The sequence below is a fragment of the Kitasatospora sp. NPDC030952 genome (assembly GCF_055571335.1).
This window is the reverse complement of sequence record NZ_JBVIFM010000010.1, coordinates 226840-282641: the sequence shown is the minus strand read 5'-3', so window position 1 is coordinate 282641 and position 55802 is coordinate 226840. Positions and strand designations below refer to the sequence as shown.

At 73.9% G+C, this 55802-nt stretch carries 49 protein-coding genes and 2 tRNA genes (2 of these 51 only partly in view); 21 read left to right on the top strand and 30 right to left on the bottom strand.

Annotated features, from left to right (window positions below):
• The 3 genes from ACZ47G_RS20005 to ACZ47G_RS19995 all read right to left on the bottom strand — a co-directional run.
• A protein-coding gene (locus ACZ47G_RS20005) for a heavy metal translocating P-type ATPase (protein ID WP_465744392.1) crosses the window boundary here: on the bottom strand, nt 1-1968 show its 5' portion. The gene continues 330 nt to the left of window position 1, outside the view; the window shows 1968 of its 2298 coding nt (coding positions 1-1968); it begins with the start codon at nt 1966-1968; the stop codon falls past the left edge of the window.
• Between the two features lie 64 nt (nt 1969-2032).
• Nucleotides 2033-2251, bottom strand: a complete 219-nt coding sequence (locus ACZ47G_RS20000) for a heavy-metal-associated domain-containing protein (RefSeq protein ID WP_465744390.1) — start codon at nt 2249-2251, stop codon at nt 2033-2035.
• A gap of 119 nt (nt 2252-2370) precedes the next feature.
• Complete coding sequence (locus tag ACZ47G_RS19995; RefSeq protein WP_465744388.1) at nt 2371-3312, bottom strand: PrsW family intramembrane metalloprotease; 942 nt, start codon at nt 3310-3312, stop codon at nt 2371-2373.
• A 153-nt stretch (nt 3313-3465) separates the two neighbouring features.
• Here ACZ47G_RS19995 and ACZ47G_RS19990 point away from each other — a divergent pair, with 153 nt between their 5' ends.
• Nucleotides 3466-4635 carry a PP2C family protein-serine/threonine phosphatase gene (locus tag ACZ47G_RS19990; protein ID WP_465744386.1) on the top strand — a complete coding sequence of 390 codons (1170 nt, stop codon included), beginning with the start codon at nt 3466-3468 and terminating at the stop codon, nt 4633-4635.
• Between the two features lie 335 nt (nt 4636-4970).
• Here ACZ47G_RS19990 and dhaL read toward each other — a convergent pair whose 3' ends face one another.
• Together dhaL and dhaK are read right to left on the bottom strand one after the other, a co-directional pair.
• Nucleotides 4971-5597 (bottom strand): dihydroxyacetone kinase subunit DhaL, encoded by a 627-nt coding sequence (dhaL, locus tag ACZ47G_RS19985; protein ID WP_465744384.1) that lies wholly within the window; start codon nt 5595-5597, stop codon nt 4971-4973.
• An 11-nt stretch (nt 5598-5608) separates the two neighbouring features.
• Nucleotides 5609-6604, bottom strand: a complete 996-nt coding sequence (gene dhaK, locus ACZ47G_RS19980; RefSeq protein WP_465744382.1) for a dihydroxyacetone kinase subunit DhaK — start codon at nt 6602-6604, stop codon at nt 5609-5611.
• Nucleotides 6605-6747: 143 nt separating this feature from the next.
• Here dhaK and dhaM point away from each other — a divergent pair, with 143 nt between their 5' ends.
• Nucleotides 6748-7140, top strand: coding sequence for a dihydroxyacetone kinase phosphoryl donor subunit DhaM (dhaM, locus tag ACZ47G_RS19975; protein WP_380463059.1), 393 nt, complete (start codon nt 6748-6750; stop codon nt 7138-7140).
• A 3-nt stretch (nt 7141-7143) separates the two neighbouring features.
• On the opposite strand, the gene ACZ47G_RS19970 is transcribed toward dhaM, so the two are convergent.
• A complete protein-coding gene (locus tag ACZ47G_RS19970) occupies nt 7144-8856 on the bottom strand; it encodes a bifunctional 3'-5' exonuclease/DNA polymerase (protein ID WP_465744379.1) in 1713 nt (570 codons plus the stop codon).
• A 161-nt stretch (nt 8857-9017) separates the two neighbouring features.
• Between ACZ47G_RS19970 and ACZ47G_RS19965 the strand changes: the two genes are divergently transcribed.
• Nucleotides 9018-11042: a M3 family metallopeptidase gene (locus tag ACZ47G_RS19965; RefSeq protein WP_465744377.1), complete on the top strand. Its 2025-nt coding sequence runs from the start codon at nt 9018-9020 to the stop codon at nt 11040-11042.
• Here the strand turns inward: ACZ47G_RS19965 and ACZ47G_RS19960 are convergent, their stop codons facing one another.
• Both ACZ47G_RS19960 and ACZ47G_RS19955 read right to left on the bottom strand, forming a co-directional pair.
• Nucleotides 11043-12494 carry a cellulase family glycosylhydrolase gene (locus tag ACZ47G_RS19960; RefSeq protein WP_465744375.1) on the bottom strand — a complete coding sequence of 484 codons (1452 nt, stop codon included), beginning with the start codon at nt 12492-12494 and terminating at the stop codon, nt 11043-11045.
• 84 nt (nt 12495-12578) lie between these two features.
• Nucleotides 12579-13205 carry a TetR/AcrR family transcriptional regulator gene (locus ACZ47G_RS19955; RefSeq protein WP_380463048.1) on the bottom strand — a complete coding sequence of 209 codons (627 nt, stop codon included), beginning with the start codon at nt 13203-13205 and terminating at the stop codon, nt 12579-12581.
• 152 nt (nt 13206-13357) lie between these two features.
• On the opposite strand from ACZ47G_RS19955, the gene ACZ47G_RS19950 reads away from it, so the two are divergent.
• Nucleotides 13358-14584 carry an acyl-CoA dehydrogenase family protein gene (locus ACZ47G_RS19950; protein ID WP_465744373.1) on the top strand — a complete coding sequence of 409 codons (1227 nt, stop codon included), beginning with the start codon at nt 13358-13360 and terminating at the stop codon, nt 14582-14584.
• Between the two features lies 1 nt (nt 14585).
• Here the strand turns inward: ACZ47G_RS19950 and ACZ47G_RS19945 are convergent, their stop codons facing one another.
• The 3 genes from ACZ47G_RS19945 to ACZ47G_RS19935 all read right to left on the bottom strand — a co-directional run bounded on the left by ACZ47G_RS19945 (nt 14586) and on the right by ACZ47G_RS19935 (nt 16909).
• Complete coding sequence (locus ACZ47G_RS19945; protein WP_465744371.1) at nt 14586-15188, bottom strand: hypothetical protein; 603 nt, start codon at nt 15186-15188, stop codon at nt 14586-14588.
• A gap of 187 nt (nt 15189-15375) precedes the next feature.
• Nucleotides 15376-16185, bottom strand: coding sequence for an enoyl-CoA hydratase/isomerase family protein (locus tag ACZ47G_RS19940; protein ID WP_465744369.1), 810 nt, complete (start codon nt 16183-16185; stop codon nt 15376-15378).
• A 34-nt stretch (nt 16186-16219) separates the two neighbouring features.
• On the bottom strand, nt 16220-16909 hold the full coding sequence (locus ACZ47G_RS19935) for a TetR family transcriptional regulator (protein ID WP_465744367.1): 690 nt from the start codon (nt 16907-16909) through the stop codon (nt 16220-16222).
• 305 nt (nt 16910-17214) lie between these two features.
• Between ACZ47G_RS19935 and ACZ47G_RS19930 the strand changes: the two genes are divergently transcribed.
• The gene (locus ACZ47G_RS19930; protein ID WP_465744365.1) at nt 17215-18738 is read left to right on the top strand and encodes an MFS transporter; all 1524 of its coding nucleotides are present in this window, start codon (nt 17215-17217) and stop codon (nt 18736-18738) included.
• A 208-nt stretch (nt 18739-18946) separates the two neighbouring features.
• Here ACZ47G_RS19930 and ACZ47G_RS19925 read toward each other — a convergent pair whose 3' ends face one another.
• On the bottom strand, nt 18947-19498 hold the full coding sequence (locus ACZ47G_RS19925) for a GNAT family N-acetyltransferase (protein WP_465744363.1): 552 nt from the start codon (nt 19496-19498) through the stop codon (nt 18947-18949).
• A gap of 76 nt (nt 19499-19574) precedes the next feature.
• Here ACZ47G_RS19925 and ACZ47G_RS19920 point away from each other — a divergent pair, with 76 nt between their 5' ends.
• Nucleotides 19575-20186 carry a TetR/AcrR family transcriptional regulator gene (locus ACZ47G_RS19920; RefSeq protein WP_465744361.1) on the top strand — a complete coding sequence of 204 codons (612 nt, stop codon included), beginning with the start codon at nt 19575-19577 and terminating at the stop codon, nt 20184-20186.
• A gap of 281 nt (nt 20187-20467) precedes the next feature.
• On the opposite strand, the gene ACZ47G_RS19915 is transcribed toward ACZ47G_RS19920, so the two are convergent.
• Nucleotides 20468-20543, bottom strand: a tRNA-Arg gene (locus ACZ47G_RS19915).
• A 654-nt stretch (nt 20544-21197) separates the two neighbouring features.
• Between ACZ47G_RS19915 and ACZ47G_RS19910 the strand changes: the two genes are divergently transcribed.
• The 5 genes from ACZ47G_RS19910 to ACZ47G_RS19890 all read left to right on the top strand — a co-directional run bounded on the left by ACZ47G_RS19910 (nt 21198) and on the right by ACZ47G_RS19890 (nt 26897).
• Nucleotides 21198-21773, top strand: coding sequence for a single-stranded DNA-binding protein (locus tag ACZ47G_RS19910; RefSeq protein ID WP_465744418.1), 576 nt, complete (start codon nt 21198-21200; stop codon nt 21771-21773).
• Between the two features lie 356 nt (nt 21774-22129).
• The gene (locus ACZ47G_RS19905) at nt 22130-23554 is read left to right on the top strand and encodes a Cys-Gln thioester bond-forming surface protein (RefSeq protein WP_465744359.1); all 1425 of its coding nucleotides are present in this window, start codon (nt 22130-22132) and stop codon (nt 23552-23554) included.
• Nucleotides 23555-23916: 362 nt separating this feature from the next.
• Complete coding sequence (ettA, locus tag ACZ47G_RS19900; protein WP_380463522.1) at nt 23917-25581, top strand: energy-dependent translational throttle protein EttA; 1665 nt, start codon at nt 23917-23919, stop codon at nt 25579-25581.
• 109 nt (nt 25582-25690) lie between these two features.
• Complete coding sequence (locus ACZ47G_RS19895; RefSeq protein WP_188303386.1) at nt 25691-26134, top strand: acyl-CoA thioesterase; 444 nt, start codon at nt 25691-25693, stop codon at nt 26132-26134.
• 70 nt (nt 26135-26204) lie between these two features.
• A complete protein-coding gene (locus tag ACZ47G_RS19890; RefSeq protein ID WP_380463520.1) occupies nt 26205-26897 on the top strand; it encodes a DUF8185 domain-containing protein in 693 nt (230 codons plus the stop codon).
• Nucleotides 26898-26984: 87 nt separating this feature from the next.
• On the opposite strand, the gene ACZ47G_RS19885 is transcribed toward ACZ47G_RS19890, so the two are convergent.
• The 10 genes from ACZ47G_RS19885 to ACZ47G_RS19840 form a co-directional block, all read right to left on the bottom strand.
• On the bottom strand, nt 26985-27389 hold the full coding sequence (locus ACZ47G_RS19885) for a globin (RefSeq protein WP_380463518.1): 405 nt from the start codon (nt 27387-27389) through the stop codon (nt 26985-26987).
• An 88-nt stretch (nt 27390-27477) separates the two neighbouring features.
• On the bottom strand, nt 27478-28623 hold the full coding sequence (locus ACZ47G_RS19880; RefSeq protein WP_465744356.1) for an ABC transporter permease: 1146 nt from the start codon (nt 28621-28623) through the stop codon (nt 27478-27480).
• Complete coding sequence (locus ACZ47G_RS19875; RefSeq protein WP_465744354.1) at nt 28620-29537, bottom strand: ABC transporter ATP-binding protein; 918 nt, start codon at nt 29535-29537, stop codon at nt 28620-28622. The genes ACZ47G_RS19880 and ACZ47G_RS19875 overlap by 4 nt, the downstream gene beginning before the upstream one ends.
• A 155-nt stretch (nt 29538-29692) precedes the next feature.
• Nucleotides 29693-30886 carry an FHA domain-containing protein gene (locus ACZ47G_RS19870; RefSeq protein WP_465744352.1) on the bottom strand — a complete coding sequence of 398 codons (1194 nt, stop codon included), beginning with the start codon at nt 30884-30886 and terminating at the stop codon, nt 29693-29695.
• A 73-nt stretch (nt 30887-30959) separates the two neighbouring features.
• Nucleotides 30960-32315 carry a vWA domain-containing protein gene (locus ACZ47G_RS19865; protein WP_465744350.1) on the bottom strand — a complete coding sequence of 452 codons (1356 nt, stop codon included), beginning with the start codon at nt 32313-32315 and terminating at the stop codon, nt 30960-30962.
• A gap of 95 nt (nt 32316-32410) precedes the next feature.
• Nucleotides 32411-33799, bottom strand: coding sequence for a protein phosphatase 2C domain-containing protein (locus ACZ47G_RS19860; RefSeq protein ID WP_465744348.1), 1389 nt, complete (start codon nt 33797-33799; stop codon nt 32411-32413).
• A 3-nt stretch (nt 33800-33802) separates the two neighbouring features.
• Entirely contained in the window at nt 33803-36364 is a 2562-nt protein-coding gene (locus ACZ47G_RS19855; RefSeq protein WP_465744346.1) for a serine/threonine-protein kinase, read from the bottom strand.
• 5 nt (nt 36365-36369) lie between these two features.
• Nucleotides 36370-37740, bottom strand: a complete 1371-nt coding sequence (locus ACZ47G_RS19850; RefSeq protein ID WP_465744344.1) for a hypothetical protein — start codon at nt 37738-37740, stop codon at nt 36370-36372.
• Between the two features lie 197 nt (nt 37741-37937).
• Nucleotides 37938-38909: a glutamate ABC transporter substrate-binding protein gene (locus ACZ47G_RS19845; RefSeq protein ID WP_465744342.1), complete on the bottom strand. Its 972-nt coding sequence runs from the start codon at nt 38907-38909 to the stop codon at nt 37938-37940.
• 16 nt (nt 38910-38925) lie between these two features.
• Complete coding sequence (locus ACZ47G_RS19840) at nt 38926-40239, bottom strand: hypothetical protein (RefSeq protein ID WP_465744340.1); 1314 nt, start codon at nt 40237-40239, stop codon at nt 38926-38928.
• 480 nt (nt 40240-40719) lie between these two features.
• Here ACZ47G_RS19840 and ACZ47G_RS19835 point away from each other — a divergent pair, with 480 nt between their 5' ends.
• Both ACZ47G_RS19835 and ACZ47G_RS19830 read left to right on the top strand, forming a co-directional pair.
• Nucleotides 40720-41295 carry a nucleosidase gene (locus ACZ47G_RS19835; RefSeq protein ID WP_465744337.1) on the top strand — a complete coding sequence of 192 codons (576 nt, stop codon included), beginning with the start codon at nt 40720-40722 and terminating at the stop codon, nt 41293-41295.
• Nucleotides 41296-41342: 47 nt separating this feature from the next.
• The gene (locus tag ACZ47G_RS19830) at nt 41343-41876 is read left to right on the top strand and encodes a DinB family protein (protein ID WP_380463756.1); all 534 of its coding nucleotides are present in this window, start codon (nt 41343-41345) and stop codon (nt 41874-41876) included.
• Between the two features lie 131 nt (nt 41877-42007).
• Here the strand turns inward: ACZ47G_RS19830 and ACZ47G_RS19825 are convergent, their stop codons facing one another.
• Complete coding sequence (locus ACZ47G_RS19825; RefSeq protein ID WP_465744335.1) at nt 42008-42940, bottom strand: sigma-70 family RNA polymerase sigma factor; 933 nt, start codon at nt 42938-42940, stop codon at nt 42008-42010.
• Between the two features lie 135 nt (nt 42941-43075).
• Here ACZ47G_RS19825 and ACZ47G_RS19820 point away from each other — a divergent pair, with 135 nt between their 5' ends.
• Nucleotides 43076-43597, top strand: coding sequence for a hypothetical protein (locus ACZ47G_RS19820; protein ID WP_465744333.1), 522 nt, complete (start codon nt 43076-43078; stop codon nt 43595-43597).
• 47 nt (nt 43598-43644) lie between these two features.
• Here ACZ47G_RS19820 and ACZ47G_RS19815 read toward each other — a convergent pair whose 3' ends face one another.
• The gene (locus tag ACZ47G_RS19815) at nt 43645-45051 is read right to left on the bottom strand and encodes an aldehyde dehydrogenase family protein (protein ID WP_465744331.1); all 1407 of its coding nucleotides are present in this window, start codon (nt 45049-45051) and stop codon (nt 43645-43647) included.
• Between the two features lie 59 nt (nt 45052-45110).
• On the opposite strand from ACZ47G_RS19815, the gene ACZ47G_RS19810 reads away from it, so the two are divergent.
• Entirely contained in the window at nt 45111-45752 is a 642-nt protein-coding gene (locus ACZ47G_RS19810) for a TetR/AcrR family transcriptional regulator (RefSeq protein WP_465744329.1), read from the top strand.
• Nucleotides 45753-45816: 64 nt separating this feature from the next.
• On the opposite strand, the gene ACZ47G_RS19805 is transcribed toward ACZ47G_RS19810, so the two are convergent.
• A complete protein-coding gene (locus ACZ47G_RS19805) occupies nt 45817-46167 on the bottom strand; it encodes a DoxX family protein (RefSeq protein ID WP_380463765.1) in 351 nt (116 codons plus the stop codon).
• Nucleotides 46168-46228: 61 nt separating this feature from the next.
• Here ACZ47G_RS19805 and ACZ47G_RS19800 point away from each other — a divergent pair, with 61 nt between their 5' ends.
• Nucleotides 46229-47128, top strand: coding sequence for a LysR family transcriptional regulator (locus ACZ47G_RS19800; protein ID WP_465744326.1), 900 nt, complete (start codon nt 46229-46231; stop codon nt 47126-47128).
• Between the two features lie 176 nt (nt 47129-47304).
• On the opposite strand, the gene ACZ47G_RS19795 is transcribed toward ACZ47G_RS19800, so the two are convergent.
• The 3 genes from ACZ47G_RS19795 to ACZ47G_RS19785 all read right to left on the bottom strand — a co-directional run bounded on the left by ACZ47G_RS19795 (nt 47305) and on the right by ACZ47G_RS19785 (nt 50279).
• On the bottom strand, nt 47305-48912 hold the full coding sequence (locus ACZ47G_RS19795) for an AMP-binding protein (protein WP_465744324.1): 1608 nt from the start codon (nt 48910-48912) through the stop codon (nt 47305-47307).
• A 165-nt stretch (nt 48913-49077) separates the two neighbouring features.
• Nucleotides 49078-49260: a 4-oxalocrotonate tautomerase DmpI gene (gene dmpI, locus ACZ47G_RS19790; protein WP_465744322.1), complete on the bottom strand. Its 183-nt coding sequence runs from the start codon at nt 49258-49260 to the stop codon at nt 49078-49080.
• Nucleotides 49261-49385: 125 nt separating this feature from the next.
• The gene (locus ACZ47G_RS19785; protein WP_465744320.1) at nt 49386-50279 is read right to left on the bottom strand and encodes a LysR family transcriptional regulator; all 894 of its coding nucleotides are present in this window, start codon (nt 50277-50279) and stop codon (nt 49386-49388) included.
• A gap of 165 nt (nt 50280-50444) precedes the next feature.
• On the opposite strand from ACZ47G_RS19785, the gene ACZ47G_RS19780 reads away from it, so the two are divergent.
• Nucleotides 50445-50528: transfer RNA gene (locus ACZ47G_RS19780), tRNA-Leu, on the top strand.
• 106 nt (nt 50529-50634) lie between these two features.
• Nucleotides 50635-51249: a hypothetical protein gene (locus tag ACZ47G_RS19775; protein ID WP_465744318.1), complete on the top strand. Its 615-nt coding sequence runs from the start codon at nt 50635-50637 to the stop codon at nt 51247-51249.
• Nucleotides 51250-51331: 82 nt separating this feature from the next.
• Here the strand turns inward: ACZ47G_RS19775 and ACZ47G_RS19770 are convergent, their stop codons facing one another.
• Nucleotides 51332-52474 carry a serine hydrolase domain-containing protein gene (locus ACZ47G_RS19770; protein ID WP_465744316.1) on the bottom strand — a complete coding sequence of 381 codons (1143 nt, stop codon included), beginning with the start codon at nt 52472-52474 and terminating at the stop codon, nt 51332-51334.
• A gap of 218 nt (nt 52475-52692) precedes the next feature.
• On the opposite strand from ACZ47G_RS19770, the gene ACZ47G_RS19765 reads away from it, so the two are divergent.
• The 3 genes from ACZ47G_RS19765 to ACZ47G_RS19755 form a co-directional block, all read left to right on the top strand.
• Nucleotides 52693-53928 carry a sensor histidine kinase gene (locus ACZ47G_RS19765; protein WP_465744314.1) on the top strand — a complete coding sequence of 412 codons (1236 nt, stop codon included), beginning with the start codon at nt 52693-52695 and terminating at the stop codon, nt 53926-53928.
• The gene (locus tag ACZ47G_RS19760; protein ID WP_465744312.1) at nt 53925-54599 is read left to right on the top strand and encodes a response regulator; all 675 of its coding nucleotides are present in this window, start codon (nt 53925-53927) and stop codon (nt 54597-54599) included. The genes ACZ47G_RS19765 and ACZ47G_RS19760 overlap by 4 nt, the downstream gene beginning before the upstream one ends.
• Before the next feature lie 140 nt (nt 54600-54739).
• Nucleotides 54740-55802, top strand: partial view of a serine/threonine-protein kinase gene (locus ACZ47G_RS19755; protein ID WP_465744310.1) — the 5' portion only. 1097 nt of this gene lie beyond the right edge of the window; 1063 of the gene's 2160 nt are visible here — the first part of the coding sequence; its start codon is at nt 54740-54742; the stop codon falls past the right edge of the window.

Genomic DNA, 55802 nt, shown 5'->3' with positions numbered 1-55802 from the left:
CGCGGCCGCGTCGTTGACGCCGTCACCGACCATCGCCACGACCTTGCCCTCGGCCTGCAGCCGCCGGACCGTCGCCACCTTGTCCTCGGGCAGCACCTCGGCGATCACGTGCTCCGGCTCGATGCCGACCTCGGCCGCGACCGCCTCGGCGACCAGCGTGTTGTCACCGGTCAGCAGCACCGGGGTCAGGCCCAGGGCGCGCAGCTCGGCGATGGCCTCGGCGCTGGTCGGCTTGACCGCGTCCGCCACCTCCAGCACGGCCCTGGCCTCGCCGTCCCAGCCGACCGCGATCGCGGTGCGGCCGGCCGACTCCGCCTCGCGCTTGGCCCGGGCCAGCGCGGGCGGCAGGTGCTGGGCGCGGTCGGCCAGCAGGGCCTCCTGGCCGGCCACCACCGCATGGCCGTCCACCACGCCCTCCACGCCCCGGCCGGGGAGGCTCCGGAAGCCCTGGACCGGCGGCAGTCCGCCGGAGCGGTCGGCGGCGGCCTGGGCGATCGCCCGGGCGATCGGGTGCTCGGAGGCGTGCTCCAGGGCGCCGGCCAGGCGCAGGGCCTCGGCCTCGGTGGCGCCCTCGGCGGTGTGCACGGCCACGAGGGCCATCCGGCCGGTGGTGACGGTGCCGGTCTTGTCCAGGACGACGGTGTCCACCCGGCGGGTGGTCTCCAGCGCCTCGGGGCCCTTGATCAGGATGCCGAGCTGGGCGCCGCGACCGGTGCCGACCATCAGCGCGGTCGGGGTGGCCAGGCCCAGGGCGCACGGGCAGGCGATGATCAGCACGGCCACGGCGGCGGTGAACGCCTCGGTGGGGCTGCTGGTGACCAGCAGCCAGCCGACCAGGGTGGCGAGGGCGATCAGCAGGACGGCGGGGACGAAGACCGCGGAGATCCGGTCGGCCAGGCGCTGGGCGGCGGCCTTGCCGTTCTGGGCGTCCTCGACCAGCCGGGCCATCCGGGCCAGCCGGGTGTCCGCGCCGACCCGGGTGGCCTCGACCACCAGTCGGCCGCCCGCGTTGACGGTGGCGCCGGTGACGGCGTCCCCGACGGCGACCTCGACCGGGACGGACTCGCCGGTGAGCATCGAGGCGTCCACCGCGGAGCTGCCCTCGACCACCACGCCGTCGGTCGCGACCTTCTCGCCGGGGCGCACCACGAAGCGGGTGCCGACGGTCAGCAGGTCCACCGGCAGCCGGACCTCCCGGCCGTCCCGGAGGACCGCGACGTCCTTGGCGCCGAGGTCCAGCAGGGCGTGCAGGGCGGCGCCGGCCCGGCGCCGGGAGCGGGCCTCCAGGTGGCGGCCGAGCAGGATCAGCACGGTGACGGCGGCGGCGGTCTCCAGGTAGAGCGCGCCGGCCGGGTCGGTGGCGCCGATGGTGAAGGAGAAGTCGTGGTGCATCCCGGGCCGGCCGGCGCGCCCCCCGAACAGGGCCCAGCAGGACCAGCCGAAGGCGGCCAGGGTGCCGAGCGAGACCAGGGTGTCCATGCTCGCGGCGCCGTGCTTGAGGTTGGTCCAGGCGGCGCGGTGGAAGGGCAGCCCGCCGTACCCGACGACCGGGCCGGTGAGGGCGAAGGCCAGCCACTGCCAGTTGGTGAACTGCAGGGCCGGGACCATCGACAGCAGCACCACCGGGACGCTGAGCACGGTGCTGATCAGCAGGCGTTCGCGCAGCGGGTCGGCGGGCTCCGCCTCCCCGCGCTCCGGCTCCCCGGGGGCGGGGGCGGCGGGGGTCGGGGGCGGGGGGAGTTCGGCGGTGTAGCCGGTCCGCTCGACGGTGGTGATGAGGTCCTCGACCGTGACGCCGGGGCCGTAGTCGACCCGGGCCTTCTCGGTGGCGAAGTTGACCGTGGCCTCGACGCCGTCCATCCGGTTGAGCTTCTTCTCGATCCGGGCGGCGCAGGCGGCGCAGGTCATCCCGCCGATCGACAGCTCGATCCGGTCCCGTGCCTGGACACCGGGGGCGGAGGTGGTCATGCGGAGGGCTCCTTGCTGGGGGCGTACGGCGGGGCAGGTGCCGGCCCCGCCGTCCCGGGGTGACTCAGGCGGCGCGGCCGACCAGCTCGTAGCCGGCCTCGTCGATCGCGGCGCGGACCGCGTCCTCCGCCAGCGGGGCGTCGGAGGAGACCGTCACGGTACCGGCCTGGGCGTCGGCGGCGACGTCGGTGACACCGGCCAGCACGGAGAGCTCCTCGCTGATCGCCTTCTCGCAGTGGCCGCAGCTCATGCCGGACACGGTGTAGGTGATGGTGTTGGACATCGGGGCCTCCGGGAGGTCGGTGCGGGTGCTGGCTCTCTTGCTCTTCGAACACCATACCCCTGCGGGGTATTTCCCGAGGGGGTGGGGGAGGTGGATCGCATCGTAGGCGACGGCTCCGGTCAGGCCGGGGCCGAGGGGTGCTGCGCCGGGATCGGCGCGGTCGGCTCGCGCCGGAGCAGCAGTCGCAGCCAGAGCAGCCCGCCCAGCGAGACCAGCAGCAGCCCGGCGGTGTCGTACGCGGTGTACAGGTGGACCTGCTCGCTGGACGGGTTCGGCATGTAGCCCAGGTCGAACAGGGCGCGCTGGAAGTCGCTGGTGGTGGTCCGGGCGACCAGCCAGACGGCGATGCCGCTCATGCTGTCCCACAGCGCGTGCAGCAGTGAGACGCCCAGGTACGTCAGCAGCAGCGGGGTGGTGAGGCGGAAACGGCCGCCCCGCCGCTCGCGGAACAGCACCCCGCCGATGATCGCCGTCCACAGGATGTGGCCGACCGGCGCGAGCACCCCGCGCAGGATCTCCGTCTCCACCAGGTCGTCGAGCGAGAGGCCCTGGATGCTCAGCACGGCGTTGAACGCGTACCCCGCGCTCTCGAACGCGGCGAACCCCGCGCCGACGGTGGCGCCCAGCACCAGCCCGTACCGCAGCCCGACCACCCGCAGCCGCCGGCTCACCAGCACCAGCGCGGCCAGCTTCACCGCCTCCTCGATCAGGCCGACGCCGACGTACATCCACACCGAGGGGGAGAGCAGGTACGACTCCAGCACCGAGGCGCCCAGGACGCCGATCACCCCGCCGATGCCGAAGCAGGTGAAGATCCGGTCCGCGCCGAGGTCGGCCGCGTAGCGCTCGTACGCCCAGATCACCACGGTGGCCGGGACGAGGAAGCTGCCGAGCAGCACGATCGTCGGGACCAGGTTGCTGTTGTCGGTGAAGAAGGTGACCAGGACGGTGCAGGCCCAGAGCAGCAGACCGGTCAGGAAGAACTTGACCCAGTGGTGGGGCCGGGCGGCGGCCCGGACGGGGGGTGTGGTGATGCGCGGAGCGGGTCGGTATCCGGACACCGGACGGGGCCTCCTCTGAGTAGCCGCTGCGTAGCCGCTGAGTAGCTGCTTCGGTCGAACTTTATGACAAATCAGGCATTAGGGGATGATGTGGACGGCTGTGGGGGGCGGCCCGCGACCGCCGGGGGTGGGATCGTCCCTTATGTTCGATATGTGCTTCCGATCCGCCGCGCCCAGTCACCCTCGGCCCCCACCGCCGCCGGACTGCCCCAGGCCCGGCAGCGCGGGGCCCTGCTGGCCGCCGACCTCCAGGACGTGCCGTTCTGGCGGCGGGCGACCCCGGCCCTGATCGCCGTCCTGCTGGTCGCATTCGCGGACCTCCTCTCCGGCAAGGACCGGTACCTCGCGCCACTGATGACCGTGGTCCCGACCATCGCCGCGCTCACCCTCAAACCCCGCGAACTGCTCGCGGTCTGCGCGGTCGGGCTGCTCGCGGTCTTCGGGCTCAGCCACTACGACCAGCTCGACAACATCAACGACGCCCGCTTCCTTTACGGTGCGATGGTCAGCTACCTGGTGTTGACGCTGTTCTCCGCCTGGGTGGCCAAGATCCGGATGCGGCGGGCGGCGGCCTTCGCGGCGGTCAGCTCCGTCGCCGAAGCCGCCCAGCGGGCCCTGCTGCGGCTGCCCGGACCGGCCGTCGGCCCGCTGCGGCTGGCCGTGCGGTACGTCTCGGCGGCGGACGCCTCACGGATCGGCGGGGACCTCTACTCGGTGCTGGAGACGCCGCACGGCACCCGGGTCGCGGTCGGCGACGTCCGGGGTAAGGGACTGGCGGCCGTCCAGACCGCGGCGGTGGTGCTCGGCGCCTTCCGCGAAGCCGCGTACGACGAAGCCGGACTGCGGGGCGTCGCGGCGCGGATCGAGGCCAGCGTCGAGCGGCACGTGCCCGACGGGGAGTTCACCACCGCGCTGTTCGCCGAATTCCGCACCCCGGGGGAGATGGAACTGCTCCAGTACGGGCACGTGGCGCCGATCCGGGTCGACGGCGAGGGGCGGGCCCACGTCCTGGACGCGCCCGACCCGTGGGTGCCGCTCGGCCTCGGGCGGCTGGCGACGGGCGAACCGACCACCTGGGGGCAGCCGTTCGGGGCGGAGGACGTGCTGGTGCTGTGTACGGACGGGGTGATCGAGGCGCGGCACCGCAGGAGCGGGGAGTTCTACCCGCTGGCGGAGCGGGTCGGGCCGCTGGTGCGGGGAGCTGGGCGCTCGGCGGGGGAGTTGGAGGCGGCGGTGGGGCGGGTGTATGCGGATCTGCTGGCGCACACGGGTGGGGAGTTGCGGGATGACGCGTTGTTGTTGCTGGTCGCCTGGACGGACTGAGGGGCTTCGCGGGGGGCTAGCGGGGTGGGGGGCCGCTGCGCGGGGCTGGTGTTGTGGGGGTGGGCTTTCGGGAGGGTGGGTGGGGCCGGGGGCGGTTACGGGGGTGGGCGCTCCGGGGGCTGGGTGATTTTCGGACCGCCGACCCTCGTGGTGGGGGGTTGGGCGCCGTTGGCGGTCTGAAAATCACCCGTCACGCCCCTCTCCGCACCCACCCCCTCCACCGCCCCCTCCCGCAGCGCGTCCCTCTCGCCTTGGTCGGGTGAGGGGGAGGGGAGGGGAGGGGGAGGGGGTGAGGTGGGTGCGGGTTGGGGGTGGGTGGGCGCGGGTGGGGGCCGTCAGCTGGCGGTGGTGGTGGCGAGGGTGCGGAAGATGAGGGCGGTGGAGGTGGCGCCTGGGTCCTGGTGGCCGATGCTGCGTTCGCCGAGGTAGGAGGCGCGGCCCTTGCGGGCCTGGAGGGGGACGGTGTCGTGGGCGCCCCGTTCGGCGGCTTCGGCGGCGGCTGCGGCGGCTTCGGGGAGGGTGGCGCCGGCGGCGGCCGCGGTGCGGAAGGCGGCGACGGCCGGGGTCCAGGCGTCCACGATGGTCTTGTCGCCGGGTTCGGCCTTGCCGAGGATGCGGAGCGCGTCCAGGCCGGCGGAGAGGGCCTCGGCGACGGCGGTCGGGTCGGCGGGTTCGGGCAGGGCGGCGCCGATGGCGCGGAAGGCCTTGCCGTAGAGGGGGCCGGAGGCGCCGCCGACCTTGGAGATGAGGGTGGTGCCGGTCTTGGTGAGGACGGCGCCGGGGCTGGTGGGTCGGAGGCCGTCCAGGGCGGTGAGGGCGGCGCTGAAGCCGCGCTGGAGGTTGCTTCCGTGGTCGCCGTCGCCGATCGCGGAGTCCAGTTCGGTGAGCTGGGTCCGCTCCCGCTCGACGGCTGCGGCGATCGCGCGGATCCAGGCCTCGGCGAGGGTGGTGTCGAAGTCCATGCCGTCTCCCTTCAGGCCCGCTTGAGGGCGGGGGTGTCGACCGGGGCGTCCCAGAGGTCCAGCAGTTGGGCGTCGGCCTTGGTGAGGGTGAGCGAGAAGCCCGCCATGTCGAGGCTGGTGACGTAGTTGCCGACCAGGCTGCGGGCCACCGTGATGCCGCGCTCGGCGAGCTGGGCGGCGACCTCGCCGTAGACCACGTACAGCTCCAGCAGCGGGGTCGCGCCGAGGCCGTTGAGCAGGGCGATCACCTCGTCGCCGGCGGTCAGGTGGTGGTCGGCGAGGATGGTCCCGACCACCTCGGCGGCCAGGTCGCGGGCCGGGCGGAGCTTCTCGCGGCGGCGGCCGGGCTCGCCGTGGATGCCGACGCCGACCTCGATCTCGTCCTCGGGCAGGTCGAAGCCGGGCTTGCCGGCGGCCGGGACGGTGGCCGCGGTGAGCGCGATCGCGAAGGAGCGGGAGGCGGCGTTGACCCGCTCGCCCAGGGCGGCGACCTCGTCCAGGCCGGCGCCGCGTTCGGCGAGCGCGCCGGTCGTCTTCTCGACCAGGACGGTCGCGCCGGTGCCGCGGCGGCCGGCCGTCCAGGTGGAGTCCTCGACCGCGACGTCGTCGTTGACCAGGACGGTACGGACCTCCAGGCCCTCCTCGGCGGCGAGTTCGGCGGCGAGCTCGAAGTTCATCACGTCGCCGGTGTAGTTCTTGACGATGAAGACGACGCCGGCGCCGCACTCGACGGCCTTGGCGGCGGCGAGCATCTGGTCCGGGACGGGGGAGGTGAACACCTCGCCGGGGCAGGCGGCGTCGAGCATGCCGGGGCCGACGAAGCCGCCGTGCAGCGGCTCGTGGCCGGAGCCGCCGCCGGAGATCAGCGCGACCTTGGGGCCGGCCGGGCGGGCGGCCCGGGTGATCACCCGGTTGGGGATGTCGACCGTCAGCTCGGGGTGGGCGGCGGCGACTCCGGCCAGGGCGTCCTCCAGGACGCTCTCCGGGGTGTTGATCAGCTTCTTCAACGCTCTTCGCTCCCTAGGTGGCCACGAGATCAGGACGCTGCTGTCGCCGACGCTACGCCAGACGGGGGCCGTGGGCACGGGGTCCGACACGCGCGTTCCGTTCGCCCTTCCGGAGCAGTGGGACGGGCCGTAGGGTCGGGCGCATGAGCGAACGCGTGGGCATTGTTCTGGTTTCGCACAGCGCTCGGCTCGCGGAGGGGCTGCGCGAGCTGCTCGGCGAACTGGCCTCGGACGGCGTGCGGGTGGTGGTCGCGGCCGGGACGGAGGACGGCGGGCTGGGCACCAGCTACGAGCTGATCGCCGCGGCGGTCGCGGCGGCGGACGGCGGGGCCGGCGTCGTGGTGCTGCCGGACCTCGGCAGCTCGGTGCTCACCGCCGTGACCGTGCTGGAGGACGAACCGAGGCCGGGCGTACGGCTGGTGGACGCGCCGTTCGTGGAGGGTGCGGTGGCCGCCGCGGTCACCGCCTCGGCCGGGGCGGGGCTGGACGAGGTGGTCGCGGCGGCCGAGGAGGCGCGCTCCTTCCGCAAGCTGTAGCGGTCACTTGGCGTCGGCGTAGCAGTCCACGACGGCGGTGCTGAGCGGGAAGCGCACCGGGGTGTCGCCGAAGACCAGCCGCCGGGCCTCGTCGGCGGCCTCGGTGACGGCGGCGGCCACCTCCTCGGCCAGGTTGGCCGGGGTGTGCACGATCACCTCGTCGTGCTGGAAGAACACCAGGTGCGGGCGGTCCGCCGGGACGGCCACCGGCAGTTCGTTCAGCCGCCGGCGCAGCGCCGCCAGCAGGGCCAGCGCCCAGTCGGCGGCGCTGGCCTGGATGACGAAGTTGCGGGTGAACCGGCCGCGGGCGCGGGCGGTGCGGCCGCCGGTCTCGCCGGCGGTGTCGGCCTCGGTGAGGTCGAGGAAGGCGGCGGAGGCGGGCGGGCAGACCCGGCCGAGCCGGGAGGCGACCACGCCGCCGTCCTCGCCGGTGCGGGCGGCGGCCTCGACGTAGCCCATCGCGGCGGGGTAGCGGCGGCGCAGGGTGTTCAGCAGCGGGCCGATGTCGCCGCTGGTCTGCCCGTACATGGCGCCGAGCAGGCCGAGCTTGGCCTTGTCGCGGTCGCCCTGGAAGGCCTGGGCGGCGAGCGCCTCGTAGAGGTCGCCGCCGGCCGCGGTGCGGGCCAGGCCGGTGTCCTGGGAGAGCGCGGCGAGCACCCGCGGCTCCAGTTGGGCGGCGTCGGCGACCACCAGCAGCCAGCCCGGGTCGGCGACCACGGCGCGGCGCAGGATGCGCGGGATCTGCAGGGCGCCGCCGCCGCGGCTGGCCCAGCGGCCGGAGACCACGCCGCCGACCACGTACTCGGGTCGGAAGCGGCCGCCGCGGGCCCAGGCGTCCTGCCAGGCCCAGCCGTGGGCGACGTGGATCCGGGCCAGCTCCTTGTAGCGGACCAGCAGCCGGGCGGCCGGGTGGTCGATCTCCTTGAGCTCCCAGGAGCGGGTGGAGCCGAGCTGGATGCCGGCCTCGGCGAAGGCGCGCAGCACCTGGGTGTGCGAGTCGGGGTTGAACGGCTTGGCGCCGAGGGCCTGGTGGAGTTCGACGGCGAGGTCGGCGAGCACCCGGGGCTGGGTGCCGGGGACGGTGGGGCGGGGGCCGAGCAGTTCGGTGAGCAGCCGGTCGTGGACGTCGGAGCGCCAGGGCAGGCCGTCGTGGGCGATCTCGGCGGCCACCAGGGCGCCGGCCGACTCGGCGGCCACCAGCAGCCGGAAGCGCTGCCGTTCGGCCGGGTCGGCGATGGCGGCGATCCGCCGCTGCTGTTCGGCGTGCACGGCCACCACGGCCGTCAACGGGTCGACTCCGGGCGGCAGTTGCAGCCGGTCCGGGGCGAACAGGGTGTCCTGTCCGTCGTCCGCGTCGGCGAGGCCCGGCTCGGGCAGGTCGTCCGGGACGGGCAGGCCGTGCAGCCGGGCCCAGGCGGCGCCGAGCGAACGCGGCGCGCCGAAGCGGCCCTCGTGGCCCAGCAGCAGCGCCTCGACCAGCCGGAGGTCGTGGCAGCGGGCGAGCCGGTCGGGCAGCCGGGGCAGCAGCGGGGCGTACCCGGAGTCGGCGGCGGCCCAGACCCAGCGCGGGTGGTCGGCGGCCTCCCGGGCGGCGACGGCCGCGGCGAGGTCGGGGACGGCCTCCGGCGGGCCGAGCGGCCGGCCGGCGTCGTCGAGCGGCTGGAGGCGGCCGCCGGGGCCGTGCGGGGCGGGTGCGAGGGCGGTTCTGGGGGCCACGGCGGGCGTCTCCTCTCGTGTGGTGGCTGGTCGTACGGCTGGGCGGTGGGGCGTGCGGGTGTGCGAGTGGGGGTCCGCGCCGTCGACGTTAACGGGTGGGTCTGACAACGATGACCTGGGGTGTATGGGCACGCGGGATGACACCGCGTAGGGTCGGCGAAATGACCGAGAACCCGTTCTTCGCAGCCAGCACGCTGGTCTACGAACTCCCTCCCTACGCCGAGATCCGGGAGGAGCACTACCTGCCCGCCTACGAGCGCGGGATGGCCGAGCAGCTGGCCGAGATCGCGGCGATCACCGGCAGCCCGGCCGTGCCGACCTTCGAGAACACCCTCGTCGCCCTGGAGCGCTCCGGCGGGCTGCTGCGCCGGGTGGACGCGGTGTTCCGCAACCAGTCCTCCTCCGACACCACCGACCTGCTGGACGAGGTGGAGGCGAAGGTCAGCCCGCTGCTCGCGGCCCACCACGACGCGATCCACCTGGACCGGGAGCTGTTCGCCCGGATCGAGGCGCTGCACGCGGACCGCGCCGCGCTGGGCCTGGACCCGGAGTCGCTGCGGCTGCTGGAGCGCTGGTACACCGCGTTCGTCCGCTCCGGCGCCCGGCTCGGCGCGGCCGAGCAGGCCCGGCTGCGCGAGCTGAACGCCGAACTCGCCGCGCTGGGCACCACGTTCCAGCAGAACGTGAACGCCGCCGCCCGCGCCGCCGCGCTGGTGGTGGACTCCGCCGAGGAGCTGGCGGGGCTTTCCGCGGGCGCGATCGCCGGTGCGGCGGAGAACGCCCGGGTGCTCGGCCACGAGGGCAAGTACGTGCTCAGCCTGAAGAGCCCCTCGAACCAGCCCGAGCTGGCCCAGCTCGCCGACCGCTCGGTGCGCGAGCGGCTGCTGGCCGCCTCGCTCGCCCGGGGCACCGAGGACAACGGCCCGCTGGCGATCCGGATGGCCGCGCTGCGCGCCGAGCGGGCCGTGCTGCTGGGCTACCCGAGCCACGCCGCGTACGTGGTGGCGGACGAGACGGCCGGCACCGTGGAGGCGGTGTCCGGGCTGCTGGCCCGGCTGGTGGAGCCGGCCGTGGCGAACGCCCGCCGGGAGGCCGCCGAGCTGGCCCGGGTGGCGGCCGAGGACGGCGTCGCGGAGATCGCCGCGCACGACTGGGCGTACTACTCGGAGAAGGTCCGGCAGGCCTCCTTCCAGGTGGACACCGCGGCGCTGCGCCCGTACTTCGAGCTGGAGCGGGTGCTGAAGGACGGCGTGTTCTTCGCCGCGAAGCTCGCCTACGGGCTGAGCTTCACCGAGCGGCCGGAGCTGACGGCCCACCACCCGGACGCCCGGGTCTTCGAGGTGTTCGAGGAGGACGGCACCCCGCTGGGCCTGTTCATCGGGGACTTCCACGCCCGGGCGTCCAAGCGCGGCGGGGCCTGGATGGACGAGCTGGTGGCCCAGTCCGGGCTGACCGGGCGGCGGCCGGTGGTGCTGAACAACCTCAACGTCCCGCGCCCGGCGCCGGGTGAGCCGGCGCTGCTGAGCTGGGACGAGGTGCGCACCCTGTTCCACGAGTTCGGGCACGCGCTGCACGGACTGTTCTCGGACGTGCGGTACCCGCTGTTCGCGGGCACCGCGGTGCCGCGGGACTTCGTGGAGTTCCCCTCGCAGGTCAACGAGATGTGGATGGTCCGGCCGGAGGTGCTGGCCAACTACGCCCGCCACCACGCCACCGGGGAGCCGCTGCCGGCCGAGCTGGTCGAGCGGATGACCGCGGCCGAGGGCTTCGGGCAGGGCTTCCGGACGGTGGAGTACCTGGCGGCGACCCTGCTGGACTGGGCCTGGCACACCCTGCCGCAGGGCCACCGGGTCGCGGACGCCGAGGAGTTCGAGGCGCGGGCGCTGGCGGAGGCCGGCATCGCGGTGCCGGCGATCCCGCCGCGCTACCGCACGCCGTACTTCCAGCACATCTTCGCCAGCGGCTACAGCGCCGGGTACTACGCGTACATCTGGTCGGAGGTGCTGGACGCGGACACCGTGCGGTGGTTCGAGACCGGCGGGCGGTCGGTGCGGGACAGCGGCGAGCTGTTCCGGCGCGAGCTGCTGGCCCGCGGGTTCAGCCGGGACCCGCTGGAGTCCTTCCGCGCGGTGGTCGGCCGGGCGCCGGACACCGCGCCGCTGCTGGCCCGCCGGGGGCTGGCCTGATCAGCGCGGCGTGAGGGTCACCGTCACGGGTGTGCCCGGGCGGGTGTGCGGGAGCCGGATCCGTACGGTTCCCGCGCGTCCGGCCGTGGGCTGCTCGACCTCGACCCGGGCGCCGGCGGGGGAGACGGTGACCCGGGCGCCGTGGGGGAACGCGGTGGGCGGCAGGACGAGTTCGCTGCTGCGGGCGGTGCCGTCGGCGGCCCAGCGGACGGTGCCGTCGGCGGTCCGGACGCCGGTGCCGGCGACGGCCGCCGGGTACGGGCCGAAGGCCGGACCGTCGCCGGGGGCGGGGTGCCCGGTGGGGTCGAGGGCGCAGTAGCCGCCGGTGCCGCGGCACCAGTACCACATGGTCCAGCCCTCGGCGAAGCCGTCCATCGCGGCGACCTGGCGGCGCACCAGCAGGGTGTTGCCCGGGGTGCGGGAGTCGGGCGGGCCCCACTCGCCGACCAGCACGGGCAGCCGGTGGGCGGCCGGGTAGCCGGTGATCGCGGCGGTGTACTGCTCGACGAAGCCGTCGGAAGGGTCCCAGTCGGCGCCGTTCTCGACCGCGGTGTCGTAGAAGTGCGGGGCGTAGCCGAGCCGGGGTGCGCCGGGGCGGGGGTCGGCGAATCCGGGGAGGGCGGTGGGCACGCCCTGGCCGACCAGGACGGTCGGTTCGACGAACAGCCAGGCGCGGGAGTCCACTCGGCGTACGGCGGCGATCAGCCGGCGGTACATGTCGGCGAGCCGGCCCTGTTCCAGGGCGGCGGAGGCGGCGGCGAGCACGGCCGGGTCGGTGGGGTCGCCGTCCACCGGGCCGAACGGCTCGTTGAACAGGTCGTAGCCCAACAGGGAGCGGTGGCCGCGCAGTTCGCGGGCCAGCCGGGTGTAGAAGTCGGCCTGCCAGGTGCGCAGGTCGGGGTCGTCGTAGAGGTGGCGGAAGGCGGCCTGGACGGCGGGCTGGAAGTAGCCGGCGAACCAGTCCTTCGGGTCGGGGGTGAACGGCAGTCCGTCGTCGCGGGTGGCCCAGACCGGGATGCCGTTGGTGCCGCCGCCGAACTTCGGCCCGTAGACGTCCTGGTGGAAGTCGACCAGGACGAGCAGGCCCAGCCGGTCGGCCCGGTCGAGGAGTTGCTGGATCCGGTGGAGTTCGGCGGGGTCGAGGCGGCCGTGCTCGGGCTCCAGCCTGGTCCAGGAGACCGGCAGCCGGACCAGGGTGAAGCCCTGGGCGGCGACGGAGTCGAGGTCGGCGCCGGTGGCCTCGGCGTACTTGTCGAGGTTGAAGCCGCGCAGTTGGAGCCGGCGGCCCTGGTCGTCGGTGAGGGCGGTGCGGCCGTCCGGGCCGGTGGCCGTTCCGGTGGGGAAGCGGGCCGGGCGGTCGGCGTGGGCGTCTTGGGCGGTGGCCGGGGTGGTGCCGCCGAGGGCGGCGGTGGCGGCGAGCAGCAGGGCAACGGCGGTGCGGCGCAGGCGCATCGGGACCTCGCACGGCGGGGGGTGGGGGCCCGATGATGCCCGTGGCCCCCGGGCCGGCACAAGGGTCGTGCGCGGACGGGGAGTTCAGTCGCCGTTCGGTTCGGCGGGGGTGGGCGGCAGTACGGCCTGCGGCAGGTCGGCGGCGGCGGCCAGGCGGCCCCAGAGCAGGTCGGCCAGGGCCTGCACCATGCGGGTGCGCGAGCAGGGTCTGGTCTCCAGCCACCAGTCCCCGGCGGCCAGCACCATGCCGGTGATGCCCCGGCCCCAGGCCTCGGCGAGCAGTTCGCGGTCGGCGCCGAGGTCGACCTGGTGCTGCACGGCCCGGGTGATCTCCTCGGCGATCTGCCGGAGCGCGGGGGCGAGGGCGTTGCCGGCGCCGCTCGGGTCACCGGGTTCGGGGTGGGTGAGCAGCCGGTACACCTGGGGGCGGGCCTCGATCCCGGCCAGGTAGGTGTCCAGGACGTGTTCGACCCGGTCGCGGCGTTCCAGCGGTTCGGCCAGGGCGGCCCGGACGGCGGCCAGCAGGCCGCTGGTGTGGCGTTCGGTCAGGGCGCCGATCAGGCCGTTCCGGTCGCCGAAGTGCCGGTAGAGGATGGGCTTGGTGATGCCCGCCTCGGCGGCGATGGCGTTCATGCTGGCGCTCGGCCCCTCGCGCTGGATGACCCGGTCGGCGGCGTTGAGCAGCTGCTCGCGGCGGGGCTCTCGGGACATGCGCTGCTCCTCGGTTTCTGGGTGGCCTGGGCGTTGACACCGGTTACCAATCAGTAGCAGACTCCGACGATGTTACCCGGGGTAACACCCCGGTGGGTCGCATCCGGCGGCCGCAATCCCCTGCGTCGTATCCCTTCTGCGGAGGCTCCACCATGAGCAGCACGTTCTCGCTGGACCCGGGCGCGGACCAGCTCGCCGTACGCGACTGGCTGCACGGCTTCGCCGCGGACGTGATCCGCCCCGCCGCGGCCGAGTGGGACGAGCGGGAGGAGACCCCCTGGCCGATCATCCAGGAGGCCGCCAAGCTGGGCATCTACTCGCTGGACTTCTACGCCCAGCAGTACTTCGACCCCTCCGGCGTCGGCATCCCGATCGCCATGGAGGAGCTGTTCTGGGGCGACGCGGGCATCGGGCTGTCCATCGTCGGCACCACGCTGGCCGCCGTCGCGGTGCTCGCCAACGGCACCGACGAGCAGATCGGCACCTGGACCCCGCAGATGTTCGGCACCCCCGACGACGTCAAGGTGGCCGCCTTCTGCTCCTCCGAGCCGGACGCCGGCTCCGACGTCGGCGCGCTGCGCACCCGGGCCGTCTACGACCAGGCCAAGGACGAGTGGGTGCTCAACGGCACCAAGACCTGGGCGACCAACGGCGGGATCGCCGCCGTGCACGTCGTGGTGGCCACCGTCGACCCGGAGCTGGGCACCCGCGGGCACGCCTCCTTCGTCGTCCCGCCGGCCACCCCGGGGCTGAGCCAGGGCCAGAAGTTCAAGAAGCACGGCATCCGCGCCTCGCACACCGCCGAGGTGGTGCTCGACGGCGTCCGGGTGCCCGGCAGCTGCCTGCTCGGCGGCAAGGAGAAGCTGGACCAGCGGCTGGCCCGGGCCCGCGAGGGCGTCAAGCGGGCGGGCGGCAAGGGCAACGCGGCGATGGCCACCTTCGAGGCCTCCCGCCCGGCCGTCGGGGCGCAGGCGATCGGCATCGCCCGGGCCGCGTACGAGGTGGCGCTGGACTACGCGAAGACCCGGGAGCAGTTCGGCCGCCCGATCATCGACAACCAGGGCGTGGCCTTCCAGCTCGCCGACATGAAGACCCGGATCGACGCGGCCCGGCTGCTGGTCTGGCGGGCCTCCTGGATGGCCGCCAACAACCAGCCGTTCACCGCGGCCGAGGGCTCGATGTCCAAGCTGTACGCGGGCGAGACGGCCAAGTCCGTGACGGCGCAGGCGATGCAGATCCTCGGCGGCAACGGCTTCACCCGGGAGTACCCGGTGGAGCGGATGCACCGGGACAGCGCGATCTACTCGATCTTCGAGGGGACCAGCGAGATCCAGCGGCTGGTCATCGCCCGGGCGATCTCGGGGATGCCGATCCGCTGACTCACCTGGTGGCCCAGAAGGCGAGCCCGGAGCTGAGGGCGCCGACCACCGCGCCGACGACCGTCTGCGCGGTGGTGTGGTCCCGCAGCACCACCCGGGACCAGCCGATCACCGCGACCAGCGGGTAGAGCAGCAGCCACAGCGGACCGAGCGCGATGCCGAGGCAGGTCACCGCGCCGGCCGCCACGGCGGTGTGCACGGAGACCTTCCACCAGACGGTGATCACCAGGATCGGGATCAGTGAGGCGAACATCGCCGCCACCATCGCGGTGAGGTCGTGCGGGGCGTCGGCCAGGATCATCACCGCGAAGCTGACCGCGACCGAGCCCATGATGAACGGGATGACGGTCAGCCGGCGCTGCCGGTGGCCGACGTGGCGGTCCTCCAGGGTGCCCTTGCGGATGCCGCGCTGGATGAACAGGGTCGGGATGACGGCCGCGAACAGCGCGGCGAAGGCGGCCCAGCCGAGGCCGGCCCAGCCGTAGCGGAGGGCGCCGATCAGCAGGCAGACCGCGATGATCACGTTCTTCGGCTCGACGCCGTCGGTGACCCGGCGGGCCCAGGTCGTCCGGCTGGTGGGGGCGGTCGTGGCCTCGGCGGTCATCGGGGTGCGTACTCCGGGTCGGAAGGGCGGCGGGCGGCCCGTCGCTGGTCGGATGATCGTACGTGAGCCGCCTGTGCCACCGCGCCTCGGCGCCGGTCGCCACCGGGCCGGCCGTGGCGCGTGGAACCGGGCCGGTCAGAACCGCGGGCCAGAACCGCGGGCCAGAACCGCGGGCCGGAACCGCGGGTCAGAATCGCGGCGGGCGGCCCGCCAGGAAGGCGGCCAACCCCTCGTGCACGTCCGAGGCCTCCCGGGAGCGCCGCTCCCAGGGCTCCAGGGCCTCGCCCGCCCGCTCCGCCGGAACGGCCAGCGCGGCCTTCACCGCGCCGATGGTCTGGGTCGAGCGGCTGGTCAGCAGCCGGGCGAACTCCAGGGCGGCGGCGTCCAGTTCGACGTCCGGCAGGACCCGCTCCGCCAGGCCCAGCGGTAGCGCGTCCCGGCCGCGCACCAACTCGCCGGAGAACAGCAGGTACTTGGCCCGGGCCGGGCCGACCAGCCGGGCCAGCCGCAGGGTCGGCACCGCCGGGTAGACCACGCCGAGCTTGGCCGGGGTGATCCCCAGCCGGGCGTCCTCGGCGACGAAGCGCAGGTCACAGGCGACGGCCAGCTGGCAGCCGCCGCCCACGCAGGCGCCGTGCACCACCGCGAGGGTCGGGTGGGGGAAGGCCGCGAGCGCCTCCTCGGCGGCCACGTTGACCGCGTGGTAGGCGTCCGCGCGCCGAGGATCGCCGTACACCTCGGCGAGTTCGGTGATGTCCGCGCCCGCGCTGAAGGTGTTCCCGGCGCCGGTCAGCAGCAGGACGCGCACGCCCGGCCGCTCGGCGAGCTGCTCCAGGACCTTGGGCAGCGCCTGCCAGATCGCCAGGGTCACCGCGTTGCGCCGGTGCGGGCGGGCGAACTCCAGGACGGCGACGCCGTCCTCGCCCACGTAGGCGTTCAGGCCCTCGGCCTGGGCGGGCAGGGCGGAGCGGTCCCGCGTGAGCAGCGGCTGGTCCATGCGCACCTCCGGTCGGCGTGGTGCGGCCACTCTCTCAGGCCGGGCCGGCGCAGTACGCCCCGAGTCCGCGTTCGACCGAGGCGAAGGCGCGGCGGGCCGCCTCGAGGGCGGCGGGCAGGGCGTCCTCGGCGCGTTCGCCGCTGAGCATCCGGCGGTGGTTGTCGCCGATCAGGGTCAGCCGGACGGCGAGCAGCTGGGCCGCGGCGACCCGGGCGAGCAGCTCGTCGTGGGCCGGGTCCTGGGCGAGCAGTTCGGCGGCCAGCAGGGTTCGCGCGCGGGGGTCGAAGGCCGCGGTGGCCCGCAGGGCCAGCGCCGGGGTGTCGTGGACGAGCCGGATCACGTCCAGTACCACCCGGTCGTCGTTCAGGCCGGTGGCGGGGTCCCGCCGCTCCAGCGCGGCCAGGAAGTGCTCGCGCAGCGCCGCGACCGCCGAGGTGCCCGGGGCGCGTTCGCGCACCACCCGGGCCGGCTCGTCGAGGTGCTGCTCCATCGGGCCCATGACCAGGTCTTCCTTGGTCGGGAAGTAGTTGAAGACGGTCATCTTGGAGACGTCCGCGGCGGCCGCGATCTGGGCCACCGAGACCTGGTCGAAGCCCCGTTCGGCGAACAGGCCGATGGCGGTGCGGAAGATCCGGATGCCGGTCTGGATCTTCTTGCGCTCGCGCAGCGGGAGTGCGTCGAGGTCGCGGTCGGGGCCGAGGTCCAAGCCGTGGTGGGTCGCCATGAGAAGACTGTACCAGGATCAAAGGTTGACCAGGCTGAAAGATTGTCGTGGATGAAGAATTGACCCGGTCCAAAAGTCCTGCCATGGTGGTGACGAGCCCGCCGGACCGCACCGGTCGGGGCCGACTCCACTGACTCCGGGGGGACTTCCCTATGGCATCCGCCGCCAGGACCGCGCCCGACCAGGCCGTGTCCGACCAGACCTCGCTAGGCCGGACCTCGCCGGGCCGGACGTCGCCGGGCCGGACGTCGCCGGGCCGGACCTCGCCCGACCAGGCCTCGCCCGACCGGGCCGGATCCGGCCTGATGACCACCGCGCAGCGCCAACTCGGCATGCTGCTCTGCCTGGTGACGATCGTGCTGGCCGTGCTCGACTCCAACATCGTCTCGGCGGCCACCGTGCCGATCGTCCGCGACCTCGACCCGGTGCACGGCGTCGACCGGCTGCCCTGGCTGGTCAGCGCCTTCTCGCTGGCCGCCACCGCACTGCTCCCGCTCTACGGCAAGCTCTGCGACGTCCACGGCGCCAAGCGGGTGCTGTTCGGCGCGGTGGGCACCTTCCTGTTCGGCTCGGTACTGTGCGGCGCCGCGCAGTCGATGGGCGAGCTGATCGCCTTCCGGGCCGTCCAGGGCATCGGCGGCGGCGGGCTGATGAGCGTGACCATGGTGGTGATGGCCCAGCTCCAGGACCCGCAGGAGCGCGGCCGCGGCAAGGGCGGCGCAGTGGGCGGGATCGTCGCCGGGCTCGGCATGGCGATCGGCCCGCTGATCGGCGCGCTGTTCACCGACCACCTCGGCTGGCGCTGGATCTTCTACATCAACCTGCCGCTGGGCCTGCTCGTCCTGGTCGGCGTCGCCCTGGTGATCAAGCTGCCGCGCACCCTCGGCCGGCACGGCCTGGACTTCCTCGGCGCCACCCTGGCCGCGGCCTTCGCCACCGGGCTGCTGCTGGTCACCGAGTGGGGTGGCAAGGACTACGGCTGGACCTCCCCGGTGATCCTCGGGCTCTCCGCCGCCACCCTGGCCGCGCTCGGGCTCTTCCTGTGGCGCCAGGCCACCGCCGCCGAGCCGGTGCTGCCGCTCTCGCTGTTCCGGATCCCGGTGGTGCGGATCGGTTTCGCCATCCAGGGCCTGGTCGGGATGGGCATGATGGGCGCGATCGTCTACGTGATGATCTACCTGCAGATCGCCCGGGGGGTCGCCCCGACCACGGCCAGCCTCTACCTGATGCCGATGGCCGCCGGGATGACCGGGGTCGGCCTGCTGGCCACCCGGCTGATCGCCCGCGGCCACCGGCCGCGCACCTTCCTGATCGCCGGCGCGGGCTGCTCGGTGCTCGCCCTGGCGCTGCTCGGACTCAGCGGCCCGGACACCCCGCTCTGGCAGGTGGGCGCCGAACTCGGCCTGCTGGGCGCCGGGTTCGGACAGCTGATCGGGCAGCTGATCACCCTGGTGCAGGACACCGCCCCGCGCCATCAGCTGGGCGTCGCCACCACCGGCATCCGGTTCTTCCAGACCCTCGGCAACGCGCTCGGCGCGGCACTCTTCGGCACCGTGCTGGCCCGGGTGTTCGAGGCCGGCGAGCCCGGGCGGTCGCTCGGCGTGGTGCGGACGCTGACCGGCGCGGCCCGGGAGCACGCGGTGCGGAGCTTCACGGACGCCGTGGACGTGGTCTTCCTGTCGGCGGGCGGGGTGATGGTGATGGTGCTGCTGCTGGCCCTGCGGCTGCGCTCGGTGGAGCCTTCGGAGTCGGAGTCGGAGTCGGAGTCGGAGTCGGAGTCGGAGTCGGAGTCGGCGGCGGGGGCGGAGGAGCCGGCGCCGGCGGCCTGAGTGGGGTCGGCGGCCTGAGCGAGGTCGGAGGGCCGGCAGGGTCGGCGGGGTCGGCGGGGGAGTTCGACGGAGCGGGGCCCGGTGGACGACGGGGGTGTCCACCGGGCCCGCGCCGTCGCGCCCTGGTCCACCGGGCCCGCTCCGTCGCGCCCTGGACCGTCGCGCCCTGGACCGTCGCGTCCGGTCCGGACGGCCTTCCGGCGGGCCGTCAGCCCCGGGCGGCGGCCCACTCCCGGGCGAGGATCGCCCAGATCTCCTTGTCGTGGCGGACGCCGTTGTGCAGGTACCACTCGCGCAGCACGCCGTCCCGGCGCATGCCGACCCGCTCCGCCACCGCCCGGCTGCGGGCGTTGGTGGCCGAGCACCACCACTCGGCGCGGTGCAGGCCCCGGGTGGTGAAGGCGTACTCGAGCAGAGCCCGGACGCCGGCGGTGATCAGTCCGCCGCCCTCACCGGCCGGTTCGGTCCAGGCGCCGATCTCGCAGGTGCCGCTCTTGGCGTCGAAGTGCACGAACATCACGCCGCCGACCAGCGTGCCGTCCCGCCAGATGCCGTAGATCCGGCCGGAGTCGGTGTTCTGGCGGTCGGCGTAGCGCTGCAGGGTGGCGCGGGCCGAGTCCAGGTCGGTGGAGAAGGAGGCCCACGGGATCCACGGGTCGATGTGGGCGCGGCCGCGGTCGATGTGGGCCAGGAACTCGGGGGCCTGCCAGGGCTCCAGCGGGCGCAGTTCGGCGTTCTCGGCGAGCGGGACGGAAAACACGGGCGGGCCTTTCGGAGGTGGTGCCGGAGCGGTCAGGGTCATTCATAACAAACGTTTGGTATGTACGATAGCCCCCATGACGCCAGCCCGTGGAGACCATGACGCCCGCCGCTCGGAAGTCTCCGAGGGGGTGTGGCGGGTGCTCTCCAGCAAGGGCTTCGAAGGGCTCACCCTGCGCGCGGTGGCCGCCGAACTGGGCGCCTCCACCGGCTTGTTGACGCACTACTTCCCGAACAAGCGGGCGCTGCTGAGCCACGCCCTGGAGGAGCTCGACCGCCGCTCCGCCGCCCGGCCCCGGCGGATGGCGCCCGCCGACGGCGCCCCGCCGCCGCCCGCCGGGCTGGCCCGGCTGCGCGCCGCGCTGCTCGACGTGCTGCCGCTGGACGAGGCGACCGAGTCCGGCAACCGGATCTGGGTCAGCTCCTGGGACGTCGCCCTCGCGGACCCGGAGCTGGCGGCCGCGCACGCGGGGCGCTACGCCCGCTCGCGGGTGGCGCTCACGGAGCACGTGACGGACGCCCAGCGGCTCGGCGAGCTCCCGGCCGGGGCCGATCCCGCCGGGCTCGCGGCGGCGGCGCAGGCCTTCGTGCTGGGGCTGGTGGTGCAGTCGCTGTTCGCCCCGGCGGAGTTCCCCGCGGAGCGGCAGATCGCACTGCTCGACGGCTATCTGGCGGGGCTGGCGGCATAGTCCCCCGGGGCACCCCGATGAGGCGCCCCGATGTGTCCGGACGCGTACCGGGCGCTTCTGTCCGGCTTTTGTCGGATTTCGCCGTCTGACCGGCCGGGGCGGGTTGTTTCGTTCTGGGCTGGGGGATTCGCCCGGAATTCCGGTTTCCCGCCCGGTCGGCTTTCGCGGCGGTCATGACACGCATTGTCACGGGTTATGTGCGGTGGGTGCCGGATTACCCGGAGGTCCGGCACGGCCACGGAAAGTGTTCGCACGCGCGATGGCCTGCGGGAATTGTGGGGTGGTGCCCCCAGCAGGATTCGAACCTGCGACCTACCGCTTAGAAGGCGGGTGCTCTATCCGCTGAGCTATGGGGGCGGGACGGACGGCGCCCTGGCGGGCGTGACCGTGGCCGGGATCGGGCGACGAGCGTTGGGGACGCGCGTAGTCCGGCCCCGTGCCGGAGGATGGGGGTGGGGGTTGGTGGGCCCTCGCCCTGTCGGGGACAGGATAAGGGTGTTCAGATCCTCGGCCGGGTGTGACGACACCGTCGTTGGTGTGTCGGTTCGGTGGAGCGGTCCGATAATCGCAGGTGAAGACCGTGCGTGCAGCGGTCTGGGACAGTTCCGGGCCGGACGTTGTGCACTCGTTACGGGGCTGCCTCCCCACCCGTTATGGATTCGACACGGAGAATGTCGGGCCGCCGGTGCGGGTGGGGGTTCCTATTCGGCTTGCTCCGGTCGGATGACGTGGGCGGACGGCCGCCGGCGGCTCATCCGGCGCGCTCCGGGGGCGGCTGCGATCAGCCGGTTTGTTGTCATGAGCGCGAAGAGAGGGCGGCCCGGCGGTGCACGAAGGCCGAAATTCACCCCTGTGAGTGACTGCCGTTTTTCACCCTGCCGATCGGCCTAGGAGTTGTCCACAGGATTTCGGAACCCGATGGCGGGGATTTCTTCCGGGGCGCACTCTCAACTCGCACCGCTCGATTCCGTACGGTGCGTCGGCGAGAACGGGGAGTGTGCTGTGAACGAGATGCATGTGACGGTGCTCGGCAATGTCGCGACCGAGGTGAGCTACGGGGAAACCAGCGGCGGGGTGCCGATGGCGAACTTCCAGCTCGGCTGCACCGAGCGGCGGTACGACCGCGAGCGGGCCTGCTGGGTGGACGGCGAGACGCAGTGGCTGAGGGTGACGGCCTGGCGGGCGCTCGCGGTGAACCTGATCGGCTCGCTGGCCAAGGGCGATCCGGTGCTGGTGACGGGCCGGCTGCGGGTGCGGGAGTGGCGGGACGGGGAGGCGAAACGCAGTCGGGCCGAGATCGACGCCCGGTCGGTCGGGCACGATCTCACCCGCGGCACCTCGGCGTTCCGCTGGGCGGCGGGCGTGCGCGGGCAGCCGCCGGGCCCGGCGGGGGCGGCCGGCGCGGAGACCGCGAACGAGCCGGTGCCGGGGTGGATCGTCAGCGCACTGGAGTCGCGCCGGGCCTCGGCGGTGGCCGCGGCGCCCCGTTTGCCCGAGTTGCCACCGGGGGCGGGAGCGGTGACGGAGCAGCAGGAGGGAGTGTCCGAGGGGGAACGGGGAGGTGAAGAGCGGGCGATGTCGGGCTGACGGGGTGGTGACCCTTCCCTGTCGACAAATATGTTGATCGAGACAGTCGTTGCGCCCGCACGCGCAATCTCGTCGGGATAACGGAAAGTCAAGGAGAGATTCTGGCGGGGCGTCAGCTTGTGTGGAACCTGAGGGGGTTGATAACGATCCAGATACGGAATCGTCCTGATTTCGCATGGGGGTTTCGAGGCCCCTGAGGCTCAATAGGATTCGGTTGGTTCACACCCCGCAGCAGTGCCACAGGGGGCACGCGCGGCACGGCAAGTCGGCGGGCTGCCCAATCGGCGCGGCCCGCTCCGGAGGGATCCCAGATGTTCAAGAGGCAGGGGCGGGGTCTGTCCCGCATAGCCACTGTCATGCTCACGACCAGCGTTGCGCTGGGCGGAGGCCTGTTCGCGGCCGGTGCGGCGGCTGCGGCCGACACTCCGGCGTCGGGTGTGTCCGCTGTGGTCCAGAACACCATGCTCGGTGAGGCGATCGACGTCCAGGGCAAGGGGACCGTCGAGGGCGGTCTGTTCACCCTCAAGACGGCTGCGGGCGAGAAGCTCCAGACGTACTGCATCGACTTCGACAACCCGGTGTACCTGGACAGCGGCGCCAAGTACCACGAGGCCGATTGGGCGTCGAGCTCCCTCAACAGCAACGCGAACGCCCCCAAGATCCGCTGGATCCTGGAGAACTCGTACCCGCAGGCGAACCTGAAGTCGCTGGCCGCGGCCATCCACGTGGACAGCCTGAGCGACGAGGACGCCGCCGCCGGCACCCAGGCCGCGATCTGGAAGTTCTCGGACAACAAGAACGCCGTGCCGCGGAACGACAACGCCAAGAAGCTGCGCGACTACCTGGTCAGCGACGTGAACAAGGGCGTCGCGGCCGAGCCGAAGCCCTCGCTGACGCTGACCCCGGACTCCGTGTCCGGCAAGTCGGGCAGCAAGCTCGGTCCGTTCGTCCTGAACTCCAGCGCCAACGAGGTGAAGCTCACCGTCTCCGGTGACGCCGCCGACAAGGCCAAGCTGGTGGACAAGGACGGCAAGCCGGTCAACGGCGCTCTAGCCGGTCCGATCGCCAAGGACACCCAGCTGTTCCTGGACGTGCCGGCGGGCACCCCGGACGGCAAGGCCGCCGTCAACGCCAGCGCCGACGCCAACGTGCTCAGCGGCCGGGTCTTCATGAGCAACCTGGACGACCGTGGTCGCCACAGCCAGACCATGATTCTGGCCGGTTCCACCAAGGTCAACGTCGCGGCCGCGGCCGCCGCCACCTGGAAGCAGGGCAAGGGCGCGCTCATCGACAGCTCCGCCAAGGTGGAGTGCGCCAGCAACGGCGTGCGCGTCTCCGTCACCAACAGCGGTGACGAGGCCGGAACCGTCACGGTCGGCTCGCAGCAGCTGACCGTCCAGCCGGGCAAGACCGAGAGCGTGCTCGTCAAGGTCGCCGAGAAGGCCGAGTACACCGTCGCCGTCACCGGCCCGAACGGCTACTCCAAGAAGTTCACCGGAGTCCTCGACTGCAAGACCGGCGTGACCCCGACCGGCGCCCCGACCACCCCGGCCGGTACCAGCACCGGTACCGCCACCCCCTCGGGCACCCCGAGCACCGGTGGCGCCCAGCCGGCTCCGTCCACCACCAGCGCCGCCCCGGGCACCGGTGGCCTGGCCCAGACCGGTGCCAATGACTCCACCCCGATCCTCGCCGCCGTCGCCGGTGGCCTGGTCGTGGCCGGTGGCGCCGCGGTCTTCGTCCTGCGCCGCCGTGGCCGTCACGGTCGCACCACCGCCTGAACCGCCTGAGCGGGTCACGGGAGGCGATGACCTCCTGAGGGCCTGAGCAGTCGAACCGGCCCGGTTCCCGCACCTGCGGGGGCCGGGCCGTCCGCATGTCCCGTCCGCATGTCCCGTCCGCATGTCCCGTCCGCGTGTCCCAGCGGAGTGTCTCGTCCGCATGTCTTGGCTGAGAGTCCCGGCTGAGTGTCCCGGCGGAGGGGCGAGGAGCACCCGGCGCGGGGGGCCCGGGGGCGGTCGCCGTACGGGGGAGGGGCCGGGTACCCCGGTGGGGTCACCCGGGCGGTTCGGGGCTCCCGGCCGGTGCGGCACAATGGAACGCTGCAAGACGAATACTCCCGACGACGCCGGAGCGATCTCACGTGGCGGAATACATCTACACGATGCGCAAGGTGCGCAAGGCTCACGGGGACAAGGTCATCCTTGACGACGTGACGCTCAGCTTCCTCCCCGGAGCGAAGATCGGCGTCGTTGGCCCCAACGGTGCCGGTAAGTCCACCGTGCTGAAGATGATGGCCGGCCTGGAGCAGCCCTCCAACGGCGACGCCTTCCTCTCGCCCGGCTTCACCGTCGGCATGCTGCTCCAGGAGCCGCCGCTCGACGAGACCAAGACGGTCCTGGAGAACGTCCAGGACGGCGTCAAGGAGATCAAGGGCAAGCTCGACCGCTTCAACGAGATCGCCGAGCTGATGGCGACCGACTACTCGGACGCGCTGCTCGACGAGATGGGCAAGCTCCAGGAGGAGCTGGACCACGCCGAGGCCTGGGACCTGGACGCCCAGCTGGAGCAGGCCATGGACGCCCTGGGCTGCCCGCCCGGCGACTGGGCGGTCACCAAGCTCTCCGGCGGCGAGAAGCGCCGCGTCGCGCTCTGCAAGCTGCTGCTGGAGGCCCCCGACCTGCTGCTGCTCGACGAGCCCACCAACCACCTGGACGCCGAGTCGGTGAACTGGCTGGAGCAGCACCTGGAGAAGTACAAGGGCACCGTCGTGGCCGTCACCCACGACCGGTACTTCCTGGACAACGTGGCCGAGTGGATCCTGGAGCTCGACCGCGGCCGCGCCTACCCGTACGAGGGCAACTACTCCACCTACCTGGAGACCAAGCAGTCCCGTCTCAAGGTCGAGGGCCAGAAGGACGCCAAGCGCGCCAAGCGGCTCAAGGAAGAGCTGGAGTGGGTCCGCTCCAACGCCAAGGGCCGTCAGGCCAAGTCCAAGGCCCGCCTCGCCCGTTACGAGGAGATGGCGGCCGAGGCCGACAAGATGCGGAAGCTGGACTTCGAGGAGATCCAGATCCCGCCGGGCCCGCGTCTGGGCAGCGTCGTCATCGAGGTCGAGAACCTCAACAAGGCCTTCGGCGAGAAGATCCTGATCGACGACCTGAGCTTCACCCTGCCGCGCAACGGCATCGTCGGCATCATCGGCCCGAACGGCGCCGGCAAGACCACCCTGTTCAAGATGCTCCAGGACCTGGAGACCCCGGACAGCGGCACGGTCAAGGTCGGCGAGACCGTCAAGATCAGCTACGTCGACCAGACCCGCTCCAACATCGACCCGAAGAAGACCCTCTGGGAGGTCGTCTCCGACGGTATGGACTGGATCAACGTCGGCCAGGTCGAGATGCCGTCCCGCGCCTACGTGTCGGCGTTCGGCTTCAAGGGCCCGGACCAGCAGAAGCCGGCCGGCGTGCTCTCCGGTGGTGAGCGCAACCGGCTGAACCTGGCGCTCACCCTCAAGCAGGGCGGCAACCTGCTGCTCCTCGACGAGCCCACCAACGACCTCGACGTCGAGACGCTCTCCTCGCTGGAGAACGCCCTGCTGGAGTTCCCCGGCTGCGCCGTGGTCATCTCCCACGACCGCTGGTTCCTGGACCGAGTGGCCACCCACATCCTCGCCTACGAGGGCGAGAGCAAGTGGTTCTGGTTCGAGGGCAACTTCGAGTCGTACGAGAAGAACAAGATCGAGCGACTGGGCGCCGACGCCGCCCGTCCGCACCGGGCCACGTACAAGAAGCTGACCCGAGGCTGACACCCAGCTGTCACAACGGCCCGGCAGACTGCCCCCCGGGGCGGCCTGCCGGGCCGCGGCCCGTCGCCGAGGTTCGGCGGCGGGCGACCGGACACCGAGGAGAACACCCGTGGCTCGCCACATCTACGCCTGCCCGCTGCGCTGGTCCGACATGGACGCCTTCGGGCACGTCAACAACGTGGTCTTCCTGCGCTACCTGGAGGAGGCCCGGATCGACTTCATGTTCACCCAGGCCGCCGAGGCCGGCGCCGGGGAGTTCGCGGGCGGTTCGGTGGTGGCCCGCCACGAGATCGACTACAAGCGTCCGCTGGTGCACCGGCCGGAGCCGGTCACCGTCGAGACCCGGGTGACGCGCATCGGCAGCGCCTCGCTGACCGTCTCCTACGACATCAAGGACGTCCACGAGGACGGCTCCGAGACGGTGTACGTCCGCGCCTCCACCGTGGTCGTGCCCTACGACCTGGCCGAGGGCCGGCCGCGTCGGATCTCACCGGTGGAGCGGGAGTTCCTCTCCCGTTTCATGGACGAGGCCCCGGTCGGCGCGGCAGTCTGAAAGTCCCCGGACCCCGAGTGCCAGGATCCCCGAGCACCCGGATCCCCGAACCGATTCGAGCTGAGCCGCGTTGACCGTCACCGCCCGCCTCGCCCTCACCGACACCGGTGAGGCCACCGACCTCTCCGCCTTCCTGCTGCGCCTGCTGCGTTTCGACCGGGCGGCGGCCGTGCGGCTGCAGGCGGTCGACCCGGCCGGGGCGGACGGCGTGCTGGCGGTCTTCGGGCGGCTGCCGCTGGGCGGTTCGGGCGCGCTGGCGATCCGTACGGCCCGGCTGAGCGGCCTGGACGAGCCGGTGGACCTGACCGTCTCGGCGGGCCAACTGCTGGACGGCGTGGACGCCGAGGCGGGCGCCGTCGCGCTGCCCGCGCCGGTGACCGGTCCGGCCTGGGCCGGGCTGCTGCCGCCGCGGGCCGGCTGGCGACCGGTCGGGGCCCCGCCGGTGGCCGAGGTGTACCCCGAACTGATGGCCGGGGTGCGGGAGTTCCGGGAGCGCACCGAGGCCGTCCCGGAGCACCACCGCAGCCGCGCGGTGCTGGACCGGCTGGCGGACGAGATCTGGTCCCGGCCGGTCGGCGTGCTGCCGGAGCTGCCGCTGCGCGCGGTGCACGCCGCGTACGTGATCGGCTTCCTGAAGCCCGGGGCCCCGCTCTCGGTGCACCGGGCGGGCGGCTGGCTGCGGCTGAGCGCCCCGGCGGGTTCGGTGGTGGTGCGGACGGCGGCCGCGCCGGGCGCGGGGCTGGGGCTCAGCCCGCTGCGGTGAACCGCCCGCTCAGCCCGCTGCGGTGAACCGCCCGCTCAGCCCGCTGCGGTGAACCGCCCGCTCAGCCCGCTGCGGTGAACCGCCCGCTCAGCCCGGGGTGTTGATCATCGAGGCGGCGGCGTAGGTCAGGTAGTCCAGCAGCTGCCGCTCGTGCTCGGCGGGCAGTTCCAGGCCGGCCACGGCGGCGCGCATGTGGGTGAGCCAGGCGTCGTGCGCGGCCTTGTCGACCTTGAACGGGGCGTGCCGCATCCGCAGCCGGGGGTGGCCGCGCTGCTCGCTGTAGGTGCGCGGGCCGCCCCAGTACTGCATGAGGAACAGCGCCATCCGCTCCTCGGCCGGGCCGAGGTCCTCCTCGGGGTACATCGGTCGCAGCAACTCGTCCTGGGCGATGCCCTCGTAGAAGCGGCGGGTCAGCAGCCGGAAGGTCGGCTCACCGCCGACCTGCTCGAAGAAGGTCTCCTCGCTGAACGTGCCTCGCCCGATCTCTGTCACCCGACCATGGTCGCAGACGCCGACGGGGTCGTACACCGGGACCAATGGCGTACGACCCCGTCGGGCCGGAGGTGTCAGGAGGGGAGGATCAGGCGTCTTCCCACTTGAACAGCTTCCAGGCGATGCCGGTCAGCACGGCCGCGAAGAGCAGCAGTCCGCCCATGGTCGGCAGGGCGTCGGTGATGCCGCCGCCGCGGGTCAGCACGGTCTGGGCGGTGTCGACCAGGTAGTGCAGCGGCATGACCTTGGAGACGGTCTGCAGCCAGCCGGGGGCGCCGTCCATCGGGAAGAACGAGCCGGACAGGAACGACATCGGCAGCACGATGATCTGCGAGATGCCGTTGGCCGCCTCCTCGGTCTTGGCGACCGAACCGGCCAGCAGGCCGATCGACATGAAGGCGAGCGTCGCACAGGCCACCAGCGGGAGGACCAGCCACCAGTTGCCGGTGAGCTTGAGCCCGAAGAAGCTGGTGGCGACCACCAGGAAGACGCTGGTCTGCAGGAACGCGGTGAGCAGCGAGACCAGGATCCGGGAGCTGACCACCGTGCCGGCGCTGATCGGCGCCAGCCGCAGCCGGCGCAGCACCTTGGACCTGCGCCAGTTGACCAGGGTCAGCGCGGCGCCGAAGACCGCGCCGGTGGCGACGGCCCAGCCGAGCAGGCCCGGGGTGAGGAACTGGATCGGCTTGAGCGACTTGTCCTCGACCTGCTGGGAGTCCAGCACGTAGGCGGCCGGCTGGTGGGTGGCCTGCTGGTTGGCCTCCTGGACGACCGAGTTGAGGATGCCCTGGAGCGCGCCGGCCCTGACCTGGTCGGCGGCGGTGTAGCGCAGCTCCACCGTGCCGTCCGGGCCCTGCTTGATCATCGCGTCGAAGTCGCCCTTGCGGACCTTCTCCAGCGTGCCGGCCTCGTCGTCGGTCCGGGTGATGGTGAGGACCTTGTCCAGGCCGGCCCGCTGGTCGCCCTGGATCGAGTCGAACAGCTTCACCGCGCCGACCTGGGCGACCTTGGCGTGCGGGCTGCTGGAGCCCTTGGTCACGGAGCCGAAGAAGACCAGGAAGACCAGCGGGAACAGCAGGATGAAGAAGGTCGCGGTGCGGTCGCGCTTCATCCCGAGCAGCATCGCGCGGGACAGGCTCCAGAAGGCGCTGACCCGCTCCCGTCCCTCGGCGGCGCCGGCCGAACCACCGCGCGGTGCGGGGGCCTTCGGCTCGGAGGACGTGGTGGCGGTCATGCGCGGAACTCCCGTCCGGTCAGCTGGAGGAAGACGTCCTCCAGGGTGGCGCCGCGCACTTCGAGGCCGCGCAGAGCGTTCTGCTCGGCGAGGACGCTGAGGACCGGGGCGGGCAGGCGGGTGGAGACGGAGAGCGAGACGGTGTCGTCCTCCAGGGTGGCGATGTCGGCGCCGGCGGCGGCCAGCAGTTCGCGGGCCCGCTCCAGCGGCAGCTGGCCGGAGGCCACGCTGATCCGCACGGTGTCGTCGATCTCGCGGATCAGCGCCGCCGGGGCGCCGGTGTGGAGGATCCTGCCGTGGTCCATGATCGAGACCCGGTCGCAGAGGACCTCGGCCTCGTCCAGGTAGTGGGTGGTCAGGACGACGGTGCGGCCCTCGGCGTTGATGTCCCGCAGCAGGTCCCAGAGGTTGCGGCGGGCCTGCGGGTCGAGGCCGGTGGTGGGCTCGTCCAGGAAGACGAGCTCCGGGTCGTGGGCCAGTGCGCAGGCGATCGACAGGCGCTGGGCCTGGCCGCCGGACATCTGGTCGGTGAGGGTCTCGGTCTTGTCGGCGAGGCCGACCCGCTCCAGCATCGCGTCGGCCCGCTTGGGGCCGACCCCGTAGAAGGACGCGAAGGTGCGGATGGTCTCCCGGGCGGTCAGTTTCCGGAAGAAGGCGGAGGCCTGGAACTGCACGCCGATCCGCGGCAGCAGTTTCGGATTGCGCGGCCAGGGCGCCATCCCCAGCAGTTCGACCCGGCCCTCGTCGGGCTTCCGGACCCCTTCCAGGATCTCCATGGTGGTGGTCTTCCCGGCGCCGTTCGGGCCCAGGATCCCGTAGAACTCGCCGGCCTCGACGGTGAGCGAAACCCCGTCGACGGCCTGCACATCCCCGTACCGCTGACGGATGCCGTCAGCGGATATTGCAGCAGTCATGAGGCCAGAGAATAGGGGTTTCGGAGCGTCTTGTGCACACCGGGGACGGGGATTTGTGGAATCCCTGAGGAAGTCGTGAAAGGCCGGGCCGGGCGGAATATCCGAATTCCGCCCGGCCCGGCCGGAGTTGTCGCTGACGCGTGCTCAGGAGCAGGTCAGGCGCGGTGCATCGTGATGGTGGTCCAGGCGCCGATGTGGATCCGGTCGCCGTCGTTCAGCGGTACGGCGGTGTGCGGGGAGATCGGTTCCGCGCCGCCGTTCACGGTGGTTCCGTTGGTCGAGTCCTGGTCGACCAGGACCCAGCTGCCGTCCGCCTGTTCGGCGAGCAGCGCGTGCTGGTGCGAGGCGCCCGGGTCCTCCGGCGGCACCGACAGGTCGATCTCCGGGACGGTGCCCCGGTGCTGGCTGCGCCGGCCGATCCGCAGCTGGCCGCGGCCGGTCAGCGGGATGCGGCGCTCGGGGCAGTACGGCGGGAAGAACAGGCCGGCCGCCTCGGGGCCGCTGCGGGCCATCATGTCGGTGAAGTAGTCGCGGTCGGCCGAGACCACCGCGATCCAGTTGGCCCGGACCGGCTCGGCCGGGACGCCCTCCGGCTGGGCACCCGGCTGGGGCTGCGGCGGGGCCAGGTGGAAGGAGGTGCCGAAGTCGCCGCCGCGGTTGTTCGGGCCGGGGCCGGCCGGCTGGGCGTACACCGGGCCGGAGTCCTCGCGGACCGGGGCCTCCGGGAAGGCGCCCTCCGGCGGCGGGTAGCCGTAGGTGTGGGGGTACTCCGGCTGCTGCGGGTACCCCGGCTGCTGCGGCTGCTGCGGCTGCTGCGGCTGGTGGGGCTGCGGCGCCCCGGGCGGACCGGGCGGGGCCTGCGGCGGCTGCGCGGGGCCGCCGTAGGCCGCCGGGATGTTCAGCGGCGGGGGCTGGGCCGGGCCGGGCGCGGGTGCGGCGCCGCCGCCGGCCGGCACCTGGCGGCGCGAGGGGGTGGACAGCTCGTAGTCGTAGCCGCACTCCTCGCAGAACCGGCCGGTCTGCGGGCTGCGGCAGATCGGGCAGAGGGCCAGGCCCTCGGTGAGGCCGTGCGGCGCCCCGGGCGGCGGGTAGCCGCCGGGCGGGGGGAACGCCCCGGGCGGAGGCGGCGGGACGGCCCCCGGGTGGGTCGGCGGCCCGGGCGGCGCGCCGAAGGCGGCACCGCCGTGCTGCGGGTACCCGGCGGGTGCGCCGGGCGCGGGGTCGGCCCCGGGCGCGCCCGGGTACCCCCCGTGGGCGCCGGGTGCCGGGACCGGTGGAGTCATCGGGAAGCCGCAGAAGTCGCACCAGTCCTCGGCCTGCGACTCGTGGCCCCTCGGGCAGATCGGCATCAGGTCCCCCTCGTTTCGGGCCGGTGCGGTGCGGCGTGGCGCCGGGCGGCCGGCCCGATCACGTTTTCAGCGGTCACTTCTTCACACGTACCGTCTTGGTCGACCGGGTCTCAAGGGTCATCGAGTCGGCCTCGCTCACGTTCTTACGGAACCGAACCGTACCCTCCTTCGGGTCCACCACGTCCACCACCTTCTGCAGCAGCTTGAAGGTGCCGTCGTTGCCGGTCGCGTGGGCGATCCGGACGGCGGCGCCCAGCTTGGCGGTGGCGGTGTCGACGTCCCCGGCGCGGTGGGCCTCCAGGCCCTCCTGGATGGAGGAGGCGAGTTCGGCCTGCCCGGTGTAGTGGGCGACCTGCGGGCTGATCCGGGTGGAGGAGGCCAGGTCGTCCGTCCAGACGGCCTTGACCAGGCCCTGGCCGAGCACCTCGGGGGTGCCGCCGCCGACCTGCGGGGGCAGCACCAGGCTGATCCGGGCGGCGAGCATCTCGTTGCCGACCGAGGCGGCCGGGACCTCGACGCAGACGTGGTAGTCGCGGCTCTCGTCGCCCCAGGAGCCGGTGGGGTAGTCGCCGGCCCGGGGGCCGGACTCGGTGCGGCGGCCGGTGAGGTCCTCGACCGCGGGGGCGACCTGCTTGACGAACTTGACCGCGGCGTTGGCCGGGGTCCAGATCCGCAGGGCGACGTCGGCGACCTGCTTGCCCATCGCGCCGGTCATCATCGAGCGGAAGTCCTCGGCCAGGCCGGAGGGCTCGGCGACGATGTCGGTGGTGCCGAGCAGCGCGGAGGAGATCTTGCGCAGCTCGTCGATCCGCCAGTCGGTGCCGACGCCGCGGCAGTCGGCGGTGAAGTGGCCGGTGACCCGCTCGATGTTGCGGGCGAGGTCCTCCGCCGACTCGTGCTCGTTGTTGCCGTCGGTGAGCAGGATGGCGTGCCGGATGGCGATGTCGCGGCGGGTGAGGAAGAGCTTGTCGGCCTTGGCCAGCCAGGTGCCCATCGCGGTGCCGCCGGCCGCGGTGAGGCGGCGCAGCGATTCCTTGGCCTGCTCCCGGGTGCTCGCCGAGGCGGTGGCCAGGGTGCCGTCGCCGGGGTAGATGTCGCGGGCCTCGTGGGTGCCGGCCACCACGGCGAAGGCGGTGCCGTCGCGCAGGGCGTCGATGGCGGCGGCGGTGGCCTCGCGGGCGCCGTTGATCTTGGTCTTGGGGTAGTCCATCGAGCCCGAGCAGTCGACCAGGATCACCACCGCGGCATTGGCGTCGCCGCCCGGCCGGCCGGCGTCGGTGATCCCGAGCGGACGGCCGCCGGACGTGCCGCCGCCGGTGGAGGTGACGGTGACGATGGCGTTGACCTCGCGGGCGCCGTCGGCCAGGTACTCGTTCTGGAAGATCTCCACGTCGAACCTGGGCAGGTTCGGCTTCGCCAGTGTTGCCATGGGGCGGTGGCTCCCGTCGGGTCAGGGGTGGATGCGATCGGGTCTCGGGGGTGGTCCGGCGGACGGGGGCCGTCGGGCCGTTCGCGTCGGGCCGGTCAGGCCGTCGGCGGGTGCGGCGGCTGCGGCGGGACGGGCGGCGCCACAGGCGGTGCGGGCGGTGCGGGCGGGACGGCCGGGGGCGCGGGCGGGGCCGGCGGGACGGGCGGCGCGGTGGCCGGGACCGGCGGGGCCGGGGGCAGCGGGGCGGCGGGGGAGCCGATCACCGGGAGGTCCGGCAGGGTCGGGTCGTGGTCCTCGTCGTCCCCGGGGGCGGCGGCCGGGATACCCGCGGGGGTACCGGCCGGGGCGCCTGCCCGGGCGGCCTGGGCCTCCGCCGGGGCGATCACCTTCAGGTCCAGCGCGGTGGGCGTCTCCTCGATCTCCGCCAGCGTGGCGGCGGACGGCTCGATCGGCAGCACCGCGACGGTGATGTTGTCGTGCCCGCCGGCCGCGACCGCGAACTTCACCAGGGTCTGCGCCGTGGCGAGCGGTTCGGTGCGGGCGTCCGGCCGGACGTAGTAGGCCAGGTCGGTGGCCGCCTCGGCGTAGTTCCACAGCCCGTCGGTGCAGATCAGCAGCACTCCGGGGACGTGCGGGGTGAAGTCGAGGGTGTGCGGCACGACCTCCTCGGCGTCGGCGCCGAGCCAGCCGGTGATGGCGTGGGCACGCGGGTCGGAGTAGGCCTCGGCCTCGCCCATCAGCCCGGCCTCGACCATCCGGGCCGCCCAGGAGTCGTCCTGGGTGAGCCGGAAGGGTTCGGCGCCGGTGCGGTCGTCCGGGATCCAGTACGCCCGGGTGTCGCCCACCCAGCCGATGGTGACCCGGCCGCCCGCCGCTATGGCGCTGACGTAGGTGCAGGCGGGTGCGTTGAGGTCGGGGCGGGTCGGGCCGGCGCCGTCGGTGGCGAGGTCGGCGACGGCCTTGGCGGCGTCGGCGATCGCCGCGCGCATCGCCTCCTCCGGGTCCCGGCCGGCCTCCAAGGAGGTGAGCAGGGACTCCGAGGCGGCGTCGACGGCGGTCTCGGAGGCCTCGTCCGGGCGGTCGGAGGAGGAGACGCCGTCGCACACCACGGCGACCACGACGGGCTCCCCGCCGGGCAGCGAGGTGGCGGCGACGGTGAAGGAGTCCTCGTTGCGGTGGTGGCGCACGCCGCGGTCGCTGACCCCGGCGACGCCCCCGAGGGCCTTCTCCATGTGGTCGCGCGGGCGCGGCTGGGCGCTGCCGCAGCCCTCGCAGTAGCCGTCCTCGGTGACCTGCGGCTGCCCGCAGTGCACGCAGACCGGCCCGCGCTGCGGCGGGACGGCCTCACCGCGGGCGGCGGCCCAGCTGGCGGGCATCGCGCCCGGGGCCGCCCGGCCGTCCCGGCCGGCCCCGCAGCGCCCGCAGTAGGCGTCCTCACGGTCCATCGGCTCGGAACAGCTCGGGCACTCGGTCTGCTGCGGCATCGGTTACACCCACGTCCTGGGGCGGGCCCGGTTGGCCCGTTCCACCATCTCGATCCTGGTCTCGGCCCGGTCGGCCAACCGGGCGAGTACCCGGTAGGACTGTTCCAGGGCGAAGCGCAGTTCCCGCTCGACGGCGGGACGTCCCAGTACCACCAGGTCGGCGCCCTGCGGGGCACCGGCCGAGCCGGCGCCGACCCAGCCGAGGGCCGCGCCGAGCACCTCGACGGAGAGCTCCTCGCGGCGGCGGTCGTCCAGCCGCAGCGCGGTCAGCTGGTCGGAGCCGGCGGCGAGGTCGGTGGCGAGCGGCTCGGTGGCGGCCCGTTCGCGCAGCCGGGCGCGGACGGCGGCGATCCGGGCGGCGGTGTACTGGCTGGAGGTGGCCGGGACGGACTCCAGCACGCGCACCGCGCCGGGCCGGTCGTCCCCGGCGAGGCGGACCCGGGCCAGGCCGAAGGCGGCGCTCAGGTAGGAGTGGTCGGTGGTCCAGACGAGCCGGTAGAACTCGGCCGCGTCGCCGCCGTCGTCGAGCAGTTCGGCGCAGATGGCGAGGGCGAGCTTGGGCGCGGCCTCGCCCGGGAAGGCGTCGTAGACCGCGTCGAAGGCCTCGGCGGCCGCTCGAAGGGCTGTGATTCGCCCGCTCGCCTCCGGGTGACCCGGTGCTCGGGGCGTGCCGGAGTCGTCGGCGGCCGCGACCAGGGCGACCAGCCCGCGGTACCAGACCACCCGCCAGTCGTCCGGGTGGTCCTGCTCCAGCACGGCGAGCGCGTTCACGGCCGTGTCGTGGCGGCCGAGTTCGAGCAGGGCGCGCAGTTCGCGCAGCCGGCTCTCGACCGAGACGGCGGGGGCGCCGCCGAGGGCGGCGAGCGCCTCCTCGGGGTCGGTGGCGAGCAGGGTGGCGAGGAAGCCGGCGTTGGGGTCGCCGGGGTCGACCCGGGGGACGGGCAGCGCCAGGGCGGCGGCGGAGGGGGACAGGGCGGCCACCCGGAGCTGTCCGGGGTGGTCGGTTGGCAGCACCAAGTCGGTGTCCACGACGCGCAGTTCGGGGCCGAACAGGGTGGACGGCGCGGGGCGGGGCCGCTCGTCCTGGAGGGCCAGGATCTCCCGCAGCACGCCGGTGAGCTGGTCGGCCATCTCCTCGGCGGAGGAGAACCGGCGGGCCGGGTCCGGGTCGGTGGCGCGGACCAGGAAGCGGTAGTACGACTCGTACTTCGCGAAGACCTCGACGTCCTCGGGCCCGGGCAGGGTTTCGCGGTAGGTGGTGCTGTAGCCCTGGAAGTCGAAGGTGAGCACCGCGAGGGTGCGGGCCACGGTGTAAAGGTCGGAGGCGGGGGAGGGGCCGTGGGTGGCGATCTCCGGGGCCTGGTAGCCGACGGTGCCGTAGATCGCGCCGTCGTGGTCGAGGCGGCAGACCGCGCCCATGTCGATGATCTTGAGCGCGTCGCCGCTCTGGATCACGTTGTCGATCTTGAAGTCGCAGTAGATCAGGCCCCGGCTGTGCAGGTACCCGAGCGCGGGCAGCGCCTCCAGCGCGTACGCGATCGCCACCTCCACCGGCAGCGGCTCGCGCCGCCCGTCCGGGGTGCGGCGGTCGTTGGCGATGTCCTTGAGCGACTTGCCGCCGACGTACTCCATGACGATGTAGCCGTCGGTGGAGCCGGAGTTGATGTCCAGGTGCTCGGCGAAGTTGATGATCCGGACGATGTTCGGGTGGTCCACCTCGGCCAGGAAGCGCCGCTCGGCGACCGCCGCGGCGAGCGCGTCCTCGTCCCCGGTGTTCAACAGGCCCTTGAGGACGACCCACTTGTCGTTGACCCGGCGGTCTATGGCCAGGTAGATCCAGCCGAGCCCGCCGTGCGCCAGGCAGCCCACCACCTCGTACTGCCCGCCGACCAGGTCGCCGCGGCGCAGCTTGGGCGTGAAGGAGTACGGCGTGCCGCACTTGGTGCAGAAGCCGTCCGGGCGGCCCGGCTGGCCGTTCTTCTCCCGGCCCACCGGGGCCTCGCACTTGGAGCAGTACCGCTTGCGCTCGGGCACCTCGGGGTTGGCCAGCACCGCCTGCGCCGGGTCGGCCGTCGCCACGGTCGGCACGGTGACCAGCCCGGCGCCCAGTCGGTTGCGGGTGCCGGCGCTGACGCTGCCCCGGGTGGAGCGCACCGAGACCGAGCGGCTGCTGCCGGTGCGGGTCGAGCGGTGCGAGCGGGAGCGGCCGGACATCGAGCGGGCGGAGCCGGTGCGGGCCGACAGCGAGCGGACCGAGCCGCTGCGGGCGGAGTCCGGGGCGACCCGCGCGGACGGCACGTGGGGCTGGGTGATGCCGGTGTCCGCGCCGGGCGGGGTGAGCCCGCACTCGTCGCAGTAGCCGTCCGCGTCGATGCGGCCGGAGCAGTCCCGCGGGCACGGCGAGCCGGGACCGGCGGCGGTCGGCGGCGGCGGGGCCGCCGTGCCGGCGGACGCCGGGGCGACCGCCGTGGCCCCCACCGGGGTCAGCCCGCACTCGTCGCAGTAGCCGTCCGCGTCGATCCTGCCGCTGCCGGAGCACCCCGGCCGTACGCACGTCTCGCCCATCAACCTCAGCCCCCCTGTACCTGTCCGTCGACCGGCGTCTGGCCGGTCGTCCCGTGTGCCTGCGCGCCCTCCGCGGCCTCGCTCTGGGCCGGGCGCAGCGACTGCTGGAAGCGGGCCACCGCGGCGGCCGCCGCCCGCAGGTCGCAGGGCGCGCTCCACAGCAGCCAGCGCGCCTTCTCGTACCGTTCGATCACTTCCGGGTCCTCGGCGACCCGCATCCGGGCCGCCATCGCCTTGTAGGCGTCCAGCCGGCCGCGCAGTTCGGCCCGGACGGCCAGCGGCTGGGTGACCTCGGTGAGCGAGTGCCGGGCCCGGGCCAGCTCCTTGGCGGCGGCGTCCTCCAGGGCGTCCAGCAGCGGAGCCAGCCGGCCCCACTGCCCGGCCTGGCGCAGGTCCAGGGCGGTGACGATCCGTTCGCGCAGCGCCGAGGCCGGGCCGGGCACCGCGGGGACGTCGCTGGCCGCTATCTTCGCCAGCACCTCGCCGCGGGCCCGGCGGGCCTCGGCCAGGGTGGCGTCGGCCCGCTGGAGCAGGTCGCCGACGCCCTGCAGCCGCTCCTCGGCGTCGTCGCGCAGCCGCAGCAGGTTCTCCAGCTCCAGCCGGATGCCGTCCAGTGCCCGCCCGGCCCGGTCGAAGCGCTCGGTGTCGACCACCCCGGCGGCCGAGGCGAAGGCCTCGCCGTCGGGCACGGTGCCGCGTTGGGCGGGCACCCGGGCCGGGCGCCACAGCGCCAGCGGGTCCTCCCGGACCTCGGTGCGCAGCTCGGTGAGGTCGTGTCCGAGCCCGGTCAGGTCGTCGCCCAGCGGGTGGCTGCCGGTGCGCACGCCGAGCGAGGCGGCCAGGGTCCGCACCCGGTGCAGTTCGGCGAGCAGCAGGTCGATCCGGGCCGGCAGCGCCGACCAGACCGCGTCGGCGGCGCTGACCACCTCCAGCACGGTGGCGTACCAGGAGTTCATCCGGGCCATCAGCGCGTCCAGGCTGATCCGCTCGACCAGCTTGGCGGGCGCGCCCAGCAGTTGCGGCCCGTCCGGCAGCGCGCCGCCGGGGACGGTCACCGCGTCGCCGGTCAGCAGCTCGCTCAGCTCGGCGAGTTCGGGACCGCCGGGCTTGGCCTTGCGGGCCCGGACGGCGCGGGCCGAGGCGAGCGCCTCGGAGTAGCGGTCGAACAGCGCCCAGAGCAGCGGCAGGCCCTTGCCGGCGACCGACCAGCGCTCCAGGGTGCGGCCGGACAGCCCGGCGCCCTCCAGCAGCCGCAGGCCCGGGTGGTCCTGCAGGGCGAGCAGCGCCGACTCGACCGCGTCCCGCTCCGCGCCGAGGCGCGCGAGCGCGCGGTCCACCTCCTCCCGGCTCAGTACCGGGCCAGCCGATGCCGCCACCGCGGTGTCCTTCCTTCCCTCGCGTGCGACGCCGTCGCGTACGACGTGCGGCCCACGACAACCCCCGTGCCCACCACCGGTCTCCCCGTGGTGATCGTCCCGAACCCTAGCCGGTGGCCGTCCGGGCGGTGCGGGCGCGGGGCGTCAAGACGGCGTCAACGTCCCGCGTCCGTGGTGCTCCGTGCGCGATGCGGCGCTCAGTGCGGAACGGGCCAGTAGTGCTCGGCGTCGTTCAGCATGTACGGCTTCAGCCAGCGGTCGTAGCTGCGGCCCCAGTCGCCGCTGCCGTGGTAGTCGGCCAGCACCTGGTTGACCCGGGCGGTGAGGTCCGGGCTGCTCTTGAGCATGGCGACGCCGATCACCTCCGGCTGCACGTCGCCGTCCACGATCCGCACGGTCTGGTCCTGGGCGGCCTGGCCGGCCGCCAGGCCGTCGTCGGTCATGGTGGCGTCGACCTTGCCGAGCTGCATCAGGACCAGGCAGTCCAACTGGTTCTCGACGACCGTCAGCTGCGCCTTGGCGTCCTTCTTGGCGCCCTTGGCCGGGTCCATCACGTCGGCGGCCGTGGACCCCTTGGCGACGCAGACGTTCCTGCCGGCGATCGCCTCGTCCAGGTTCTTCGCCTGGGAGGTCTTCGGCACCAGCACCCGCTGGGAGATGCTGAAGTACGGCTTGGAGAAGGCGACGTCCTGCATCCGCTTGCAGTTGACGGTCATGGTGCGGACGATCAGGTCGACCCGGCCCTTCTGCACCGCGTCGACCCGGTCCGCGGTGGCGACCGGCTTGAGCACCACCTTGTCCGGGTCGCCCATGATGGCGGTGCCGATGGCCCGGGCGAGGTCGATGTCGAAGCCCTCGATCTGGCCGGTGTTCGGGTTGCGGGCGCCCCAGCGGTAGCTGTTCTGGTCCACGCCGATCACCAGGCTGCGCTTGGCCTTGATGGCCTTCACCGCCGGGCCGTCGGCCGAACTCGGCGGCACGCTGCTGTAGATGTCGCAGGTGTCGGACTGGTCCTGGGTCTGCTGGACGGCCTGCGGCGCGTTCCGCGGCGCGGCGGTCGCGGCGGCCGGCGCGGCGCCGGACGGTCCGCCCCCGCCGAGCACGGCCGCGCAGGCCGCCAGCACTGCCAGCGCCGCGGCGCTCCTGGTCGGTACGGTCCTCGTGCGCATCGTCGTGTTCCCCCCTCTACCGGTACTCGGCGAGTCGTCGGCCCAGGCCCCGCAGCGCGGCCGCCGCGGCCACCAGGCCCAGCACCGCGGCCGCGCCGGCCGCGAGGCGGAGGTCCCCGGCGGTGCCGTCGGCGGCGGCGTCGAACCGGGCCTGCTCGGCGTCGGCGGCCTGGGCGAGCGCCCGGTCGGTGGCGTTGAAGGCGGCGTCGGCGGTGTTGGTGGTGTCGGTGGCCGACACCGTCGCGTTCAGGGCGCCCTGGTAGTCGGCGTTGTCGACCTCGGCGGTGCGCGCGGCGCGGTACCGGTCCTGCCAGACGTCGTACTGGTCGGCGGCGGTGGCCAGCGACCGGCTCGCGGCGGCGGGGGCGAGGATCAGGGCGTTGGAGAGCGTGCCGGCGCGGTCGCGCATCGGGGTGCTCTTCTCGGCCGTTCCGGCCAGGCGCTTGGTGAGGTCCGTGTACTGGGTGGCGTAGGTGGCGGTGGAGCCGCGCGCGACCAGGTTCAGGTTCTCCGCCAGCCGGGCCGTCAGCACGTCCACCCGGGCCGAGTTGAGCGCCCGCAGCGGGTTGGCCCCTTCGAGGTCGCTCTTCTCCAGCGCCGAGCCGGTGGTCAGCCCGGCCACGGCGAGCCAGAGCGTGCCGGCCAGGACGGCGGCGGTGGCGCCCACCAGACCGATGTTGAACACCCGGTTGGTGCGGCGGAACAGGGTCAGCTGCACCCAGCCCAGCGCGGCCAGGGTGAGCACCGCCAGGCCGTACGCGCCCCAGGGCGTCGACCGGGCCGCGGCGTAGTCGTTCACCAGCTCGTGGTTCTCGATGGTGTTCAGCTCGGCGGCGGCCGGCAGCAGCACGGTCTGCATCTGCTCGGAGGCGTACCGCAGGTAGGCGCCGCCGAGCGGGATGCCCTGCCGGTTGTCGGCCCGCGCGGATTCCACCAGACCGGCGTACACCGGGAGTTGCTGGTTCAGTCGGCTGAGTGAGTCCTGCGCCGGGGAGGTCGCGGTGGTGCGGGCGGCGGCCTGGGAGATCAGCTTGGCGGCCTGGGCGAGGTCCTGCTCGTAGCGGGCCCGGACGTCCTTCGGCTCGGCGCCGGCCAGCAGGAAGCCGGAGGCCGCGGTGGTGGCGGCGTCGGCCAGCGAGCGGTGGATCTCGGCGGCGTCCCGGCTGAGCGGCTGGCTGTACGAGACCACCCGGTCGGCGGCCTGCGCCCTGGTCTCCAACTGCCAGGCGGTGAGCCCGCCGAAGGCCACGGTGAGCACCGCGAGCACCACCCCGGCCAGCCGCAGCCGGCCCGGGGCCGTACGGGTGGCCTGCGCCAGCCGGGCGCGCACGCCCCGCTCCGGCACCCCCGCCCGGGGGCGACGCGCGGGCGATCCGGAGCCGGGCCTCGCCGCGGGCACCCCGCGGGGCGGCGCCCCCGGGGCCGGCGGAACGCCGTACGGTGCCGCCGCACCCCCGTACGGCGCCGCGGCCGGCCCGGCCGGTGGCGTGCCCGGCCGGGCCGGGACCGGTGCGCCCGGTGCGCCGTTGCCTACTGGTGTTGCCACCCGCCTCATCCTCCCCTGGGGCCGGCCCGACACCCGGGGCCCGACCGATGGCAGCAGTATGGCCGTGACTTCCTCCGGCCACACCCGACTTGCGCCGATCTTGAGCATGTCGTGCACGGTTTCCGCACGCTCTCGTACGGCTTGTACCGGTCCGGCCGGGCCGACGGAGAGGTGGCGATCCGTGCGACGCCCGCGGCGCCCCGAGCGGTTCCGCGCCGCGCTGATCCCGGGCCCGGCACCCCTGCGCTCCGTACCATGGGCCCCATGCGACTGCTTGGAACGATCTCGCCCGACCGCCCGCTGCTCGTCGTCGCGGTCCGCGAGGAGGCCGCCCACCTCGACGACCGGCTGCCCGTGCTGCTCACCGGGATAGGGAAGGTCAACGCCACGGCGGCCCTGGCCACCGTGCTCGCCCAGGGCGAGCGGCCCTCCGAGGTGATCAACCTCGGCACGGCCGGCGCGCTGCGCCCAGGCTGGGAGGGCATGCACCACGTCGTCCAGGTGATCCAGCACGACCTGAACACCACGGCCCTGCGGCAGCTCACCGGCCGCAGCTACGGCGCCCCGCTGGTGGTCGGCCGGGGCGACGGCCCGGTGCTGGCCACCGGCGACCTGTTCGTCGAGGACCCGGCCGCCAAGGCCCGGCTGGCCGAGCACGCCGACCTGGTCGACATGGAGGGCTACGCCGTCGCCGCCGTCGCCCACCGGGCCGGGGTGCCGGTGCGGCTGGTCAAGTACGTCAGCGACGAGGCCGGGGACGGCGCGGCCCACAGCTGGCGGGAGTCGGTGGACGGCTGCGCCCGGCACCTCGCGGACTGGGTCCGCGCACAGGGCTGGTGACCGATAGTCGGGTGCGTCCGGCCGGTTCCGCTGGTTACGGTGGCGCGGTGACCGACAACACCGCGCCCCGGGGCGCCGCGCCGAGCAAGCTCTCCGACAACCGCCCGCCGACGCTCAACGCCGACGAGCGGACCACCCTGCTGGCCTTCCTCGACTACCTGCGGGAGGGCGTGATCGGCAAGCTGGACGGCCTCGGGGACGAGGACGCCCGGCGCCCCGGCGTCGCCTCCGGCACCAGCCTGCTCTGGCTGGTCCGGCACCTGACCGTGGTCGAGCTCAACTGGCTCGAGTACGCGTACGGCGGGCAGGGGGACGCGCCACTGGACAGCGACGACTTCCGGTCGGCCGAACTGACGGTGGAGGCGGCGGTCGCCGACTACCGGGAGGCGATCGCCCGGGCCAACGCGGTGGCCGCGGCCGCCCCCGACCTGGACCGTCCGGGCGCGCGCTCGCTGCGGCCCGACGCCGCCGAAGGGCCGTCGCTGCGCTGGGTGCTGGTGCACATGATCGAGGAGACCGGGCGGCACGCCGGGCACGCGGACATCATCCGCGAGCAGCTGGACGGGGCCGTCGGGCGCTGAGCTCGTTCCCCGGGCGCTGAGGCCTGCGGGCGTCCTGCGGCGCTGAGGTCTGAGGCCGTCCTGTGGGTGCCGAGGTCTGAGGCCGTCCTGTGGGCGGGGGCGGCCCGCCCCCGCCCGCAGGGGGCCGGTCGTCAGTCCCGGAACGCCGACAGGTCGAAGGCCGCCAGCCGTTCCTGGTCGAGGAGCACCTCGATCTCCGCGATCGCGCCGGCCACCACGGTGAACGCCATGATCGACAGCGCCCGTCCGTTGTCGCCGATGACCACCGCGCCAACGGTGCCGTTGACCAGCGCGGGACGGGCGAACGGCGACAGCCTGCCCCACAGCACGGCCTGCCCGGCCACCGTCGCGGCGCCGGCGAGCACCACGGTGTGCCGGGCCTGCCCGGCCCCGCCGTCCGAGCGCAGCACCACGTCCGGGTCGAGCACGGCCAGCAGCGCCGCCAGGTCGCCGGTGCGGGCGGCGGCGAAGAAGGCGTCCACGGCCACCCGCTGGCGGCCCAGGTCCGGATCCGGCACGGGCCGCCCCTGCACCTTGCGGCGGGCCCGGCTGGCCAGTTGACGGGTGGCGGCCGAGGTCTTCTCGATCAGCGGGGCGATCTCCTCGAAGGGCACCGCGAACAGGTCGTGCAGCACGAAGGCGACCCGCTCGGCGGGCGACAGCGACTCCAGCACCACCATCAGCGCCAGGCCGACCGAGTCCGCGAGCATCACCTCCTGCTCCGGGTCGACCACCCCCTCGCGGCGCAGCAGCGGGTCCGGAATGCGCTCGGGGCCGCCCTCGCCGCCCGGACCGGTCGGCCGCAGCGGCCCCTCGCGGCGGGCGGCGCGGTCGCGCAGCAGGTTCAGGCAGACCCGGGAGACCACGGTGGTCAGCCAGCCGCCGAGGTTGGCCACCTCGGCGGTGTCGGCGCGGTCGTACCGCAGCCAGGCCTCCTGGAGCGCGTCGTCGGCCTCGCTGATCGAGCCGAGCATCCGGTACGCGACCGCGCGCAGGTGCGGGCGGTGCTCCTCGAAGAGCGCGGTCCGGGCAGATCTGTCGTCCACCGTGTCAACTTCCTTCATCGCCTCGGGCCGGCCTCGGACCGGTCTCGGGGCCGGTCTCGGGTCAGGGCAGCGGAAGCCAGCCAACAGCGGGGCGACGCGGAGATCAACTCCCGGAGGGCGGAGTTGTCGTGGGGGCCTCGTAGGGTGGCCGCCATGTCGTTCCTCACGCGCCTCCGGGCCACCCCCGCCACCGTCGACTACCTGCTCTGGCCCGGGGACTTCTCCCTCGACGCCTACTCGCACGTGGAGGAGGTCGTGCTCGCCTCCGGGGAGGCCCTGGAGGAGGTCGCCAAGTGCGGCGCGGGCGGCACCTTCTTCCTGTGCGGTGACGGCGGCGACGAGCGGCCCGTCCTCTACGCCGACTCCGAGGGCGGCGCGGCGCTGCTGGCCGTCGGGCTGGAGGAGATGGTCCGGCTGCTGCTGGCGGTGCCGTGGTGGCGGGACTGTCGGCGGCTGACCGAGGAGGAGAGCGCGGCGGCGGCCGAGGACTACCTGGCGGACGAGCCCGAACTGCTCGCCGACCGGGACGCGGCCGCCGCCGCGATCGGGCTCCACGTGCCCACCGTGGCCGAGGCCCTGGCGCGGCTGCGGGAGGTCGCCTTCGGCCTCGGGCCGTCGTACGTGCTGCTCAACGCGGTGGAGGGGAACGCGTACGAGCCGCTGTTCCGGGCGTAGGGCCGCCGGTCCGGCGGGTCGGAGGATTCAGAGGATGGCGGAGGATCTCAGAGGAGGCGGCGCAGGAGGCGGGACTTGAGCGGGGTGAAGGGCGGGTAGGCGGGGCGGAGCGGGTCGGCGAGGAGGGGCTTGTCGAGCACGGACTTGGTGTGGCTGAAGGTGTCGATGGAGTGGCTGCCGTGGTACCGGCCGAGGCCGCTCTCGCCGACGCCGCCGAACGGCAGGCCGGGGACGACGATGTGGGCGTTGGGGACGCCGAACGCCAGGGCGCCGGAGGAGGTTTCGGTGGTGAGGCGGCGCTTGGTGGCGGCCGAGGCGGTGAAGGCGTAGAGGGCGAGCGGCTTGTCGCGGGCGGTGATGAAGGCGATCGCGGCGTCCAGGTCGGGGACGCGGAGGATCGGCAGGACGGGGCCGAAGATCTCCTCGCGCATCACCGGGGCGTCCGGGTCGACGTCGGCGAGGACGGTGGGGGCGAGGTAGCGGTCGGCGCGGTGGTGGTCGCCGCCGGTGACCAGCCGGCCGTCGGCGAGCAGGGCGGTGAGGCGGTCGAAGTGCCGCTCGTTGACGATCCGGCCGTAGTCGGGGCTGTGCGCCGGCTCGGCGCCGTACATCTCCCGGATCGCGGCGGTCAGTTCCGCTTCGAGGGTGGGCGCGGTGTCGCCGATGGCCAGGACGTAGTCGGGGGCGACGCAGGTCTGGCCGGCGTTCATGAACTTGCCCCAGGCGATCCGTCGGGCGGCCGTGGCGAGGTCGGTGCCGGGCTCGACGACGACCGGGCTCTTGCCGCCCAACTCCAGGGTGACGGGGGTGAGATGACGGGCGGCGGCGGTCATGACGATGTGGGCGACGGTGCCGTTGCCGGTGTAGAAGACGTGGTCGAAGCGCTGGTCCAGCAGGGCGGTGGTCTCCGGCACGCCGCCCTCGACGACGGCGACGGCCTGCCGGTCCAGGGTGCGGGGCAGCCAGTGGGCGATGGCGGCGGCGGTGGCGGGGGCGAGTTCGCTGGGCTTGACCACCGCGCAGTTGCCGGCGGCGAGCGCGCCGACCAGCGGGGAGAGGGCGAGCTGCAGCGGGTAGTTCCACGGGCTGATGATCAGCACGGTGCCCAGCGGTTCGCGGACCGTACGGGCCCGGGCCGGCTGCAGGGCGAGCGGCACCGGGATGCGGCGCGGGCGCAGCCAGCCGTCGAGGTGACGCAGGGTGTGGTCGATCTCGTTGAGGGTGAAGCCGATCTCGGTGGTGTAGGCCTCGGCGGCGTTCTTGCCGAGGTCGGCGTGCAGGGCGGCGGTGAAGACGGCCTCCTGCTCGACCAGCAGGCGGCGCAGGGCGCGGAGTTGGGCCTTGCGCCAGGCGAGCGGCTTGGTGCGGCCGGTGGCGAAGGCGGCGTGCAGGCGGGAGACGGTGGCGGCGGCTTCGTCGCTGCCGGTGGACGTGGCTTCGGCGGAGAGGCTCATGCCGTCGAGCATAAACGAAACGAAACGATTTCGTTTCTGGTTTTCGGTAGACTTCCGGCATGACCCCCAGCACCGCTCCGTCCCCGTCCGCCCCGCCGCCGCGCCGGGGCCGCCCGCGCGACGCCGCCCGGGACCGGGCACTGCTGGACGCCACCCTCGCCGTCCTCGCGGAGAACGGCTACGGCGGGCTGACCACCGCCGCCGTGGCGGCCCGGGCCGGGGTCTCCACGGCGACCCTCTACCGCCGCTGGTCCTCCAAGGAGGACCTGGTGATCGCCGCCGCCGCACTCCACGGCGAGAGCTCGTACGAGCAGCCGGACACCGGCGGCCTGGAGACGGACCTGCGGGTCGTCCTGCGGGACAAGGCCGCCAGCATGACCGGCGAGCCCGGCCGGGTGATCCGTGCCCTGATCGGCGAGGCCGCCCACAACACCGCGCTGGCCGAGGCGTTGGTCACGGCCTTCCTCCGGCCGCTGTACGGAAGGGTCGCGGAGGTCGTCCGGCGGGCGGTCGAGCGGGGCGAGATCCCGCCGCTCGACGGCGTCGACCTGGTCGGCGAGGTGGTGGTCGGCCCGGTGATGACCCACTTCCTGCTCACCCCGCGGCTGCCCGAGGACGTCGACGAGGCCACCGCCCGGCAGACCGCCGACCGGCTGCTGCCCTTCGCCGTGCGGGCGGTCGGCGGCACGCCGTCCGGCTGAACGGGCCCGGTTCGGGGCCGGTCCCCGGGCAGGGCCGCTCGTGCGGGTGCCGGCCGGTGCGGCCTCAACGGGTGAGGACGAGCGCCAGGGTGGCCACGGCCAGGGCGAGGTAGCCGGCCGGGAAGTACAGGTTGTGGAGCACCCCGGTGCGGACGTGGGTGGCCACCGCGCCGAGGTAGAAGAGCACCAGTCCGATCGCGGCCGCGACACCCAGCGGCGGGTAGCCGACCAGGCCGATCAGCAGTCCGGCGGCCCCGGCCGCCTTGAGGGCGGCCAGCCACGGGACCCACTCCGGTTTCACCCGCACCTCGGCGGAGTTGGCCAGGACGAACGGGGCCCCGGCGAAGTCGGCGGCGGCGATCCCGGCGTTGGCGGCGATGGCGAGGACGGTGACGATCAGACAGGCGATGGACATGGCTCCAGCCTCGTCAGGGTGCTCCCGTTGCGTCCAATACCCGCTTCCATAACCTGGTGGAATGGATGTGGACACCCGGCTGCTGCGCACCTTCGCCGCCGTCGCGGAGGAGGGCAGCCTGACCCGCGCGGCGGAGCGGCTGTACGTCTCCCAGCCCGCGTTGACCAAGCAGGTCCGGCAGTTGGAGAGGCTGCTCGGGGTGCCGCTGTTCGTCCGGTCCCGGGCCGGGATGGCGCTGACGCTGGCGGGCCGGAGCCTGGCGGCGCGGGTCCCGGGACTGCTGGCGGACTGGGACGCGGCACTGCGGGAGACCAGGGGCGCGGCGAGCCGGGCGGTGCGGGTGCTGCGGGTCGGCTTCCTGGCGAGCGCGGCGAACGAGGCGACCCCGGGCATCGTCGCCGGGTTCTCCGCCCGGCAGCCGGGCTGGCGGGTCGAGATGCGGCACACCGCCTGGTCGGATCCGACGGCGGGCCTGGCGGCGGGGGAGGCGGACGCGGCGCTGCTGCGGTTGCCGTTCCCCGGTCAGGAGCGGCTGCGGGTGGCCGAGTTGTTCACCGAGCCGCGCTGGGTCGCGCTGCCGGCCGGACACCGGCTGGCCGCGCTGGAGGTGGTGCCGTTCCGCGAGCTGTGGGACGAGCCGTTCGTGGCGGCCCCGGCCGAGACCGGCCGCTGGCGGGACTACTGGGTGGCCGCCGACGAGCGGGAGGGCCGTCCGGTGCGCTTCGGCGCGGTGGTGGAGCACCCGGACGACTGGCTGAGCGCGATCGCCAACGGCTACGGGGTCGCGCTCGCCCCCGCCTCCACCGCCCGCTTCTACGCCCGCCCGGGGATCGCCTACCGGCCGGTCGGCGGGGTGAGCCCGAGCCGGATCGCGGTGGCGTGGTCCCCGGCGGACGACGGTGACCCGGTGGTGCGGGCGTTCGTGGACTGCTGCCTGGAGGCGGCCGCCGCCGAGGAGTGAGCGCGCGGCGGTGGCCCTCGGGCCGGGGAGGGGTGGCGGCCCTCAGCGCCGCCACCCCCCGTTGGCTTCTCGGCACCGGGGTGGTGGTTCATTGAGCCAAACCCCGCCTGGGGGTGAAAGCGGGTGGGGATCCGTGCGGGGTTCGGTGGGGTTTCGGTGCGCGTCCCCCGGCGGGCTCAGCGGGGGAGGGACTCGCGGAGGCGCTTCTTGTCGGGCTTGCCGACGGAGGTCAGCGGGATGGCGTCGAGGACGTGGAGGGCTTCGGGGGCGTAGATCCGGCCCTTGTTGGCGGTGACGAAGGCGCGGACCTCGTCCAGGGTCGGCCGCTGCCCGGCGGCGGGGACGACGGCGGCGTGGACGTGCTCGGCCTCCTGGTCGTCGCGCACGCCGAAGACGGCGCACTGGGCGATGGTCGGGTGGGTGAGCAGGAGCTCCTCGACCTCGGTCGGGTAGACGTGGCCGCCGACGACGATGATGAGGTCCTTGAGGCGGTCGGCCAGGTAGAGGTAGCCGTCGGTGTCGAAGTACCCGATGTCGCCGGTGTCCAGCCAGCCGTCGCGCAGGACCTGGGCGGTGAGGTCGGGCAGCTTCCAGTACCCGGCCATCAGCATCGCCGAGCGGACGTGCACCTCGCCCTGCTCGCCGGTCGGCAGCACGGTGCCGTCGGCGGCGCGGATCTCCACCTCCACCTCGGGGAAGGGCCGGCCGACCGGGAGCGGACCGTCCTCGCCGAACCGCGCGTGCTCGCCCGGGGTGAGGACGGCGATCTTCTGCGCCTCCGACATGCCGTACAGGCTGACCAGGACGGGGCCGAAGACCTTGAGGGCCTCCCGGATCCGGGTCGGGGAGGAGGCGCAGCCGCCGTAGTCGATCCGCCGCAGGCTGGACAGGTCGGTGCGGCCGATCGCCGGGTGGTCGAGCAGCCGGTAGAGCAGCGGGGGCAGCACCCACAGGTCGGTGATGCGTTCGCGTTCGATCGCGGCGAGGACCTCGCCGGGCTCGAAGGAGCGCTGGAGGACGACGGATCCGCCCTCGTGGAGCGTCAGGTCGGCGAGCACACCGGCGAGGTGGGCGATCGAGGTGGCGGCGAGCAGGCGGGGCGGTTCGGCGTCCGGGCGGTCGTGGAGGGGGGTGTCGAACATCCGGCGGAGGGGCCCGTGGAGGCTGAGGATCCCCTTGGGGATGCCGGTGGTGCCGCCGGTGTGGCGGATGCCGAGGTCGTCCTCGGGGCCGATGGGGACGGCGGGTTCCTCGGCGGGGCGGGTGGCGGAGGCGGCGATGACGTCCTCGCCGATGGTGCCGACGCTGCCGGTTCCGTCGGCGCCGGTGCCGTCGGTGCGGGGGCCGGGGCCGAGGGTGAGGACGGCGGGGACGTCGATCAGCGGCAGCAACGCGGGTGCGTCGGCGTGGCGTTCGGCGTCGACGAGGAGCACGGTGGTGTCCACGCTGGCGACGATCTCGGCCAGGACCGGGGCGCTCATCCCGTCGTAGAGGTTGACCACCCGGGCGCCGGCCAGGCCCGCGGCGTAGCGGGCGCTGAGGGCCTCGGCGGTGTTGCCGGTGAGCAGGGTGACGGTCGAGCCGCGGGTGATGCCGCGGGCGAGCAGCTCGTGGGCGAGGCGGTAGGTGGCGGCGGCGAAGTCGCCGGCGGTGATCTCGACCCGGTCGGCGGTGGTGATGGCACGCCGGTGCGGGTGGGAGGCGAGCGAACGGAGGATCAGGGCGGGTGCGCTGACGAACTCCTGGTCACTCAGGGCGACTGCGTCCTTGTAGTTTGCAACCATGTCGTCAGGCTAACTCCACCCCCCACCCCCTACCGGCGAGTTTTGGCCATGCCCGGTCAGAACGTCGTTGGTTGACGAAGGACCAGCTCGGCGAGCGGCCCCCAGTACTCTTCGGGCCGGCGGGCCCGGCGGATTGCCGGGCCCATCGGTTCTGTCAGACGCGCCCTAACGGTCCGCGGTGAGCTTGCCGGCCGTGCCCCAGTTGTCCGGCTGGTACTCGTTGACGAACACGAACACGCTCTCGGCGGGGACGCCGAGGGTGTCCACGAAGGCCTCGGTGACCTTCTCGACCAGCTCGCGCTTCTGCTCGACGCTGCGCGGGCCCTGCTGGATGGTGACGATCGGCATCTTCGGCTCCTGACCGGGTGTCCTGCCCGGCTGTTCCGCCGGGCTGTTCCGCCGGGTTCTCCGGCTGGGAACAGTCCACCGGATCGGGCCCGCCCGCACCCAGACCCGAATCGCTCTGGCAGCGATCACGAATCCTGATCGTCCCGGGCCAGGGGCGTGCGGCAGGCCTCCAGGAGCAGTCGGGGCGGTGGGGCGGAGCGCCGTACGGCGACCGAGGTGGTCAGGGCCAGCGGGGTGCGGCAGCGGCGGAAGGCCACCCGGTGGGTGTTCACCGACCGGGCGTTGGCGGCGTACACCACCGTCCACATCGGGGTGCCGGTGCCGATCGAGGCCAGGGTGTCCTGCAGGGCGCCGTGCGGCGGGCCGAGGACGGGCCGGAAGCCGGCCCGCGCGCAGGCGTCCAGTACCAGGTCCACCAGCGCCGGGTGGTTGCCGTGTTCGGTCAACCGCAGTGGCAGGTCGGCGAGTTCGGCGAGATCGACGTCGGGTCGGGCGGCCAGCGGGTGCCGGGCGGGCAGGGCGAGCACCAACTCGTCCTCCCAGACCGGCAGGAAGTGCAGGTCCGGGCTGTGCTCGGCGATCGCGCCGCGGACGAAGGCGGCGTCCAGGCGGCCGTCCGAGAGCCGGGCCAGCCGCTCCCGCACCGGGGCGGAGTGCAGTTCGACGCGTACGCCGGGGGCCCGTTGCTGGTAGGTCTCCAGGATCAGGTCGAGCCGCTCGGCGAGCCCGGTGACGGTGCCCAGTCGCAGCACGGCGGGCGCGGCCAGGTCGGCGGCGAGCGCGCGGGCCGCGTCCTCGGCCGCCAGGACGTTGCGGGCGGCGGGCAGGAAGCGCTCCCCGGCCGGGGTCAGCCGGACGTACCGGGGCGAGCGGTCGAACAGCTCGACCTTCAACTCCCGCTCCAGCCGCCGGACCTGCTGGCTCACCGCCGGTTGCCCGAGCAGCAGCCGCTCGGCGGCCCGGCCGAAGTGCAGCTCCTCGGCGACGGCGACGAAGCAGCGCAGCTGCCGTAGCTCCATGCGGTCCCCCTGCTCGATCGTTCGACGGGCCCATCGTCGCAGGCCGGGGGGGTCGGGCCAGGCCGGACCGCGGGCGCCGCCCCGCCGCGGGCGGCCCCCCTTCGTCGCTCTGACCTGGTCGGAGGCACCCCTGAAGATGGTCTATAGTTAACCCATCACCCAGATGCGCGGGTGGCGGAATAGGCAGACGCGCTGGATTCAGGTTCCAGTGCCCGAAAGGGCGTGGGGGTTCAACTCCCCCCTCGCGCACAGCGAACGGCCGGTCGATCTTCGGATCGACCGGCCGTTTTGTTTGCGGCTCCCGCGCGGGCTCCCGTACGGGCTCCTGTCGGAGTGGGGTGGCACACTCCCCGGCATGAAGATGATCGAAGCGATCGAAGCGGTTCTGAAGGCGAACGGTTCGGAGGACGATCCGGGCTTCCTGGGGGAGTTCACGCTGGCGGGGCGCCTGTCGAGCCGCGGGGAGATCGCGGTGTGCGGGCTCGACGGCGGGGAGTACTTCACCTTCGACGACATCGCCGACGGGCTGCACGAGGTGTACCTGGCGTACGACTGGGACGACGAGCGGGGCGCCACCGTCTCCGCGGTCGCGCTGGTCGCCGGCGGTACCGCCCCGGAGGCGCTGGTGGAGGCGAGCTGGGAGGAGGCGTCGGACGACGTCAACATGCTGAGTGAGGACGCCTCGGCGATCCACTCCAGCACCCCGGACAGCCTGGCGATCGGCGGGGCCCTCCGGCGGACCGCCGGGTTCGCGGACGCGGAGGACCCCGTGGCCCGGGCCGTGGCCGAGTTCGCCGCGCAGCAGGAGGCGGGCTCCCGGACGCCGGTGCTCGATGTCGTCGTCGACCCGGAGAGCGGCGCCAACAGCCTGGTCTTCCCGACCTGTGACTTCACGGCGAACAGCATCCTGGTCGGTCGGGACGGCAACGGTGCGGGGGTCGGGATCTTCTGGTCCAACTTCGACGGGTGAGGTCCCCCAGGGGCCGGGGGCCGGGGCCGGGGATAGCCGTCGGGGGGCCGGGGCCGGGGGACAGTCGTCCGGGCGGTCCGGGTCAGTGGCAGAGGGCCGTGTCCACGACGTCCTCCAGGTGCCGGGTGACCGCGTCGTCCGCCGGGATGCTGGTCACGGTGATGTCGGCGGCGCGGCCGTCGTCCGTCGCGCCGCCGCGGGACTCGTAGCCCGGGATGTCGCCGCCGTGGCCCCAGTAGACGCCGCCGCAGGACAGCGGCCGGCTGATGATCCCCAGCCCGTAGCCGGCGCCGGTGTCGCCGATGGGGACGGTGGTGCGCATCTGGGCGAGGAGGTCCGGGGAGAGCAGCCGGCCGCCCAGCAGGGCGGTGAAGAACCGGTTCAGGTCGGAGTCGGTGGAGGTCATCTGACCCGCCGCCCAGCCCGCGGAGGGGTCCAGCTCGGTGGTGTCGATCAGCGGGCCGCCCGGCTTCTCCTGGCGGTAGCCGCTGGGGTGGGCCTCCCGGATGCCGCGGTCCCCGGTGGCGGGGAAGTAGGTGTGGCGCAGGCCGATGCGCTGGATGATCCGCCGGTCGATCTCCTCGGCGAGCGGCCGGCCGGTGACCTTCTGGATGATCAGGCCGACCAGCACGTAGTTGGTGCTGCTGTACTTGAACCCCTTCCCGGGGGCGAAGTAGGCCGGGTGCCGGAAGGCCAGGTCCAGCAGCTCGCGCGGCTCGAAGTACCGCTGCTGCATGACGGATTCGTCGATGTCCCCCTCGTAGTCGGGGAGCCCGCTGGTGTGCTGGAGGAGCTGGCGGAGGGTGATCTGGCTCCCGTCGATGCCGTCTCCGCGCACGATGCCGGGAAGGTAGGTCTCGACGTGCTCGTCCAGCTTGACCTTTCCCTCGCCGACCAGTTGCAGGGCGACGACGGCGGTGAAGGTCTTGGTGTTGCTGCCGATCCGCACCTGGCCGTCCTCGGGCACCTTCGCGCCGGTGGCCAGGTTGCCGACCCCCGCCGTGTAGTCGCGGGTGCGGCCCGTACGGTCCTGGACGCTCGCCAGTGCGGCGGGCAGGCCGTCGGAGCGCACCAGGGCGTTCAGGCCCTGCTGGACGGTGTTCGGTTTGGCGGCGACGGCCGTCGCGGGGGCCAGGGCGCCGGCCGTGATGAGGCCGAGGACCACCGCGGCGGACACGCCCCGCCGCCGGGAGGAACGGGGCTTCTGCTGGGTCAGGTCACGCATGGGTCGACTCCTGTGGATTCGTCGGCTGTGGGTCCGCCGGTTGTGGGTCCGCCGGTCGGGGGCTCGCCGGTTGGGACTCGCCGGTTGTGGATTCGCCGGTGAGCAAGTGACTCGATCCTGGGCGCCGGTGCCCCCGGCGCACATCGCGGAAAGGCGGGAAAACGCGCTCCCCCGATCGGGGGAGGCCCCCGCTGACCTGCCCGGACATACTGGCGGACATGATCAGAGCACTTCGGCCGCTGCTCCGCGGCTCCACGTACACGGGCGCACTGTTCGCCTACTGCGGCGCGCTGGCGAGCCTTCCGCTGCTGCCGTTCGCCGCCCTGCCGGCGCTCGGCTGGGCGTCGGCTCCGTACCTGGTGCGGTTCGCCCTGACCCTGCTGCTCTGGACGGTGCTGACCGGTCTGCTCGGGCTGGCCCGCACCACCCGGCGCGCCCTGGTCGCGTCCGCCCGTCGAATGCTGGGGGTGCCGCTGCCGGCGGCCGCCGCCGGGCGCCGGCCGTCCGGGGCCGACCGCTGGCGGACGCCGGCCTGGCTGGTGCTGCAGGTGGCACTGGGGTGGACGGGCGCGCTGGCGAGCGGGGTGCTGCTGCTCATGGGCCTCTCCCTGCCGTTCGGCCGGCTCGGCGGTGAGGCGCGGTTCAGCCTGTTCGGCTGGTCGGTGGAGACGCCGGACGGCTGGTGGAGCTGCCTGCCGGCGGTCGTCTGCGTGCTGCTGGCGGTGACCGGCTGCGCGGTGGTGACGGGGGTCCTGCGCTGGGCGGCGCCGCGGCTGCTCGGACCGTCCGCCGCCGAGCGGCTCGCGCTGGCCGCCGAACGGGAACTGGCGCTGGCCGAACGCAACCGGCTCGCCCACGAGTTGCACGACTCCATCGGGCACACCCTGACGGCGGCCACCATCCAGGCCGCGGTGGCGGGCGAGGTGCTCGCCGACGATCCGGCGGCGGCGCGGGCCGCCATGCGCAGCATCGAGGAGTCCACCCGGGCCGCGCTGGAGGACCTGGACTACGTGCTCGGTGTGCTGCGCGAGGAGGACGCGGCCACGGCACCCACCCGGACCCTCGCCGATCTGCCCGAACTGCTGGACCGGCTGCGCCACGCGGGCGCCGTGGTGGACCCGGACCTCGCCGGCGACCTCGCCCAGGTGCCGGGGACGCTCTCCCGGGCGGCGTACCGGATCCTTCAGGAAGGACTGACCAACGCCCTGCGGCACGGGACCGGCGGCCCGATCGAGGTCGGTGTGGTGGCGGCGCCGGACGTGCTGGAGCTGCGGGTGGTCAACCGGACCGGAACCGGAACCGGAACCGGCCCCGGCGCCTTCCCGACCTCCGGGCACGGCCTGCCCGGGCTGGCCGAGCGGGTACGACTGCTGCACGGCGAGTTCGCGGCCGGGCCGGACGGGGCCGAGCGCTGGAAGCTGGCGGTCCGGCTGCCGGTCCGGGCGACGGTGTGAGCACCGCGTCCGGTGCCCCCGTCACGCTGCTGATCGCGGACGACGACGAAGTCACCCGCAGCGGCCTGCGCACCCTGCTCTCCGTCCAGCCGGGGATCGAGGTGGTCGGGGAGGCCGCCGACGGCGTCGACGCGGTCGAGCAGGCGCTGCGACTGCGTCCGGACGTCGTCCTGATGGATGTGCGGATGCCGCGCCGCAACGGGATCGAGGCCACCCGGCAGCTGCTGGCGGAGTCCGCCGAGCCGCCGAGGGTCGTGGTGATCACCACCTTCGAGAACGACGGCTACGTCACCGCCGCGCTCAGCGCCGGGGCCAGCGGCTTCGTGCTCAAGCGGCTGCCGGTCCGGCAGATCGCCGAGGCGGTACGGGTGGTGGCGGCGGGGGAGGCGATCCTGTTCCCGGCCGCGCTGCGCCGGATGGTCGCCGCCCGCCCGCTGGACTCCGCCGAGGCGCTGCCCCGGGCGGCGCTGACCGGGCGCGAGGAGGAGGTGCTGCGGCTGATGGCCACCGGGTTGTCCAACCCGGAGATCGCCGAGACGCTGACGGTGAGCCAGGAGACGGTGAAGACCCACGTCGGGAACGTGCTGACCAAGCTCGGGGCGCAGAACCGGACCCACGCGGTGGTGATCGCGTACGAGTCGGGACTGGTGGTGCCGGGGTTCACGGGCTGAGCCGGCTTCCCCGGCCGACCCGGGCCGCCACCAGGAGCCAGGAAGCAGGAGCCAGGAGTCAGGAGGTGGAAGGCAGGAGCCAGGAGGCAGGCCTTAGGCTGGGCCGGTCGGCCGGACACGCCTGGGGGAGGGAACGGCACGTGACCCTGTCGGAACACGATCCGCGCGAGATCGGCGGGTACCTCCTGGAGGGCCGGCTCGGGGCGGGCGGCATGGGCGTGGTCTACCGCGCCCGGTCAGTCTCCGGCCGCCAGGTGGCGGTCAAGGTCATCCGGCCCGAACTGGCCGCCGACGCGGAGTTCCGGGCCCGGTTCCGGCAGGAGGTCACGGCCGCCCGCAAGGTCAGCGGCGCCTTCACCGCGCCCGTCCTCGACGCGGACCCCGACGCCCCGGCCCCCTGGCTGGCCACCCTCTTCATCCCCGGTCCCTCCCTGGGCGAACGCATCGCCGGGCAGGGCCCGTTGACCCCGCCCGAGGTCCGCCGCCTGGCCGCCGGACTGGCCGAGGCGCTCCAGGAGATCCACCGCGTCGGGCTGGTGCACCGCGACCTCAAGCCCGGCAACGTGCTGCTCGCCGAGGACGGCCCGCGCGTCATCGACTTCGGGATCGCCCGCAGCGCCGGCGAGACCCAGCTCACCAGCACCGGGGTCGCCGTCGGCACCCCGCCGTTCATGGCGCCCGAACAGTTCCGCAGCGGTACGGCGACGACCGCCACCGATGTGTTCGCCCTCGGCTCGGTCCTCGCCTTCGCGGCCACCGGGCGCGGCCCGTTCGGCGCCGACTCCTCGCACGCGGTGGGCTTCCGGGTGGTCTACGAGGAGCCGGACCTCGCCGGGCTGGCGCCGGAGCTGCTCCCGCTGATCACCGGCTGCCTGGCCAAGGATCCGGAGCAACGGCCCACGGTGGAGGGGCTGTTGAGGATCATCGCGGAGAGTGCGCGGGAGCGGACGGTCCGGCTGCGGACGGGGCCGGTGGCTCCGGCTGCTGTGCCGGCTCCTGCACCGGTCGTACCGGCTGCCCCGGCGATTCCGACGCCGACGGCCGCCAACCCGGTCGCCCCGACGCCGGAGCAGCCGCCGGTGCCGCCGGCCGTCCCGCCGCACCTCCCGCCGTCCCCCGCCGACGAACCGGGCCCCCGCCCGCGCCGGGCCCTGCTGATCGGCTCGGCGCTGGCCGCCGTCGTGGTCGCCGCGGCGGGCACGC

Coding starts and splice junctions, on each gene's coding strand:
- ACZ47G_RS20000 (WP_465744390.1), bottom strand. CDS start 2,251: ATGTCCAACACCATCACCTACACCGTGTCCGGCATGAGCTGCGGCCAC.
- dhaL (WP_465744384.1), bottom strand. CDS start 5,597: ATGGACTTCGACACCACCCTCGCCGAGGCCTGGATCCGCGCGATCGCC.
- dhaM (WP_380463059.1), top strand. CDS start 6,748: ATGAGCGAACGCGTGGGCATTGTTCTGGTTTCGCACAGCGCTCGGCTC.
- ACZ47G_RS19965 (WP_465744377.1), top strand. CDS start 9,018: ATGACCGAGAACCCGTTCTTCGCAGCCAGCACGCTGGTCTACGAACTC.
- ACZ47G_RS19960 (WP_465744375.1), bottom strand. CDS start 12,494: ATGCGCCTGCGCCGCACCGCCGTTGCCCTGCTGCTCGCCGCCACCGCC.
- ACZ47G_RS19955 (WP_380463048.1), bottom strand. CDS start 13,205: ATGTCCCGAGAGCCCCGCCGCGAGCAGCTGCTCAACGCCGCCGACCGG.
- ACZ47G_RS19950 (WP_465744373.1), top strand. CDS start 13,358: ATGAGCAGCACGTTCTCGCTGGACCCGGGCGCGGACCAGCTCGCCGTA.
- ACZ47G_RS19945 (WP_465744371.1), bottom strand. CDS start 15,188: ATGACCGCCGAGGCCACGACCGCCCCCACCAGCCGGACGACCTGGGCC.
- ACZ47G_RS19940 (WP_465744369.1), bottom strand. CDS start 16,185: ATGGACCAGCCGCTGCTCACGCGGGACCGCTCCGCCCTGCCCGCCCAG.
- ACZ47G_RS19935 (WP_465744367.1), bottom strand. CDS start 16,909: ATGGCGACCCACCACGGCTTGGACCTCGGCCCCGACCGCGACCTCGAC.
- ACZ47G_RS19930 (WP_465744365.1), top strand. CDS start 17,215: ATGACCACCGCGCAGCGCCAACTCGGCATGCTGCTCTGCCTGGTGACG.
- ACZ47G_RS19920 (WP_465744361.1), top strand. CDS start 19,575: ATGACGCCAGCCCGTGGAGACCATGACGCCCGCCGCTCGGAAGTCTCC.
- ACZ47G_RS19910 (WP_465744418.1), top strand. CDS start 21,198: ATGCATGTGACGGTGCTCGGCAATGTCGCGACCGAGGTGAGCTACGGG.
- ACZ47G_RS19905 (WP_465744359.1), top strand. CDS start 22,130: ATGCTCACGACCAGCGTTGCGCTGGGCGGAGGCCTGTTCGCGGCCGGT.
- ACZ47G_RS19880 (WP_465744356.1), bottom strand. CDS start 28,623: ATGACCGCCACCACGTCCTCCGAGCCGAAGGCCCCCGCACCGCGCGGT.
- ACZ47G_RS19875 (WP_465744354.1), bottom strand. CDS start 29,537: ATGACTGCTGCAATATCCGCTGACGGCATCCGTCAGCGGTACGGGGAT.
- ACZ47G_RS19870 (WP_465744352.1), bottom strand. CDS start 30,886: ATGCCGATCTGCCCGAGGGGCCACGAGTCGCAGGCCGAGGACTGGTGC.
- ACZ47G_RS19865 (WP_465744350.1), bottom strand. CDS start 32,315: ATGGCAACACTGGCGAAGCCGAACCTGCCCAGGTTCGACGTGGAGATC.
- ACZ47G_RS19860 (WP_465744348.1), bottom strand. CDS start 33,799: ATGCCGCAGCAGACCGAGTGCCCGAGCTGTTCCGAGCCGATGGACCGT.
- ACZ47G_RS19855 (WP_465744346.1), bottom strand. CDS start 36,364: ATGGGCGAGACGTGCGTACGGCCGGGGTGCTCCGGCAGCGGCAGGATC.
- ACZ47G_RS19845 (WP_465744342.1), bottom strand. CDS start 38,909: ATGCGCACGAGGACCGTACCGACCAGGAGCGCCGCGGCGCTGGCAGTG.
- ACZ47G_RS19835 (WP_465744337.1), top strand. CDS start 40,720: ATGCGACTGCTTGGAACGATCTCGCCCGACCGCCCGCTGCTCGTCGTC.
- ACZ47G_RS19825 (WP_465744335.1), bottom strand. CDS start 42,940: ATGAAGGAAGTTGACACGGTGGACGACAGATCTGCCCGGACCGCGCTC.
- ACZ47G_RS19820 (WP_465744333.1), top strand. CDS start 43,076: ATGTCGTTCCTCACGCGCCTCCGGGCCACCCCCGCCACCGTCGACTAC.
- ACZ47G_RS19815 (WP_465744331.1), bottom strand. CDS start 45,051: ATGAGCCTCTCCGCCGAAGCCACGTCCACCGGCAGCGACGAAGCCGCC.
- ACZ47G_RS19810 (WP_465744329.1), top strand. CDS start 45,111: ATGACCCCCAGCACCGCTCCGTCCCCGTCCGCCCCGCCGCCGCGCCGG.
- ACZ47G_RS19805 (WP_380463765.1), bottom strand. CDS start 46,167: ATGTCCATCGCCTGTCTGATCGTCACCGTCCTCGCCATCGCCGCCAAC.
- ACZ47G_RS19800 (WP_465744326.1), top strand. CDS start 46,229: ATGGATGTGGACACCCGGCTGCTGCGCACCTTCGCCGCCGTCGCGGAG.
- ACZ47G_RS19795 (WP_465744324.1), bottom strand. CDS start 48,912: ATGGTTGCAAACTACAAGGACGCAGTCGCCCTGAGTGACCAGGAGTTC.
- dmpI (WP_465744322.1), bottom strand. CDS start 49,260: ATGCCGATCGTCACCATCCAGCAGGGCCCGCGCAGCGTCGAGCAGAAG.
- ACZ47G_RS19785 (WP_465744320.1), bottom strand. CDS start 50,279: ATGGAGCTACGGCAGCTGCGCTGCTTCGTCGCCGTCGCCGAGGAGCTG.
- ACZ47G_RS19775 (WP_465744318.1), top strand. CDS start 50,635: ATGAAGATGATCGAAGCGATCGAAGCGGTTCTGAAGGCGAACGGTTCG.
- ACZ47G_RS19770 (WP_465744316.1), bottom strand. CDS start 52,474: ATGCGTGACCTGACCCAGCAGAAGCCCCGTTCCTCCCGGCGGCGGGGC.
- ACZ47G_RS19765 (WP_465744314.1), top strand. CDS start 52,693: ATGATCAGAGCACTTCGGCCGCTGCTCCGCGGCTCCACGTACACGGGC.